Genomic DNA, 57,671 nt, shown 5'->3' on the forward strand with positions numbered 1-57,671 from the left:
ATACCACACGGAATAATATTATCAAAATAACCTAAATCAGCATTGACATTCAATGCAAAGCCATGCATAGTTACCCAGCGGGAAGCGCGAACTCCCATGGCACAAATCTTTCTTGCAAATGGTGTTCCTGCACCCAACCAGACTCCGGTTTCACCCGCGCTACGACCGGAAGTAATTCCATATTCAGCAAGAGTTAGGATAATAGCTTCTTCAAGCAATCGCAAGTATTTATGAATATCAGTAAAGAAATTTTCTAAATCAAGAATGGGATACCCCACAATTTGTCCTGGTCCGTGGTACGTAATATCGCCACCACGATTTATTTTGTAAAAAGTCGCTCCTTTAGCTTCCAATTGTTTTTCTGAAAGCAACAAATTACTTAAATCACCGCTTTTTCCTAAAGTATAAACATGAGGATGCTCTACAAAAAGGAAATAATTAGGTGTTGGCAAATTTAATTCCTCTCTCCTATTTCTAATTTTTAAATCAACAATTTCTTTGAATAACTCTTCTTGGTATTCCCAAGTTGCTTTATAATCATTGTTTCCTAAATCTTGAAGTTGGATCGTTTTATTCATTTCTTAAAAGAGGCAAAGGTTTGGAGCGGTAAAGGTACAAAGTTTTTAAGAAGGAATAAGTCGTTATAATTACACTTCTGTCAAGTCGAGCGCAGCAGAGACTAATTAAATGAGTCTCGGCTGCGCTCGACTTGATAACAAAAGCGATTACTTAATTCAAACTTGTTAATCCAAAATCACTTCAAGTGCCGTAATTTCTGGATTTTGATAACAGTCAGCTAACGCAAACTCAATTCTCAAGCTTTTCTTGTCGTCACTGAGTATTGCTCTAGAATTTGAGACCGATTTTATTTTTTGTGAAAAATGGTAGCATAGAGCATACGTTTGCACTAATTTAAATCCCGCTAATTGAGATTGTATTTCTTGAATTTTTTTTTGCTGTTTCGTTAATTCTTCTTGATCAGTAATGATTATTTTTCTTTTAAAAGTATTTCCAATAAATGTGTAACTCACTGCGTAATAATGTTCCTCAGCAGCTAAAGCATAATTGTGTTTTAAATTATCAGCGTAATTTTCTGTTTTATAGAGGTCTGGAACATTCTCTATTTTATCAAAATTTAAAGAAATTGTGGTGCGGAATTCTTTATCGAAAGAACTTTTTTTGATGTGTACTTTTACGTCTTTATATTTGTTGAAGATCTCCTTTTCGTTCACAGGAAGTTTTACAAAATCAGCTGCATACTTAGTTATATATTCAATAAAAACGTAGGTTGTGTCAATAAATTTTTCTTCAGCAGCATAATCACTACCCATTAGTTGCATGTAACTTTGTTCATCACGAAGGTTTACTGTTTCTATTGTTCCGCTTCCATCTGGGTTGATGTGAATGGTTTCAGTGACTTGACAACTTACGATTAATATCAAAATAACGAATGAGAGGAAGCAGCGTTGCGTTTTCAAATTATCTATGCTTTTTTTGAGTTCATATTTAGTGACGAATGTATGAATTATGTGGGATTTATAGCCCAGATTGAAGTGAAAATCCTTTTTATTGCGGTAGCGAATAAAAAGATTGCAACGGAAAGCTGGAAAGGGCTCCAAAAAAACAGTCTCATTTTGCAACTTTAAGACAGATAGAGTATCTTTGCGCTCTTAAAAAATAGCATAAAATGGCCTTATCAGAACAAGAAATCATCAGAAGAGAAAAACTTCAATCTTTACGCAATTTAGGAATCAATCCTTATCCTGCCAATCTTTTTCCTGTAAATCATACTTCGAAACAGATCAAGGAGCAGTTTGAAGACGGTAAGAAGGTGATTGTTGCTGGGCGTTTGATGAGTGTTCGTGACCAAGGAAAAGCTTGTTTCGCTGAATTACAGGATAGTGAGGGACGAATACAGCTGTATTTGAACCGCGATGTTTTATGTCCTGGTGATGATAAAATGATGTATAATCAGGTTTTTAAAAAATTAACTGATTTAGGTGATTTTATAGGAATTGAAGGGGAATTATTTACCACTATGGTTGGCGCTCAATGTATTCGCGTTGATGTATTTACTTTTTTAAGTAAAACATTGCGTCCCTTACCATTACCAAAAGTAGATGAAGAGGGTAAAATTCACGATGCTTTTAACGACGCAGAACTGCGTTACAGAATGCGTTATGTCGATTTAACGGTCAATGAGCATGTAAAACAAACGTTTATTAAGCGTACTAAATTGTTTAATGCCATGCGTACCTTTTTTAATACTGCTGGATATCTAGAAGTAGAAACTCCAGTTTTACAGCCTATTGCGGGTGGAGCGGCAGCACGACCATTTACAACGCATCACAACTCACTTGACATTCCGTTGTACATGCGTATTGCAAACGAATTATATTTAAAAAGACTAATTGTAGGTGGTTTTGACGGCGTTTATGAATTTTCTAAAAACTTCCGCAATGAAGGAATGGATAGAACGCACAATCCTGAATTTACTGCCATGGAAATATATGTAGCCTACAAAGACTACAACTGGATGATGGAATTTGCTGAGGAGCTTTTAGAATATTGTGCCGTTGCAGTCAACGGAACTTCGGATGTTACTTTTGGTGAACACCAAATTAGCTTTAAAGCTCCTTATGCCCGTATAACCATGACAGATTCTATCAAACATTTTACTGGTTTTGACATTTCAGGAAAGAGTGAGACGGAACTTTTTGATGCTGCAAGAGGCATGGGAATCGATGTGGATACAACAATGGGTAAAGGTAAATTGATTGATGAGATTTTTGGCGCTAAATGCGAAGGGAATTATATTCAGCCCACGTTTATCACTGATTACCCAAAGGAAATGTCGCCTTTGTGCAAAGAGCACCGCGATAATCCTGAATTGACAGAACGTTTTGAATTAATGGTTTGTGGAAAAGAAGTGGCAAACGCCTATTCTGAATTGAACGACCCTATTGATCAAAGAGCCCGTTTTGAGGACCAAATGCGACTTGCGGAAAAAGGGGACGATGAAGCCACTGGAGTGATAGATGAGGATTTCCTAAGAGCATTAGAATATGGAATGCCACCAACATCAGGAATGGGAATAGGAATGGATCGATTGATCATGTACTTGACAAATAACGCTTCGATTCAAGAAGTATTATTATTTCCACAAATGAGACCGGAGAAAAAACAAGTGCAATTAGAAGAAGATGAGAAATTAATTGTTTCTATTTTGAATGCTAACGGCAATGTTATGGAATTTGGAGCACTTAAAACTAAATCAGAACTGAGCGGGAAAAAATGGGACAAAGCCATGAAAAACTTATCAGGACTTGGAATGACTGAGGTTGTGGTTGAAGGTGATGTTAAGGCTTGTAGGTTGAAAGGATAATTTATTATATATCAGAATATTGAAAGGAACTTCGTGATGGAGTTCCTTTTTTTTATGCTTGTTTGCGATTTTAATTTCTTTACGCTTGAAAAAAATTATAACCTTAATCTCATAAGGTTAAATAAGTCATAAAATTCATACGCTAATCAATTTTAAAACTACATTTGGATGAACAAAAAACATACTAACATGAAAAAAATTACTATATCGATTTTAGCCTTATTTGCTTTTGCCTTTGCCAATGGTCAAGCCAAAGAAGGTCAAGTATCAAAAGGCAAATGGCTTATTGAAGCCAATACTGGTTTTGGAAGAAACGTAGGAACTACCGCCATATATTTTAGTTCTTCGGACGGGATCACTTCCTACAACATTGGAGCTGAAGGAGGATTTTTTATCAAAGACAATCTAGCACTTAAGTTAGGCTTAGGATATGGAGAAATAGATGGAGTCGGCGAACCGATTGCTTATAAAATTGGAGCCAAATACTACTTGAAAACAATGATTCCTATCGAGATTTCTTATAATGGAGTCGGTTTTGGTGACGCAGATGCTAATCCAACCTTCATAGGCGCTCAAGTTGGTTATGCAGTATTTTTCGGTAAGAATGTCAGTATCGAACCTGGAATTCGTTATAACATGGCTACACACAAACAATATTACGATAATAGTTTACAATTTAACATTGGGTTTGCGCTACATTTTTAAAACAGTAATGAGCGCACTATGCAGCCCACCATAAAAAAGGAACAATAGTCTCACAGATGTCATATCGTGTTTAAATTATAAATTAAACTCCATTAATAATTTAGACTAAATTATTAATGGAGTTCTAGATACAAACAATAATTTGAGCGATTGATGCACCAAGTTGTGTCTATAAACCAAAACTAATATTCAAAAAGAAATTTATTCCTTTTCGAGGAATAGCGTTCCAATCTGAAAAAGTAGTGTAATATTGATCTAAAATATTCTCTGCGCCTGCTTTTACATACCATTTACTGTGATCCACTTGAAAGGCATAACTCGACGCAAAGTTTAGAATAGCATAATCCGGCGTTCTTTTTTCTCCGTAAAAAAGACTGTATTGGGCGTGAACCGCATTTCCTTGAACAGAAATTTCCGAGGAAAATTTTTCTACTTTATATTGGAATGAAGCAGAGTAACGCAACGGACTTATAAAAGGTAAATTCTCTTTTTCATAATCTTGTCCGTAGCTGTAAACCAACTGCCCAGCCCATCTAAAGTTCATGTCAAATTGATATTCGATATCCAAATCAGTATTAAAAATAGTAGCATAATTTAGTGCACTATAAATTTTTATTCCGCTTGCGCCAATAGTCATCGGAATCATATTCTCGGTTGGTTTACCAACGATATAATTCGAGATATGAAAATAGGAAGACGAGATTTTAGTGCTTAATTTTTTGGTTCTGAAACCAATAAAAGCATTCGCTTCTGATGATTTTTCATTTCTTAATTCTGGATTTCCGATATAATCGTATCTATCAAAACTATTGAACAAATAAAATCCATATCCCTCAGAAACCGATGGCGCACGCTCCCCATAAGCCAGTCCAAATCCATATTGAAATCCATTTTTATTGTAGGTGTAATTTGACGAAATACTTTTTAAAATTCTATTTTTACTAGCTTTCATAGTGGGATAGAAAATTTGTAAACTTTCAAGTCCTAAATCATTAGCAATTACATTAGAATGATTTGCGGCACTTACTGAAAACTTCAAACTGGACTGACTGTTCAAAAGAATCGAATCCTCTACAAACAACCCATTATAAAGTGTTCGCACATCTGGCCAAGTAAACATGAACATCAAACTTTCGTTTGGATCGCTCGGATACATCGTCATTTCAGCAACAGATCGGTTATAAAATGAATTCAAATCAACCGTAAAATGATGGCTTTTAAAAACTCCTTTGGCTTTTGAATAGAATCCGTACGTATCGCTCCAGCCGGGCATATCCATGTGAATAGGTACAAAAGGACGTTTAGTATCATCCATCCTGTGAGTGATGGTGTTGTAATAAATTTTAGTTTCCCAATTTTTAATATTCGAAGCCTTTGGAACATACTCAAATTTCAATGAAGTGATTAAAGCTTCCGCTAAAGAAACATCCATAGGAAGGGCCGGATAGCCCACATCAGTTGCTTTATCATAGATTAAGGATGCTTCTAACATTTTATTTTCATCAAAAGAAAAACCAGAGGTAGCAGAAATATTAAATTTTCTAAACTGCGAAAATAAAACTTCTTGATTGTTACCCGCAGTATAATTTTCGGCATCGCGATACATGAAATCAGTATCGATATAAAATCGATTGTTTGCGTAATTGACCGCCGATCCTAAAATTTTTTGATTGCTGTTGCTTTCAAAACCGGAATTTATTAAAACATCCCAACCAGAATTAACAAATCCGCTGCGGCTTCTTTTTAAATCAATAGATCCACCAATGGTCGCCCCGTGATTCCCACCCTGCTGCCCTGATGTAATTGTGGCTTCCGATAAATTTGAAATCTCAACATAGGAAGTTATTGGATCCATTTTATCAGTACAAGCCCCAAAAACACGCATTCCATCTATGGTTATTAACGTTCGTTCGGTAGTCATATTATTAAGGATAGGCTCCCAAGCATAACTGCCCCTTTTAATCATTCCCACTTTTCCCGACTGTTGCAAATACTCCTCCACTGCAGCCAGTGGCTTATTTTGCTGCTGGTATAATTGCGTTTTTTTTCCAATTACAATCACTTCTTTTAGTGTTTTTGGCACGACAGTATCTGTAACTTGGTCTTGTGCAAAAAGAGGTATCGAAGTAAAATATAATAGTACAAAGCCGTATAATTTCTTTTTCATGATAGAAAAATTACAAAAAGGCCAATACGATTGCTGCCAATACATTCAATTATACTGGCCTTTTTTAGTTAAGGAAATGAAATAGATTTAGAATTCAATCTCAAAATAAATACTACTTGCCGGAACTAAATCTGTAATGGCTTCGCCTTTCAAAACAATATCAGAGGCGTTGAGGAGCTGTAAATTAATTTTCCATAAACCGGTCATCGTCAATGCTAATTTTCCGTGGTATAATTTATCCGAAGTAGACTGTGTTAAATCAACATTATTAGGCGAACCATGATTCCCCATGCTTGGCATTCTTGGATCAATTTTAACTTTAAAATTGTCCACTAATGGAAAACTCATCATCGATTCCATTTTATAAACCCCAACCATCATATCATTCACCGCCACTTTTGGATTATGTGGTTCAACATAAGCCACAATATATTTTGCAGTATCAGAACCGGTGAAAGTAGTCACTCGTTGTTTCGCAGACGCTGGAACATCTATTACGGAAGTTGCCGTGTAAGCGGCTCCATTAATCGTATAATCTATTTTTAAATCCCAATATTCTGTAGCATTTTGGGGCATTTGAAAAACAATAGTTCCTTTGTACAAAGTTCCATCAGCGGTTATTTTTTCCACTCCCGATTTTGGGCATGAATGCGTCATCATAGTCATGTGCATCAATGGCATCCAAGTAATAGTCGCATTTTTTACGTAATCCCCACTAGCTTTATCTTTAATTCGTAGACTAATTTCATTATGGCCTTGTTCTAAAGCTCCCTTATGAGCATACAATTCGATTGTATGGGTGGAGTTGATGATTTCTTTGAATTTGGTTAATTCTGCCAACTCATCAACAATCAGCGTGTCACTATCTGAGGAACAGGAGGAAAATGCAAGCGTTAGAGCCATTACAGCTAGTATATTTTTTAATTGAAATTTCATTTCTTAAAATTTATTTTAATTATTAGGTTTTGATTTGCATGCTGTTTTTTGGATATTTATTTCCAAAAAAAGCAAACAGAATCTCATCCGTTGTATAAAACGGAAGTAAAAAGCACCCGATGTGCCTAAAAATTTAAGAAATAAAAGTGGGTGGATGAAAAACCGAATCACTATTCAAATAGAAATATAAATCAGAGTAGTATTGATTACTATTTGCTTTAACGTAAAAAATATTTGATGCTGCTACAAAAGTGTTAATTTCTTCAAAAATCATCACATCGAGAATCGAACTAGCAGCTTTTTTATCAGTAGATAGCGGTTTTTCGGCATCAGAGGCTTTTGCCAATTCTTTCATCAAATGACATTTTCCGTTACATTGCATCTTTGGTTTATCTTTATTAATACAAAGTACCTTTGAGATGTATTCATAATTGAGAACATACTCTAATACCGGAAGAACTGGTTTTACGAGCATGAATAATACAATTATGAATATGATTTTTTTCACGGTGCAAATTTAAAAACAAAAGCATCAAAAAGCATATTTGAAATCAAATAATTTTACAAAAATGATTCAATCTCAAATAAATGCCAAATACTGTTAAGTTAGCTGTAGTGTTGGAATTTCAATTTTATTTAATTCTAGCTGATAAAATTTAAACTGGTTTAAAATTTCATTTTTTGTTATTTGAAAAAATGGGTTATTTGAAAAGAAATCTTGATAGTAGGTAATTCCAATAATCAAATTATTTCTAAACGCATTCCATTTTTTAATTTGTCCCGCTGTAACAACATCAGAGACGGTTTCAATTTCATTTTTTAAATAATCTAAGTACATTTTCAACTCTTTGACAAATAAATTAGGACGGTTTCCATCTCGTAAAATTGATGCATTTCCATAAATGTGTTTTACCATTGTGGCAAGCGAAACTTCGTGATCAAAATAAGCCATATTAGGTCCAGGACAAATAATTACGCCCTGCGCTTGACCTTTAATTTTAATATCATTTTCCAAATACGAAGCATTGGCTAAACCCACACAAAGACAAGCTTTATCAGTAATACTATTTTTCTTTTTTTGGAAATCTTTCTCAGATAGTGATGCTATCTGAAGTTGTAATTCATCTAATTTTAAATCTTGATACTTTTTAGAAGAGGTGCAAATTCCTTTAGCATCATATTCTTTGCTTAACGCCAAAAATCTCTTTGGACATGAACTACCCGCTTTATTATCGTTGATTCGTTTTTGCTTTAAAACTTCATTTGTAGTTCCACGTAAAGTGTTAAAAGGAATTCCTAAAGGGGAAATATGACTTAAATATAAATCTTCTTCTTTGGCTGCAGCCAGTAAACTTCTAGTATGATTATCTACCGAAGTTGCTTCTGGCACTAATAAAAATGGCGAACCCCAACCTACAGAATCTACACCATAATAATCAAGTAGAAAATCATGCTCTTCAGCAGTCCCTACCCCGCCTTGTACCGTGATTTTCATATCTAAGGGCTGGCTAGGAATAGCTGTACCTTTTTGTCCCAAAGCCTTCACCATCAACTCATGTGATGATTGAATCAACTGCTGTTTTTTATTTTTAAATTCTTCTAAAATTGGCCCTAATAAAAAGCCTTCTGTTGCAAACGCATGCCCACCGCAGTTTAGTCCTGATTCAATTCGATATTCAGAAACCCACAAACCCTTTTTAGCTAAAAAATTTCCTTGAATCATTGCCGAACGAAAATCACTTACTTTCAGTGTAATTTTCTTTTTCAATGTGTTATTTGCGTCCGGAAAGAAAGCCGAAAAACTTTCAAAATAACTGTACAATCGTGGATTCATTCCCGCAGACAGCACAACAGAGGATTCTAATGTACTGTTGACAAATCCGCGCAATGCAGCATGAGCATCATTAAACTCAATTGGTAATTGTTCGTCCTTGATAAAATTATCCTTATCCAATTTGGTCATAATATTGACATCAATCTCACCCGGATAAAGATTTTTCTCTAGATAATTTTTGAGATTTTCTTTGAAAGCGAAACCGTCTTCCATCAAGTTTTGCAAACCTGCTTTAATCGCTGATTTGTTGGGTAGCATGGCAATGTAATTTTCCAAAGCTGATTTACTTTCCAACAATTCCGTTTTCAAATTTTCAAATTTTTCCGTCACAATTTTATCTACCAAATTCAGATACGAAGTGATGCGCTCTGCGCGATAATCATTTATTTTTTGCGTAATTTCCTGATAAGGGAGATTAAACTTTTTGCTGTAAAAAGCGTTCATCTTCTCTATTAGTTCATCATCCATAATAGAAATTACAGACGAAATTCCATATTTTGCGACACGTATTGGACTATCAATTGTATACGCAAGTCCCATAACGGGAATATGAAAGCTATGGATTGGTTTAAGTGTTGTCATTTTAAGTAATTTAATAAAGTACAAAATTGAAAAAACTAAATTGAAAAAAAACTGATAAATGTCATAACGGATCGGACTTTATATAAATACCTTAGCCGACAAAAACACCGAATCATTAGAAAAATTTAACAATGAAATTAAACCTCCAATTATGGTTAAAATTTTCTCTACTAAACCTCTGTCTTGTTGCACTTCTTGGACTTATAATGCGGTCTAAAATTAGTTTTGGATTTATTTACTTTGATTTTAATTATCTCCTACATTCGCATTCTCATTTTGCTTTTTCTGGATGGATCACTCACACGATAATGACTCTGATGATTTTTTTAATTCAAGACAAAATATCAAATTCCCGATTAAAAACTTATAAAGCAATAATCATCGCAAATCTAGTTTGCTCTTATGGAATGCTTATTTTCTTCATATTACAAGGGTATGGCATGATCTCAATAATTTTTTCAACAGGTTCTATTTTTGTTTCATACGCTTTTGGATTTTATTATTGGAAAGATTTAAAAAAATTAGATTCAAATTTAGCAGCAATAAATTGGTTTAGAGCTGCTGTTTTATTTAATATTATTTCATCAATGGGTACGTTTTATCTTGCTTTCATGATGGCTACTAAGAGCATTAATGAAGATTTGAAATTAGCATCCATATACTATTTTCTACATTTTCAGTATAATGGATGGTTCTTTTTTGGTTGTATGGGCTTGCTATTTTGGTATCTAAACATAAAAAAAACAGATAACACAATTTATGATTTAGCATTTAAACTTTTTGCAATTGTATGTGTTCCCGCCTATATCTTATCTTTATTATGGTTGCACATTCCAAGTTGGATCAATGTTTTAGCAATAATGGCGGCTGTTATTCAAGTTTTAGCTTGGTTTAAATTATTAGTTGTTTTGACCCAAACTTACAAACACATTTTTAAAAACACCGATTTCTTGTTGCGTTCAATTCTTATATTCGTGTGCGTAGCTCTTTCTATAAAATTTATTCTGCAACTTGGTTCAACTATACCTTATTTCAGCCAAATTGCCTCTTCTTTCAGACCTATTGTTATTGCGTACTTACATCTAGTTCTTCTTGCTGTAATCTCATTGTTTTTACTTTGCTACATTTATACTAACCATTTTATTATGTTAACTAAAAAAATTAAAGTTGGATTACTTATTTTTTCTCTCGGAGTATTTTTAAATGAGTTAGTTTTAGCTCTTCAAGGTTTACTCCCATTTAATTTTCCCGCAGTTCCTAACGTTAATATGATTTTATTTGGACTGGCAATGTTTTTATTAATTGGCATCACTATTATCACTTATTTCTCGATTAAAAATAAGTATGTCAAATAAAATATTCGTAATGCATTCTACTCCTTTTTTTACGCATGATTAAACTTTTTAAAGTATTGATTGTCTTATATCTATAATTTTAAAAAAATAAAAATATGAAAAGATTTGTGGTAGCTGCATTATTAGTTGTAGGAATAACAACTTATGCACAAGTTAAGAGAGAAAGTCCTCAACAATCTAATATCGAGCGAATGAGTCCCGAAGAGCGTCAAGAGAAGCAAATAAAAAGGATGACAGCTGAATTAAACCTAAATAGCACTCAACAATTTCAAATAAAGCAACTTCTAGCTGATCAATCAGCAAATAGGGAAAAGAAAATTAACCGCAATGATTTATCAAAAGCAGAAAAGAAAGATAAGCGTGAGACTAAAATAAGAAAGATACAAGAAAATCAAAAAATAATGGAAGAGAAAATGACAGCGATTTTAAGTCCAGAGCAATTTACTACTTGGAAAACCAATCAAGAAAAGATAAAACAAAAGGTAGCAAATCGTGTCAAAGATAAAAGAGACGGAACATTAAGAAATGAAATAGAAAATTAAATAAAAAGCTTCGGATTGTTTTCCGAAGCTTTTTGTTATGTCTAAAATGTTTTTGAAACTTTGTCAACCGCTTTTATCGTAATATCTAAATCCTCGTAAGAAAGTGCGTCAGTAAGAAACCAACTCTCGTAAGCCGATGGTGCAATATATATTCCCTCGTTTAATAAGCCGTGGAAGAATTTTTTAAAGTTTTCATTATCCCCTTTCGCAGCCGATTTAAAATCAGTGACAGGATTTGCATCAAAGTGAACTGATATCATAGATCCAATTCTATTAATTGTAAAATCTACCTTATTCGCTTTTAAAACTTTATCCATTCCTGCATGTAAATAAGCTGTTTTTTCGGCTAAACTTTTAAATACAGCACGGTCATTATTTAAAGATTGAAGCATTGTTAATCCTGCAGCCATCGCCAGTGGATTTCCAGATAATGTTCCGGCCTGATAAACGGGTCCCAGAGGAGCTAGATAATTCATAATTTCTTCACGAGCTGCAAAAGCACCTACGGGTAAACCACCACCAATTACTTTTCCAAAGCAGACAATATCAGCATTTACGTTTAGTAATTCTTGAACGCCACCTGCAGCTAACCTGAAACCTGTCATAACCTCATCAAAGATTAAGAGAATTTCATTATCAGTACACATTTGGCGCAAGCCTTCTAAAAAACCTGCAACTGGTGGAATACAGCCCATGTTTCCAGCAACTGGCTCCACAATAATACAGGCAATTTCGTTTTTATTAGCCTCAATTAATGTGGCTACGTTTTCTAGATCATTGTAAGTTGCTAGCAAAGTATCTTTTGCAGTTCCAGCAGTAACACCTGGACTATTAGGTGAACCAAAAGTGATAGCACCACTTCCAGCCTGAATCAAAAACGAATCAGAATGACCGTGATAGCATCCAGCAAATTTAATTATTTTATCTTTTTTAGTGAAACCTCGTGCTAGTCTTACCGCACTCATACAAGCTTCAGTTCCTGAATTTACAAATCTAATTTTATCAATATTTGGAACCATGGAAACAGCCAAAGCAGCAATTTGAGTTTCTAGCTCTGTTGGCATGCCAAAAGAAGTTCCTAATTTTGCTTTTTCAATTACTGCTTGAACAACTGGCTCATAAGCATGCCCTAAAATCATTGGACCCCAAGAATTAATATAATCAATTAAACGGTTTCCGTCTTCATCATATAAATAAGCTCCTTTTGCACTTTTTACAAAAATAGGCGTTCCACCCACTGCTTTAAATGCTCTCACTGGTGAATTTACACCTCCAGGAATGACTTTTTCTGCTTCAGCAAAAAGCTGACTACTTCTTTTGTATAACATTGATATATTTTTGAATTTTCGTTTTTTAACTAATTTACTACTAGTCGCTGACCAATAGACAATGTATTATCTGTTAAATTATTTTTTTGTTTTAAATCCTCTACTTTTAATTCGAATTTTTTAGAAATTGAATACAATGTATCGCCTTTTTGAACTACGTAAGAAGCTAGCGCATTTCCTATATTTCGAGATTCTAACGTTAGCTCTTCCACTAAATGATCTTCGCTTAGTACATAATTGATATCTAGCACTTTACTGTCATATTGATGTAAATTATAACGGTCAATATAGGATATTAATTTGTCAGGATATTTAGGATCTGTAGCATATCCTGCAGCACGTAAACCTCGCGCCCAAGCTTTATAATCGCCTTTTGTATATTCAAAAAGTTTAGCATATCTACTTCTACTAGTCAAAAACAATGCGTGGTCTTGAAAAGATTCTGCCGGGCTATCATATTTCCGAAAACATTCTTGCGCCGCATCATCGTCATGATTTACGCTCTCTCCAGTCCAACCTGCATGACATTTTATCCCAAAATGATTATTTGATCGTGTTGCTAAATCTCCTCTTCCCGCACCTGATTCTAAAATTCCTTGCGCTAAAATAATACTTGCAGGAATTCCGTATTGCTTCATATTAGCCATTGCTATCTCCTTAAATTGATAAACATATAATTTAATAACATCATTTGTTACAATAGTTTTTGATGTAGAAACAATAACCTCCGTCTGAGAATTTTTAGTATTTCTTTTGATTGTTTTTGAAGCTGTCGACTTATTAGCTGTTGCAGATTTTGAATTCGTCCTCTTACTAGTTCTAACTACTTCAGAATTTGTTTTGGATGGAGCTTTCTTTGTTGTAACAATCACTGGTTTTGAGGCATTACACCCTATCAACGTAATTATTGTAAGTAGTAGCAGAATTTTTTTAATCATTGATTACTATTGTTGGTAGTTGTTTCTTTTTTAATTTTAAATTCATCCCTGAAATCCCTTGAAGTCCTCCAGTGTGAATGACTAAGATTTTTGAATTAGCAGGGAAATAATTATTTTTAATCATATCTATAACGCCAAAAACCATCTTTGCGGTATAAACGGGATCTAGTTGAATTTGGTTTTCTACAGTAAACTTATTTATAAAATGTATTAAAAGCTCATTTACTTTCCCATATCCACCAAAATGATAATCAGTTATTAATTGCCAATTTTTATGCTGTACAAAATTACTAATTTCCTCTTTTAAAAAATCACCTTTTAATGCTGGAAATCCCAAAACTTTTTGATGGGGTAAAATACTATTGATAACTCCTGAAATAGTTCCGCCAGTTCCCACTGCACAACAGATATAATCAAATTCGGAATCGCTTTCTGTTAAAATTTCTTCACAACCTTTTATGGCTAATTGATTCGTTCCTCCTTCTGGAATTAAGTAAAAGTCGCCAAATTCTTCTTTTAGATTTTCCAAAAATGATATTTCACTTTTTAATCGGTAGAATTCTCTTGAAACAAATTTAAATTGCATTCCACAGCTTTGCGCAAATTTTAGTGTGGGATTTTCATTTATTTTATCAAATAACTCGTGGCCTCTAATAATCCCTATAGTTTTAAATCCTTTTTCTTTCCCCGCGTAAGCAACAGCAGCAATATGATTAGAAAAAGCTCCTCCAAATGTGAGGATTGTATTTTGATTTTCGATGAAAGCTTGAAGCAAATTATATTTAAGTTTTCTAAACTTGTTTCCCGATACAAAAGGATGAAGTAAATCTTCCCTTTTGATTTGTACGGAAATAGAATTTGATAACGATAAATTTAATTTTTGGTTCAACTGTTACTGGATTTGTAACAAAGGTAAAATTTAATATATAAAAAATGCAACCATTTAGATTGCATTTCATTTTTATCCGTCGAAAATAATCAGTTTTTAACTATTACTTTTTTTCCAACTACCTGTTTATCTTTTGTCATAATTTTTAAAATATAGATTCCAGAACTCAATCCCGATGTCGACATCCGGTAAGTAGAATCAGCACCTAAATCTTTTTTGATAAAGATCAATTTACCAGCCACATCATAGAGCCCACAATTATCAAGATCTTTTAAAAGAGGATTATCAATTACTAAATTTTTTAATGAATTATCTTGATAAATAAGAAAATTTTTAGAGGTAGATTCAGCAATCGACAGTGTATTATCAGTTTTAAAAGTTATTTCAAACTGTGTATTGTTACCTGTGGCTAAATTTATTTCATGAAAATCATTTTTTATATCGTGGTATGTATTTGCTAATTTATCGTGCAAATAAACCGAAGTTACATCAGTAAAATTGATTATTTCATTTACAGTAATTTTATAACTTGCCGGCTGAGTATTTTTAAAACCGATTGGAATTTTTTTATCAATATCAAAATTTACAGCATTAATAACATATTCTGAATTTTCCACTACAAAATACACATCGGCCTGAGATGCATCGCTAGAGGATCGTGCGTCCATTCCTCGATCCACTCCATCTGTCGCCTCTGGAATAAATGCTAGAGCAAGCTGACGAACTCCTTGATTATTCATTAAAGTATTAATACGTATTTGTGGTGTTGGCGTCAAGCTTACTGTTGTATAATCAAATCCAGAAACTGATTGCATCTCATTTATTTTTGTACTTCTATTTTGGTTTTTAGCTACACTAGTTCTTAAAACTGTAGAGGATGCCAGAGTTTCTTTACTAAACACTCTATAACTATTTTTCATTTCAACATTACCATTAGATACACCCTGAACTAAAAAGCCTTGACCAATAGGTAAAAAACGCCTTAGATAAGCCGCGCCTGTTCCTGCACTACTTCCTTGATTACCAGCACCATCATAAGAATAAAAAGTGGCTGGAACATAAATCCCTAAACTCCCCATAGTTCCTGGCGAAAAAGCACCATAACCACCTTTATAATCAGCTATAAAATGCGAATTAATCGAAGAGTCCTGCTCCCAAAAATAAGCAGTACCACTACAATTACTATTGTTAGGATCTAAGAGAAAAGCTGATAAATCAGTCGCTGATGGATAAGGATTTCCAGTTAATGTAAATTGACCAATTACTACTGGAATTAAGATCGTGCCGTCATTAGGCTTACCTCTAAAATCATATCGCTGTGATTGTCCCGTTGGATTATTAGTGCTAATTCCTGAAGTTCCTTTCATCGTGAAACCTTCTCCAGCATTAATTGTAGAATTTGCTCCTACTTGAACCCAACTGTAATAACTTGAAGACCCAATTAACTTATTAATCCAAAACGGAGCTATTGCTAATGGACTTGTTGTACCATTATAATTATTACTAGCTAGAATTGCAGGTTCATTAAAAGTGGTCAAACCTGTCACATCTTTAAGTTGGGTAATACCAAATGGCGAGTTACCAGCAATAATATTACTTCCACCTACTGGAGAAGACCAATAATTATATTGAAAATTATTAGTCGACCCTTCTTGAAATACTGATAAAGCTCCTAAACCTTTATTAGTACTTGCAGCAGTAGAACCTTGAATAAGTTGCGCATTGTCTCGCAGATATAAAGTACTATTGCTCGCCGTGAGTTCAATATTTTGCTTTACATATACTACCTCATTCTTTGCAAATAAAGCACTATTAGCACTCACAAATAGTTGAGCATTTACTGTGAATTGAAATAAGAATAAGCTTGCGAAAAATGCTGTTCTTTTGAGTAATTCTTTATTCATAAGAAAGACATTAAAATTAATTACCATAATAAGAGATTGTGCATCGTCTAAAAAATTCGAGCAAAACACAGAACAAACCTAATAATTAAAAAACATTTTAACGATTAAAAGTATTAATCATCGATAAAATACCTAATTTTTATTAAAATATAATTATTTTCTTATATAAATAATAAATTATAAATATTAAATTAGTAAACCGATAAGAGCGTAGTAAAATATTTAGGTTGCAGTTTAAAATTATTGATCAAACAAAAAATAACTATTGAATATATATTACAGTTTTAAGTGTAATTGTATGTGTTAGCTAAGAAATTATTTCTTGATTTTTAGATAGAAATAGAAATTCCAAAAAACTCGTTTTTGTAGATAAAGCGAATCAAACTCATTTGCATAGGCCTCTCGTTCAAAGCTGATATTTCGATAAGCGAGGTTTGAATTTCTATAGTGCAATAACCGGATGATATACTCTAAAAAATACCATACATAAAATGGAACTATTAGCAATTCTAATTGCTGGCGCAAATGAATTTTCTCATGATTAAGTAAAACTAAGTTGCCTCTATCCTCTTTATACTTGATAAAAACAAAAGGAAAGACAGTCATACCGCGATAACCATTTGGAATTAAATATTTAGTAACAATCAGAAGCATTAACTATAAAATTTATAAATTTGTAGAAAGATAGCGTATTTGTAATGACTATTTCAATTTTTGAGCTACCATAAAAACAATTAAAAAAAATTTACAAAGAATACTTTTCCAGCATGAATGATCAAAGCAACGAAAAAAAGTTAGTAGAAGGCGAAGATTTTTATTTTACACCAGAGGGATATAAATGTTTTACTGAAAAGCATCATTTAAAAAGAGGCTACTGCTGTAAAAGTGGCTGTAGACATTGTCCTTATGGATTCAATAATAAAACAGGAAGAGTAAAAAAATAAGTTTAAAGCACGTTTAGCAACGGTAGACATAAGTAAACGTTTTTTTTATTTTAATAGATTGTAATTTATGTATTCAAATGAAAATTCAAAATATTAAAAAATTTATAGTAAATCAATGACTTTTAAAGCAAATATACAACAAGGTATTCCCTCAGTTTTGCCAGAAACCAAGACTTATGATACTAAAATCAATCATGCACCAAAACGGAAAGATATACTGTCTCAGGACGAAAAAAAATTAGCATTAAAAAATGCGCTTCGCTACTTCGAACCGCATCATCACAACATTTTAGTTAAAGAATTCTCTGACGAATTAAAAAACTACGGACGAATTTACATGTATCGATTTCGTCCAGAATACGAAATGTATGCGCGTCCAATAGATCAATATCCCGGAAAATCTGAGCAAGCGAAAGCCATTATGTTGATGATACAAAATAATCTGGATTATGCTGTCGCACAGCATCCACATGAATTGATAACCTACGGGGGAAATGGAGCAGTATTTCAAAATTGGGCACAATATCTTTTAACCATGCAATATCTTTCAGAAATGACTGATGAGCAAACATTAACAATGTATTCCGGTCATCCCATGGGATTATTTCCTTCTCATAAGGAAGCTCCACGAGTTGTGGTGACTAATGGTATGGTTATTCCTAATTATTCAAAACCGAATGATTGGGAAAGAATGAATGCACTTGGCGTTTCGCAGTATGGACAAATGACTGCGGGAAGTTTCATGTACATTGGGCCGCAAGGAATTGTCCACGGAACAACGATCACAGTTTTGAATGCTTTTCGAAAAATAAATCGCAATCCAACAGGAGGACTATTTTTAACTTCTGGCTTAGGTGGAATGAGTGGCGCACAACCAAAAGCGGGAAATATTGCAGGATGTATAACTGTATGCGCCGAAGTAAATCCTAAAATAACGCATATTCGTCATACTCAGGGTTGGGTGAATGAAGTAATTACGGGTCTTGATTATCTCGTTGCGAGAGTTAACTTAGCAAAAACTAATAATGAAATAGTTTCAATTGCATATCTTGGAAATATAGTAGACGTTTGGGAAAAATTTGATGTAGAGAACATCTATATTGATTTAGGATCCGATCAAACATCTTTACACAATCCTTGGTCAGGTGGCTATTATCCTGCTGAGCTATCTTTTGAAGAAGCTAATGCAATGGTGGTTGAAAATCCAGATCTTTTCAAAATCAAGGTTCAAGAAACGTTACGCAGACATACTGCCGCAATTAACAAACATACTGCAAAAGGAACTTATTTTTTTGATTACGGCAATGCATTCCTACTTGAATCATCTCGTGCAGGCGCCGATGTAATGAGTAAAAACGGACATGACTTTAAATATCCAAGTTATGTGCAAGATATAATGGGACCTATGTGCTTTGACTATGGTTTTGGACCGTTTAGATGGGTTTGTGCTTCAGGAAAATTAGAAGATCTAATTAAAACAGATGCAATTGCCTGTGAAGTTTTAGAAGAAATGTTAAAAAATGCACCACAAGAGATTTATCAACAAATACAAGATAATATAAAGTGGATAAAAAGCGCACAAAAAAATAAATTAGTTGTCGGTTCTCAAGCTAGAATCCTTTATGCTGATGCCGAAGGACGAGTTAAAATTGCCGAGGCTTTTAATCAGGCAATAGCTAATGGTGAAATAGCAACTATTATTTTAGGTCGGGATCATCATGATGTTTCAGGAACAGATTCTCCGTACCGAGAAACATCAAACATATACGATGGTTCGAGTTTTACAGCTGACATGGCCATACAAAACGTAATAGGCGATAGTTTTAGAGGTGCAACTTGGGTTTCTATCCACAATGGTGGCGGTGTAGGATGGGGCGAGGTAATTAATGGGGGATTTGGTATGGTTCTTGATGGTTCTCAAGAAGCTTCTAAACGTTCAGCATCAATGCTTTTCTGGGATGTAAACAATGGAATCTCTAGACGAAGTTGGGCCAGAAATGAGGGTGCTATCTTTGCAATAAAAAGAGCAATGGAGACGCAACCTTTATTAAAAATAACACTCCCTAACATAGTAGCTGATCATTTATTAGACTAAAAAAATAGAAATTATAATTATTGAATCAATTAACAAAAAAATGAATATAGTATGAAAGCAATAAAATTCCTCCCCGTATTGCTACTTGTGGTTTTTTCCTCATGTAGTTCTGTAAAAGTGTATTCTGATTACGATAATAAGGTAGATTTTAATCAATATAAAACGTACGCGTTCCACAAGAAAGGAATCGATAAGGTAGAAATTTCCGAATTAGATAAGAAAAGAATTCTTCGTGCAATTGACGCTGAACTTACTTTAAAAGGAATGACAAAAAGTGAAACTCCAGATTTGCTGATCAATATTTTCACAAAAGAAAGAGAAAAAATAGACGTTAACCAATTCAATATGGGTTGGGGTTACGGTTGGGGCTGGGGCTGGAATCCATATATGTGGGGAGGTCGTAATAACTCGGTTACTTCATCTACTGAAGGAACACTCTATATTGATTTGATTGATGCTAAGAAAAAAGAGCTAGTGTGGCAAGGTGAAGGAGTTGGCTATTTGACAAATAATCGAAGTGAGAAAGAGAAAGTAATAAATGAATTTGTTACTAAAATATTAGCACAATTTCCTCCAAAAGCAAAATAATTTCAATAAATGAATTAAACTTTAAAGCCTACCTTTGTGTAGGCTTTTTTAATAGAAGATTATGAGTTTAAACCACGACATTACCACATTGACAGATATAGAATTATTAGTCGACACCTTCTATGCTAAGGTGCAAAAGGATGAGTTAATAGGATCCATTTTTAATGATAAGATTGGAGACAATTGGCCTGAACATCTAGAGAAAATGTATCGTTTCTGGCAAACTATTTTATTAAATGAGCACACGTACTCTGGTAGTCCATTTCCCCCTCATAAACAATTACCTGTCGAAAAGGCGCATTTTGACAGATGGATTGATATTTTCACAGAAACTGCTGATCTCTTATTTGCAGGTCCAATAGTTGAAGAAGCAAAATTTAGAGCAAAAAATATGGCGACCATGTTTCACCACAAAATTGACTATTTTAGGAATGCTGCCAAACATAATACAAATCATTAATATTTCTATTAAAGACCAATTCTATGCGTAAATATATCTTTGGCTTTTTTTCAATCACTTTATTATTTTCTTGTTCGAATTTAAAGCAAAGTAGTGAATCAAGACAAATCCCTCAATTAAAATTCATCAATTCAATTGAAATTCCGTTCAATCTAGAGTTCAAGGACACAAAAATTGGCGGTCTCTCTGGGATTGATTATGACAAAAAACAAGATCTATATTATATTATTTGCGACGAGCGATCGCAAGAAAATCTTTCTCGGTTTTACACTGCAAAAATCAAAATCAGTAAGGACAAGTTAGAAACTATAGACTTTACAGAAACAACTACCCTAAAAAATGCCGAAGGTTTAGCTTTTGGAAATTGGCTAATTAATCCAGAGACTTCCGCTGATCCAGAAGACATTCGCCTTAACCCTAAAACTAATTCATTAATTTGGAGTAGTGAAGGTGCAAGAGTGCTTTCCACAGAAAAAAATATTTTACAAAATCCGTCCATTACATTTATGGATTTAAAAGGTAATTTTAGCGATAAGCTAATATTGCCTGATAATCTAATAATGCAAAAAGTAAATAAAGGACCTAGGAATAACGGAACTCTAGAAGGAATCACTTTTGATAACAAGTATAAAAATATCTATACTAGCATTGAAGAGCCATTATTTGAGGATGGAAATCAAGCTACGACAAACAATGGTGGATTAATTCGTATTTATCGATTCAATGCTATAAATAAAAAGAATACAGCTCAATATGCTTATAAATTAGACGCTATTGCTCGTGAACCAAACCCAAAAGATGCTTTTGCAGTAAATGGTGTGGCGGCAATTCAATATTACAAAAAAAACCAATTGCTTGTATTAGAACGGTCCTACTCTACCGGAACGCAAGCATGCACCATTAAAGTCTTTTTATGCGATTTTAAAGACGCTACTGACGTTAAAAATTATGATACATTACAAAATCAAACAATTAATTTATCGTCAAAAAAATTACTTCTGAATATGAATGATTTAGGAATTTATACCGATAATATTGAAGGATTAACTTTTGGTCCACAATTAGCTAACGGCAATCGATCGTTACTATTTGTTTCTGATAATAATTTTTCTTCAACGCAAAAAACGCAAGTATTTTTGTTTGAAGTTCAAGAATAGTCACAATTGACTGCATGAGATGTTTAGAATCATTTACACCATCAATATTATGATTTTTATAAGATTGCGATGAAAATCGTACAAGCCTAGCCCAGATAGCAGTGAAAAGCATTTTATAAAGAAAGACTGATTTTGTTGCTATAAAAAAGCGCCCAACGGAAGCTCTTTTTATAGCTTACAAAATTGACTTTTATTTGTAAAATCTTGCAACGAATAGCTGGAAATAGCTCCTGAAATTTGTACTTTTGTTAAAACACTACAACGTTTTCGATATGGACTCAACGATAGAAAGTAATCCGTTATTAGACCGATTGCCACAGCATTTAAAGCAATTTATTAAACCGCAAGATTATGGTGATTATACTCCTATTAATCAAGCAGTTTGGCGTTACGTGATGCGTAAAAATGTAAATTACTTAGCAAAAGTAGCACATAGTTCCTACCTGGAAGGTCTTAAAAAAACAGGAATTGAAGTGGATAACATTCCTAGCATGTACGGGATGAATAGAATTTTAACGGAAATAGGTTGGGCTGCAGTTGCTGTTGATGGTTTTATACCACCAAATGCTTTTATGGAATTCCAAGCCTATAATGTGCTCGTTATTGCTTCGGATATTCGGCAACTTGAACATATAGAATATACTCCAGCACCAGATATTATTCATGAAGGAGCTGGTCACGCGCCAATAATTGCTAATCCGGAATATGCTGAATATTTACGTCGTTTTGGCGAAATAGGATGCAAAGCGATCTCTTCTCATAAGGATTACGAAATGTATGAAGCCATTAGATTACTTTCAATTTTAAAAGAAGCTGAAAATACTCCGCAAGCTGATATTGATGCTGCTGAAAAAGCAGTTGAAGATTTACAGAACAATATGGGCGAACTTTCTGAAATGGCACAAATTAGGAATTTACACTGGTGGACTGTTGAATACGGATTAATTGGGACGGTAGAAAATCCAAAAATTTATGGTGCTGGCTTGCTATCATCTATTGGCGAGAGTGCTCATTGCATGACTAAAAATGTAATTAAAATACCTTATGATATTTCGGCGGCAACCCAAAATTTTGATATTACAAAATTACAGCCTCAACTTTATGTCACTCCTGATTTTGCTTACCTCAGTTTAATACTAGAGGAATTTGCAAATAAAATGGCACTGCGTACTGGCGGATTATCTGGAATAAATAAGTTAATACAATCAAATGCTTTAGGAACTATTGAATTGAGCACAGGAATACAAATTTCGGGTGTTTTCACTAATGTTATTGAAGCAGAAGGAAAGCCAATTTATATTCAAACTACTGGAAAAACAGCCTTATCTTATAGAGAAAAAGAATTAGTGGGCCATGGTACAGTAAAGCATTTAGACGGTTTTGGTAGTCCTATTGGAAAACTAAAAGGAATTAATCTTGCTATTGAGGACATGAGTCCACGAGATTTGAATGCCTACTCAATTACCGAAAACCAAACTGTTACTCTAGAATTCGAAGGCGATATTACCATAAAAGGTGAAATTATAACCGGCAGTAGAAACTTGCACGGCGAGATAATTTTAATCAGTTTTAGAAATTGTACGGTGACTCACGGTAAAATGATTTTGTTTCAGCCAGAATGGGGTATTTATGATATGGCTGTTGGTAAGAAAGTGATTTCAGCTTTTTCTGGTCCTGCCGATGCAAAGAGCTTTGATTTGATTTCGCATGTTCCCTCAAGTCAAACTATTAAAGCTAAACAAAGTATTGAACGCAATAATTTAGAGGTTTTATATGATACGGTAAGAAAGATAAGGGAATCAAAAGATAGAAAAACTTCCTTAGCGCCAATTTTTGAAAAATTAAAAGTTGATCATCCCAATGATTGGTTACTCTCAGTTGAAATTATAGAACTTTTAAAAGAAAGAAACGAATCGGAACTTGTAAAAATGGTAACAGATTATCTTCATGTTTTACAAAATAGACGACCAGAAATAGCGCATCTAATCAGTGGTGGAATGGATTTAATTTGATTTAAAAGTCAACCACGTATTAATTTAGAGAAAGCTAATGCTACTATAAATAAACCGCAGATTTGCAGATTTTAAATTAATCTACGAATCTGCGGTTTTCTTATTACTTATAATTTGAATTGCTGTCCAAATTCTTTCTCGCTTTCAATAACTTTTCCATCATATTTCAAAGTCCATCCTAATTGGCTTGTAGTAATTAGCAATTTAGATAACTCGCTTATTAGTCTATTTTGAGCATTCGTTTTTAAAGATGACTTTTCAATTTTTTTTGCCAAATTTGCCTTTACTGATTTATTAATTTTATTGTAATCCTCGCCAGTAAATGGATTTAACTTGCTTTGCTCCACATCATAAAACTGAATGTCAGGACTAATTTTCACTTCGGCTTTAGGAATACTCACAATCGTAATTATTTTATTAATAGAATCAATGTCATATTTCATTAAGTGTAAATCGTATGCTACCGTAACATCAGCATTGACAACAACCAATGCTTTTTTTTCAAAAGAAAGCATATCCAGCAGATATTTCTGCTGATTTTTATATGTAATTACCTCTGAGAAATGTCCTTCAGTAACTATTAGTTTACCTACGTTTAAAATTTGTTGCTGTATTAATCCTGTACTGTCAATAGTTGTTGAGTCATCCTCTTTCTTAAACTCACAATATTTAAATAATAAAAATATTGAACCTATAATTCCTAATCCTAGTAGTATTCTTTTAATCATAATTAAAATTTCATGAATGAATATTGATTCTCTAATTTAGTTATTTTTTCCTTCAATTTAGTTACAAAATTCTTATGACTCTCTGAATCTGGAGTGAAAGATTTGTGTGCCAATCCTTTCTGAATATTTTCCACTTCATTTATTACATGATAACTAGATTCAGAAATCATCGTTTGTTTAAATCGTTCCCAAATATAATCTATTGCCACTTTATTAGGATGTAACATATCTTCAGCATAGAATCGATAATCACGAAGTTCATCCATCATGATTTCATAGGAAGGAAAGTAATTTATAGTAGAAAGTCTACGATCTAAAGTCTCATGTATCGCGCTAATTATATTGGCTTTGCTTCTTTGGTTTTCTACAAAACCATCTTTGATATGTCGTACCGGTGAAACCGTAAAAATAATAGTACATACAGGATTTAGCGAATGAATTAATTGTAATGTAGTGGCAATACTTTTTTCTATTTCCTCAACAGATAGCAATTCCTTATTGAACGTGTTTTGTGGTACCTTATGGCAGTTCGCCACTATACAATTACTTTCTATGTCACGATAGATCCACGAAGTTCCATAAGTGATAATTAAATGTGTTGCTTCAACTATTTGCTGATTTATTGATTTAATTACTGTGTTTAATGTTGCTAAAAGATCATCTTTACTAGAATTACTCAAATCAGAATGCGCATCAAAACAATGCCATCGTTCATTGTAAAAAAAAATATCATCATCAGTGAATTGCTTTTTGGCAATAGCAAAACTCAACATTTTTTCAATCGCCAGAGGATGAAATAAAATACCAAACGGATTACAGGTATTTTGAAATTTAAAATAATTTAATTTTTCCGCCATATTAACTGCAAAGCAAGATCCTATTGATATTATTTTAGAATCGTAATCGATCGGTGAAATACTTTTGCTAATTGGGATTTGAGTTCTGAATTCCATTTTATACTATTTACTGCAAATCTCAACCATTTAGAACAAATAAATCTAATTTTAAAAAAGAGAATTTAAAGTTATAATAGAAATAGTAAACACTTTCCGTAGAAATGAAGAAAGGGAATTTTATATCCGGTTGAACTTTTTTTTAATAAAAATACTCTGTCTTTAGATTTCCAAAACCATCAAAATTCCTATCGGAAATTTGTTCTTTTGGATAATTATCTGAATCATATTTAATGGTATTAAAGTATGACTTCGCCGAGGAGATAACTTTATCGTCCTTCATTGTTGTATTTACTTCAGTACTTATTATACTATTGTTCGCAGAGATAACTTGATAGTGATCAAGTAATTTTTTAAATCCTTTTATGTTATAAATTGGATTGTTTTGAGCATCATAATCATAGCTTATCTCACTTTCAGTTATGGTACCCGCAACTGTATTATCATAAACTCTTTCATCTTTACTAAAATTATCATTTTCTAAATATAAGACGCCATGATATTCTTTTTGTTCACTCCTATTCCTTATTAGTAAAAATTTTTGGTAAGTCACCGTGTTATTTTCATTGTGAGTATACTTTATTTTAAATTTATCGAGTGATTCAGAACGAATTAATTTTCCCAAGTTGTAGGTGTAATCAACTGTCTCAGTACTTTTATTAGATTTATCAAAAATAATTTTCCTTACAATTAGGCCCTCTTCATATTGAAAATCAATGTGGAAATTCTTGTTATCAGTAGTTTTAATTTCATTACCAACGTATGTGAAGATTGTGGTTGTACCAGTACCATTTGCATTAGTTGTGACCATTTTTGCAACCAACTTCGGCTTTTCGATACTATCATTTGAACATGAATAGAACGAAAATACGCTAAATAAAAAAATGCTAAATAATTGATTGATTTTTTTCATAACAGTTGATTGATTTTTACATAAATCATTACTTTTCGAGCACCGCAGAATTATTATTTTATCAATATAATAGCAATAATCATCGGTGTAATACATAAAATTCAAATACAATACGTCTTTAACAACTTTTTCTTCAGAATATTACGTCTTAATTATTGGTGTAAATCATTCTACAACTATTGTTTAAGAATAACAATTAGTAACTAAAATTATTTTACATACTCAATCGCTTTTTCAAGAGCTTCTGAAATACCATTTAAGTTTTTACCTCCAGCTGTTGCAAAGAAAGCTTGTCCGCCGCCGCCGCCTTGAATAAATTTACCCAATTCCCGAACGACTTGTCCCGCATTCAGATTTTTTTCAGCAACCAATTCTTTAGAAATATAACAAGTTAACATTGGTTTATCTCCCGAAACATCAGTATTTACTGTAGCCAAAACTAAAAATAAATTATCTCCTAAATTACCTAATTCATACGCTAAATCTTTTGCTCCTTCTGGGCTCAAATCTACTTGTTTTGCCAAAAATCGAACACTATTAATTTCCTGAATTTCAGTAGTCAGACTCACTTTCAAATTTTTAACTTTATCTTTAATCAAAGCCTCAATTTGCTTAGAAAGTTTAATGTTTTCCTCCTGTATTGAGTGTACAGCTTTCAAAACATCTTGAGGGTTTTTCAATGCTAATTTTACGTCATTCAATGTGCTTTCATAAGATGCAAAATGTGCTTTCACGGCATCGCTTGTTATTGCTTCAATTCTACGTATACCCGCTGCCACAGCTCCTTCAGAAACAATTTTAAAGTGCCAAATATCGGCAGTATTTTTTACGTGAATTCCTCCACATAACTCCATGCTTTCACCAAATTTAATTGCGCGAACTGAATCACCATATTTCTCGCCAAATAGCGCCATTGCTCCTTCTTGTACAGCTTGAGCAAAAGGGATATCTCTCCTTTCAATAAGTGGTAATTGCTCTTGAATTCTTGTATTCACAAAATCTTCAACATGTTGCAATTCGATTTCTGTTAATTTAGCAAAATGAGAGAAGTCAAATCGTAAATATTTAGGATTTACCAATGATCCTTTTTGTTCTACATGTGTTCCTAAAACACTTCTTAATGCTTGATGCATAAGGTGTGTCGCAGAATGATTGCTTGAAGTTAACGCTAATAAATCGCTATCTACTTTGGCAATAAATTTAGCATTTAGATTTTCCGGCAATTGTTTTGCAAAATGCAAAATCAAGTTATTTTCTTTTTTAGTATCAATGATTTCGATAGTTTCATTCGCTGAAACCAAAACACCTCGATCTCCCACTTGTCCGCCACCTTCTGGATAAAATGGTGTATTATCTAAAACAATTTGGTATAAAATACCGTCTTTTTTACTATCTATTTTACGAATACGAGTGATTTTAACCTCATTTTCTGATTTGTCATATCCTACAAATGTTTCTTCAGAACCAGGAATTAAAACAGACCAATCTTCAGTTGAAACCTCAGATGCGGCACGCGAACGATTCTTTTGTTCTTGCATGGCTACAGCAAAACCAGCTTCATCAAGTTCTAATCCTTTTTCTCGGAGAATAAGAGCTGTTAAATCGATTGGAAATCCAAATGTATCGTACAGCTCAAATGCTTTTGTTCCTGCTACTATTTTCCCTTTTTCGTCGTTTATAACTTTGTCCAGCAACTGCAATCCTTGATCTAAAGTTCTTAGAAAAGATGCTTCTTCCTCCCGAATCACATTAGTAACCAATTGTTGTTGGGATTTAATTTCTGGAAAAAACGCTCCCATTTGGTTGGCTAAAACAGCAACTAATTGATGAACAAAAGGCTCTTTAGTATTCAAAAACGTAAATCCGTAACGGATGGCACGACGCAATATTCTTCTAATCACATATCCAGCTCCCGTATTAGATGGTAATTGTCCGTCAGCAATTGCAAACGCAACCGCGCGAACGTGATCAACCACTACCCGCATTGCAATATTAATTTTCTCCTCAGCTGCGCTTGAAGTGACATTATTATTTACATATTTAAATTCTGTAATTTGCTCTAACTTTTCTATAAGTGGTGTAAAAACATCGGTATCATAGTTAGATGTTTTTCCTTGTAAAGCCATACACAAACGTTCGAATCCCATTCCAGTGTCTACATGCTTAGCAGGTAATTTTTCTAGTGAACCATCTGCCTTACGGTTAAATTCCATAAACACGTTATTCCAAATTTCAACTACTTGTGGATGATCATTGTTCACTAAACTTTTTCCTGAAACTGCATTTTTTTCTACTTGATTGCGTAAATCAACATGAATTTCAGAACAGGGACCACAAGGACCTTGATCACCCATTTCCCAAAAGTTATCTTTTTTGTTTCCAAGAATGATTCGGTCTTCATCAATCAATCCCTTCCAGATATCCCATGCTTCTTGATCAAAAGGGACATTTTCCTCGACACTTCCCTCAAAAACAGAAACATAAAGATTTTCTTTTGGAATTTTATATACTTCTGTAAGAAGTTCCCAAGCCCAATTGATAGCCTCTTTTTTAAAATAATTTCCAAAAGACCAGTTACCTAGCATTTCGAACATTGTATGGTGATAGGTATCAAAACCAACATCTTCAAGATCGTTGTGCTTTCCTGAAACACGAAGACATTTTTGCGTATCAGCTATTCGATTACTTTTGGGCGTTGCGTTTCCTAGAAAATATTCTTTAAATTGCGCCATTCCTGAATTGTTAAACATCAACGTGGGATCGTCCTTGAGAACTATAGGAGCGGAAGGAACAATTAGATGTCCCTTTGATTCGAAAAAATCTAAAAAATGTTTACGTACGTCTTGTGATTTCATATTTTTAAAAAGAAAATTATTCAATATGATAATTAGAAAGTTAGAAAATGCATAAATGTTATAACTTTCTAATTATCTATTTTTTTTGCCTCAGATAAAAGTAATAAGCTTAAAAGTTTTAAAATCAATTTATATTCAACTTTGACAGAGACCGAAAAATCCAGATAGCTTGTGGGAATACTGGCTAATACGAATAAAGATTTTAAAACGAAAACTTACAACGAATACCTAAATAGGCACATTATTATATATATTTATAAAAAAAGCGTATTACAAATGAAACATTTCTTAAATTTGTTCTCCTACGATTTTTACATTGTGCAAAAATAGGGTATTTTAAAATATGTCGAAAGTAAAATATTATTACGATTCTGAAAATCTTGCTTATCGAAAAATTAAAACACGAAAAAGAAAAAAATTCGGTGTTGTTGTTTTGTTTTTATTGGCATCTGCATTATTTGGTTTATTAAGTTTTGTTATTTTATTAAACACACCTTATTTTGAAACCCCTAAGGACAGACTTCAAGCAAGAGAGATTGAGAATTTAAAATTAAATTATGCCATTTTAAATAAAAAAATGGATCAGGTAAATGGCGTTGTAAATGCTATAGAGGACAGAGACAATAATTTATATCGTGTTTATTTCAATAAAACTGCTATTCCAGATTCAACACGCAAAGCAGGCTTACCTGGAGTAGACCGCTATAAGATCTTAGAAGGATATGACAATTCACAATTAGTTACAAACACTGCTAAAAGAATGGATATCCTAACAAAAGAATTGGTAATTCAGTCAAAATCATTGGATGACATTTTAAAATTAGCAGCTGCCAAAAGCGATTTTTTAGCTGCCATTCCGGCCATTCAACCTGTTCGAAACGAAAATTTAAAACACATGGCGTCTGGTTTTGGGTATAGAACAGACCCGTTTACAAAAGTAAGGAAAATGCATGAAGGAATGGATTTTACAGCAAAAACAGGTACTCCTATTTACGCAACTGGCGACGGCGTGGTAACTAGAGCAGATAATTCGGCCTCAGGATATGGAAATCACATCGTGATTCGGCACGGATTTGGATACGAAACCTTGTATGCGCATTTAAGCAAATACAAGTCGCGAGCAGGTCAACGTGTTAAAAGAGGGGACATTATAGGATTCGTAGGAAGTACTGGTCGCTCTGAGGCTCCACACTTACATTACGAAGTACATAAAGATGGGAAAGTAGTAAATCCGCTTAACTTTTATTACGGAAACATATCAGCTGCTGAATATGTTGCGATAGCTCATTTAGCAAATCAGGAAAACCAATCATTAGATTAATGAGAGGAGCTTTTTATAAAGCGAAATCAATTAATTAAAGACAATTGTTCAATAAAAAAGACAAAATAGAGTACAATGCATATTGAACTTTCAAAAGATAAAAGATATTTTAGTATTGGCGAAGTGGCTAAAGCATTTGATGTAAACGCATCTTTAATTCGTTTTTGGGATAGTGAATTTGATATCCTAAAGCCTAAAAAAAATGCGAAAGGTAATAGATTATTTACACCAGATGATATTACTAATTTGCAATTAATTTATCATTTAGTGAAAGAAAGAGGTTTTACACTCGAAGGTGCAAAAACACACTTAAAAGAGGGTCAAAAAAAGACTTTGGATAAATTTGATATTATTCGAAAACTAGAATTAATACGAATACAATTAACTAATATTAAAAATGAATTGTAGTAGAAAGGAAAACATTAAACTAAATAAACACTAATATTAAACTTAAAATTATACAAACATGAAAAGATTTTTGCCTTGGATTATTGGAGCTGTTGTTATTTTTGCACTTTACAGCTTTTTTAAAGGAATTAACAATACGGCGGTTGTTTTAAATCAAAATGTTGAACAATCTTGGGGTGATGTTCAAACTGCTTACCAAAGAAGGAATGACTTAATTGGCAACTTAGTAAACACTGTTAAAGGAGCTGCGGAATTTGAAAAAAGCACATTAACAGCTGTAATTGAAGCTCGTTCAAAAGCCACTTCTGTAAGAATTGATCCTACAAATATTACTGCAGAGCAGTTACAAGAGTTTAATAAAGCGCAAAGCGGAGTTAGCAGTTCTTTATCAAGATTACTAGTGACTGTGGAAGCTTATCCTGATTTGAAAGCAAATCAAAACTTCTTGAAGCTTCAAGATGAATTAGCAAGCACTGAAAATCAAATTTTAACTGCTCGCACGCGCTTTAATGAAGCTGTAAAACCGTACAACTCTCATATTAAAACGTTTCCAAATAGCTTATTCGCGGGAGTTTTTGGATTCAAAGAAAAAGTGTATTTCTCAGCCGTTGATGGTGCAGACAGACCTGTTGAAGTGAAATTTTAAAAAACGATTTCAAATTTTTGATTAACGATTTTTGACTACAGAACAAATATTTCTGAAATTAATAATCGTTAATTTTCATTTATAAATTATTCAAATGTCAAAAGTAGAAGATTTTTTAACTAAAGAAGAAGAACAAGAAATTGTTGAAGCTATCCGTAAAGCGGAGAAAAACACATCAGGCGAGATAAGAGTTCACCTAGAAAAAAGAACTTCTATGGATGCCTACGATCGCGCCATGGAAGTTTTTAACGATCTTAAAATGGATGCAACTGAGCTTCAAAATGGTGTCCTAATTTACTTGGCTGTTGAAGATCGTAATTTTGTTATCTGCGGAGACAAAGGAATTAATGATGTAGTTGATGATGATTTTTGGAATTCTACACGAGATATTATGGTTTCACACTTTAAAAGTGGCAATTTCAAACAAGGACTTGTTGATGGAATTACAAAAGCAGGAGAACAATTACAAAAGTATTTCCCCTATTTAAAAGATGATACAAATGAATTATCAAACGAAATATCAAAAGGATAATGTTATTAAATAAAAAATGTGTCATAATTTCTCTGAAACTATTTCTTTGCTTATTATTCACTCAAATCAGCGTTGCTCAATTTACAATTCCAGAAAAACCTAATTTTCAAACATCAGTTTATGATTATGCGAATGTTTTAAGTGCAACAGAAAAAGCACAATTAGAGGATAAACTTATCAAATATTCAGATTCTACTACTACTCAAATTGTTGTAATTACCATTGAAAGTTTAAAAGGAGAAGATGTTAGTCAACTAGCTACAAGATGGGCTCAAACTTGGGGCATTGGTGGAACTGCAAAAGAAGATAATGGCGTTATTGTATTATTGGCGAAAGCTGAAAAAAAGATCGCTATAAATCCTGGTTATGGATTAGAAGACCGATTAACAGCGGGCCTTGGAGGTGAAATAATACGAAATATTATTATTCCTGAATTTAAATCAGGAAGTTTCTACAGTGGCTTAGATAAAGGCACCGATGCTTTATTTGATGTTTTCAAAGGAAAATATAAAGGAGAAAGAGTCAAAAAATCTAAAGATAAGGGATTTCCTTTTTTTCCGATAATTGTAATTGTTGTCATTATAATTGCATTAATAGCACGTAACAAAGGCGGTGGAAACTCCGGAAACAATGGTGGTGGGATGGGACCAAGCTTATTAGACGTTATTTTATTGAGTAGTCTAGGACGTGGCGGCGGAGGAGGTTTTGGCGGAGGATCTTCCGGTGGAGGTTTTGGTGGAGGCGGTTTCGGTGGTGGATTTGGCGGCGGAGGTTTCTCTGGTGGCGGATCTAGCGGAGGCTGGTAAATTTACTTCATGTCTAAATAAAAGAGCGAGAGCTGCAATTTGCAGCTCATGTTATTTGACCTTTTTTTTAACGCTTTAAGTAAAAATGTGCGTTGATTTATAAATTGTTATTCCTAATTAGAATCCTACATCAATCCAATTATCCAATTTTAGAAAATTTGATTGATAGTATCTTAATAAATTACAATAAAATTAACGCATTCAAAAGTATTCTTACCTTAACTTTAAAACAAAAACAAAATGAAAAATTTTGCAATTAAAACAGTTTGGTTTTGTACAATATTTGTCTTTGTATTTGTTGGTCTATGTCAAACTAATATAACGATGCCCGCATTAGCAAGCCTATTTATTGTGGGCAATATTTTAATTTTATTTATGGTTTACACGGTTTTAATTGATAAATATACCACCACAAAAACATTTAAAAATTGGTATGAAGATCGACCAGTTGGCACTATCGATTAAAAAGTATGAGTGACGATTACTTTATATTGTCACATTTTAACGTAAAATAAAATCACATAGTAAATTGACTCTCGGTCCATGCTATTGTTTTTGAATCTTTCAACCTGTTTAGATACACAGCATTCAAACAAGTATTTGTTCCTTACATTGATTGTATCAGCTACTAATAATATAATCCTCAAAAGCTACGAAATTTTATCATACAAAGTTTTTATGTAATTTTTTAAATTAGCTTAATTATAAAAAGATATTATTTTTGATCTAGATTCAATAAAACAAAAGGAACTAATACTTTTCTAAATTTACTTTTTTGTAAAAGATTTTATTAAAAAATTTTCTATTTAAATTTCAACCCAGATCAATCAAATAAGTAATGTGGAATCAGATAATTATGGTATGAACACTCTAGTTGCCACTCTTTGCATTTGGGAATAAAGAAGATAAAAAATTATAAAGACAATATAGAAACAGTGAATTGTGGGTCGTATCTTTCTTATTGATTTTCTGATAATCTAAAATTAGATTTAAATGTCGGTTCTTAAATAACATCCTATTAAGCAATGGTGAAAATTGCAACTGTTGATTGTTTGATGGGGTATCTGATGATTAAGGTAGAGAAGATAAATACCCACAACATTAAGTAATATTAAATAACTTTTGGATGGATGCCACTGAAGTTACTAACACTCGCTTATAAAATTTTGTTACCGAAACTGGACTTATTATCACTGCAAATATTAGACCTGATTGGGAAGAAATAAAAAAACAGTTATCGTTAAGAACCTCTGCACTTGACGAAAGCTTGTTTGTTGCATCATCTCTTGTTTTTACTCCAGCAAAAGTTACCATAAATTTGAATGATGCTACAAAAGGGCGGTCATGAACCAAAGGAGCAAATTGACAACATCCTAAGGAGCTAGAAAATAATCTTAATTAAAGAGAAAATTACCCAGTAGTGATTTTATCATGAAATGACACCTTAGCTTATGCTAATTGAGCTTGTAAAACGTTACCTAACGAGGCTGAATGGAAATTTGCAGCTAGCGATGAAATTGTAACTCATAAATATTTTTGGAGCAATGAAGATCCTGAAAAGATATAATCAAAGCCAATATTTGCCGAGGAAACTTCTCGTAAATTAATAGAAATAAAGTTAGATTTAATGGTACTGCGCCAATAATATTATTTGTCGCCAATGCATGCGGTTTATAGAACATCCTGCGAAATGTTTGGGAATAATGCAGCGACTGCTAGATACAACAATATTACAAAAATCATAAAAACTTTATTGCTATTGATCCAAAAGATAAAATTGAAAGTTATAATCTAATGGAGCCTACAATACCTAAGCGACTGGTAAGAGGGGATATTGCTATGAAATATCTCTTATTGCAAAGGATTTTGTGTTATACTAAGAATGAAATGATTAATATAAATTGACTAAAATCACTCAGGCTTTAGATGTGTTGCTAACATTAGAAATAGTACTAATTATACATCATTCAGTTTTTTCGATAATATCTAAAAAACTAATTTTAGCACTAATAATTCTCTGATAATAAAAAAGAAATAATTCTTTATCTCACTTTACTTTTCAAAACGAAATTATGTAATAATTTAGGGAAAAATCTTTTTAAGTATGCACCTAATATCTCCATACCTCCTATATATGCTTCGAACTGTTTACACTCTATAGCTCTTACCATTTTTTTTACAAAACTAGCAACTGGAACACCATTTTGCGTCGCCTCATCATCTTGATTTTGTTTTGTTCCATTAGCGGTAAGCGCATTTAGGGCTACATTAGTTTGAACAAAGCCAGGACAAATTAACGTGACATCAATATTATCTTTTTGATGTTCCATTCTCAAGACATCGAAAAAACCATGCAAAGCATGTTTCGCACCGCAATACCCTGAACGATAAGGCGAACCAAATTTACCCATCAAGCTTGTGACTACTACAAATGCTCCACTTTGGTTTTCAACAAAATGAGGTAATAAAGCTTTTGTTAATGCAACAGTTCCTAAATAGTCTACGGCAATAAGTTTTTTGTCAACTTCAAAATCTGTTTCAATTATAAGAGATCTTTGACTCACTCCTCCATTATTGATAAGCACATCCACTTTTCCAAAGGCAGCAATAGCTTTTGCTGCGTGATTTTTGGCGTTGTCAAAATCAGCCAGATCAAAAGGCAAAATGATAACTTCTGTGTTTGAACACTTCGATTTTACAGTTTCTAAAGCATCGCTATTTCGAGCCGAAAGAATTAGTTTGCAATTTTTAGTTGCTAATTCATAGGCAAGAGCCTCTCCTATTCCGCTTGAAGCGCCTGTAATCCAAACTACTTTACCATTAATTGCATTCATATTTTTTCTTAAAAATAAAAAAAGTTTACCGAGCTTTTACAAACTCAATAAACTTTCTAGTATAATTATGGAAATAAAGACTATTTCTCTCTAATATAAATATCAATTGGCACTCCTGAAAAGTCCCAATTTTCTCTAATTTTGTTTTCTAAATAACGCTTGTAAGGTTCTTTTACGTACTGAGGCATATTAGCAAAAAATACGAACTGAGGCGTTGGCGTAGGCAGTTGCATGCAATATTTAATTTTCACATATTTTCCCTTAGTAGCAGGTGGCGGATAGGCTTCAATCACTTTCAACATAAATTCGTTGAACTTTGATGTGGTAATGCGCTGCTGTCTGTTTTCAAAGACCTTTACGGTTGCTTCTAATGCTTTTAGTAAACGTTGTTTAGTTAAAGCAGAAACAAATAGAATAGGCACATCAGTAAACGGCATTAACTCTTCTCTTATTTTCTCTTCGTAATCGCGAGTAGACATGGTTTCCTTTTCAACTAAATCCCATTTATTCACTAAGATTACAACCCCTTTTCTATTCTTTTCTGCTAACCAAAAAATACTTTGATCCTGACCTTCAAATCCGCGAGTAGCGTCAATAATCAAGATACAAATATCAGCATGTTCAATAGCACGAACGGAACGCATCACCGAATAAAATTCTAAATCTTCCTTAACTTTAGCCTTACGACGTATTCCCGCAGTATCTACCAAGTTGAATTCAAAGCCAAAGCGATCAAATTTTGTATCAATAGAATCACGAGTTGTACCTGCAATATCAGTAACAATATAACGATCCTTACCAATTAATGCATTTATAAAACTAGACTTCCCAGCATTAGGACGACCTACCACTGCAAAACGTGGTAATACTACTTCCTCCTGTGTTGGTTCTGGTTTTATTGGAAAAGCATCAATCAATGCATCCAATAAATCTCCAGTTCCGCTACCTGAAATACTTGCAAAAGTATAATATTCACCTAAACCAAGGTTGTAAAACTCAATGGCATCTTTCTCACGCATCGAATTATCTACCTTATTTACAGCAAGTAAAACCGGCTTTGTAACTTTACGCAATAATCTAGCAACCGCATCATCCATTGGAGTAATCCCCTCTTCTACATCAACCACAAATATAATTACATCCGCTTCATCAATGGCAAGTTCCACTTGCTTACGGATTTCGCCTTCAAAAACGTCATCAGATCCACGTACATAACCTCCCGTATCAATCACAGAAAACTCTTTTCCGTTCCACTCGCTTTTACCGTAATTTCTATCTCTGGTAACTCCAGAAACCGAATCAACAATAGCTTCTCTTCTTTGTATCAGCCTATTAAAAAGGGTTGATTTCCCCACATTAGGTCTTCCTACTATCGCAACAATGTTATTCATAATAATTTATTCAAATATTTTGCAAAGGTAGTGTTAAATAGATTGACTATCAATTTTTTTGATATATTAGCACAATGTAACTAATCATACTACTATGGATGCTAATAAAGAAATCCGACTTCGCTTACGCTTTTATAAAGACGTGATGATAAATACAACTGTTTTAAGTCAAAAATTCGCAATTTACGCAAAGTCAAATCCGCAAGATTATTTTATAAAAACGCGAGGAACTCATATTTGGATCAATATAATAGGTAGTGAAAAACGGTATTACTCTCCGCATCTACATTTAGAGTTAGAAGCCAAAAGCGAAAATGAAACACATATTAGAGGGCTTTTTGGACCAGATCCGACACTTTGGACCTTATTTATGTTTCTTCACTTTGTAATCGCTGGAATATTTTTAATATTCACTGGTATCGCCTATTCTAACTCGGTTTTAAACAAAAGCTATACTTCCGACTTCGTTGTACTTACATTGATGGTGCTATCATGGTTTCTACTTTATTTTATTGCAAAACAAATCCGAAGTAATGGAAATGACCAAACTCACGAACTTGAAAAAGTATTTTTTAAAATTTTAGAATCATAAATATTAGGAGCTAATCCAGCGCTCCATTACAACTCCTCGTTCATAAAGGAGTTGTTGCAATGCGCTTGCAGGAGCTTCCTCCGGTCGCATTGCAACCACAGCAACAATAAGCTTTATTCACTGTGGGGTTTCCATTTTGATCTGGGCTAAAAAAAAAATCAGTATCAGAGAAAAACTCTAATACTGATTTCAATATATTTTGTAGTTAGTTTTTATTCTAACTGAACACTAAAAAACTGGCAACTATTTTACTGGTTATAACCAAATCGCTTCAACATATTAACGTTGCTTCTCCAATTCTTATTAACCTTTACATATAATTCAATATGTATTTGTTTTCCAAAGAATTTCTCTAAATCAGCACGAGCTTCAATTCCTACTTTTTTCAAAGCTGCTCCTTTGTGACCAATTATAATTCCTTTTTGAGTATCTCTTTCTACCATAATCAAAGAACGAATTCTGATGATATTTTCATCTTCAAAAAATTCTTCCGTAACAATTTCAACTGCATACGGAATTTCTTTACTGTAATTCAACAAGATTTTCTCACGAATCGTCTCATTTACAAAAAATCTTTCTGGCTTATCAGTCAATTGATCTTTTGGATAATATGCTGGAGATTCTGGTAACAATTCGATTATTCTTCCAAAAACCTCAGGAACATTAAAGTTTTGCAACGCCGATATTGGAAAAATTTCAGCATTCGGAACCTTAGCAGTCCAAAAAGCAACTTGCTCTTCCAACTGTTCTTGATTAGAGTTGTCTATTTTATTTAATAGTAATAATACAGGTATAGTAGCGTGAATAATTTTATTAAAAAAAGCTTCATCTTTCAAATCTTGCTCACCAATTTCAACCATATAGATCAATATATCAGCATCTTCAAAAGCAGATTTAACAAAATTCATCATCGAAGCTTGCATCTCGTAAGCTGGTTTGATGATTCCAGGAGTATCAGAGAGGATTAATTGAAAATCTTCTCCGTTTACAATTCCCAGTATTCTATGACGAGTTGTTTGTGCTTTAGAGGTAATAATGGAGAGCCTTTCCCCTACGAAAGCATTCATTAGAGTGGACTTTCCAACATTTGGATTTCCTATGATATTTACAAAACCTGCTTTATGTGACATCTATATTAAATTTATTTTGCAAAGGTAGTTATATCAAGTCAATACATGAAATAAAACATTTTTTTAAATTTATGTTTGGGTTTCTTAAATTTAGTTGTACATTTGCACTCACAAATCGCGGGATAGAGCAGTAGGCAGCTCGTCGGGCTCATAACCCGAAGGTCACAGGTTCGAGTCCTGTTCCCGCTACAAAGTAGCCTTATTGAGATTACAAACGCACATCGCGGGATAGAGCAGTAGGCAGCTCGTCGGGCTCATAACCCGAAGGTCACAGGTTCGAGTCCTGTTCCCGCTACTAGAAAAGCTTCATAGAAATATGAGGCTTTTTTTATTTATATTTATGAGCAAAAAGAAATCAAGGATGAATTTGTTGTTTAAATATTATACTCTCCAAAATTCAATCAAAACTACACTGGATTCACATCCAACCTTATTGAACGTTTCAAAACGCACAACGAACTTGGAACCGAAGGTCACACCTTGAAATTTAGACCTAGGACAGTAATTCATATTGAGTTTTTCAGCTCTAAATATAAAGCGATAAAAAAAAGAAAAGTATCTAAAAACTGGAGTTGGCAGAGAATTATTCAACAAATAGTCAGAAACCAATAAATCTATGAACTTACATCGGCCGAGGCAAAAAAGTAATTAAAGTCTTCGCCGCGACGGAATACTAGAAATGCCTCTGATAAGTCTGGAGCTTTTTTTTTGATTTAAGCTATAAATTAATAATTAGGAAACTTATAAAAACCCACAATTTTTAAGAAATCAAAAAAACTGCGTAACGTATATAAATACATTTGCGCAGCTTTTTATTAAAACAAGTTTATGAGTGTGACTCACCAAATTGTTATTCTGTCTTTTTTAGGTAGAAACATTTTGTCTCCTTCTTTAACATTGAAAGCGTTGTAAAAAGGCGTTGTATTCATAAGCGGCCCATTAACACGCCAATTTGGTGGAGAATGTGGGTTATTATTAATCCATAAACGAAGGTATTCATCTTTCATTTTTACTCTCCATATTTTTGCTAAAGAGATAAAAAAACGTTGGTCTGGAGTAAAACCGTCAATTTTCGTATTACCTTTTCCTTCCTCAGTCATTTTAAATGCATCATAAGCAACAGCTATTCCAGCAATATCAGCGGTGTTCTCGCCAACTGTTAACGCACCATTAATATGTAGATCTCCTAAGACAGTATAGGTGCTATACAAGTTAGTAACCTGCTGTATTCTTGCTTTAAACTGCGCATAATCCTCTTTTGTCCACCAATTTTTTAAGTTGCCATTCTTATCATATTGAGCACCTTGGTCATCAAAAGTATGGGTTATTTCGTGACCTATCACCATTCCTATTCCTCCATAGTTCAATGCATCATCTGCATTATTATCAAAATACGGTGGTTGTAAAATGCCAGCGGGAAAAACAATTTCATTTGCGGTTGGGTTATTATAGGCCGTAACTGTTGGGGTAGTAGTATACCATTCTGACTTATCGACTGATTTTCCTAATTTATTCAACTGAAACTGGTATGCAGCTGTAGCAGCAGAAACCATGTTCTCAAAATACATATCTCTAGCTACACGCACATTGCTGTAATCTCTCCACTTATCCGGATATCCTATTTTTTTTGTAATGGCAAACAACTTTTCTTTTGCTTTTTTCTTTGTACTTTGACTCATCCATTCTAAATTGTCAATCCTTTTAGCGTATGCTTTTTGCAAATTATTAACCAAACTCAACATTCGATTTTTAGCCTCTTCTGAAAAATATTTCTTTACATACAATTCTCCTAATGCTTCACCGAGATAATTATCAACGACATTAGCCATTTTTTCCCCACGAGTTTTTTGAACAGCTTGACCAGAGAGTACTTTAGTATACTCAAATGAAGCATCTACGAAAGGTTTACTTAAATCATCTGCATACCGCTCTAAAGAGTTTGCTTTCAGGTAAATTTTCCAGTTAGCAATAGGTATTTTTTTCAACAGCTTATCAAGGGCATCATAATATTGGGGTTGACTAATATTGATTGAATCCGTTTTAGCACCTAAATTGTTTAAAAAAGAATTCCAGTTTATGTTTGGATGTCTTTTTGAAAGATCTGCGACAGCCATTTTATTATAATTAGCTTGTACATCTCGCAGTGCAACTTTTGTTTTATGTGCAGCAGCGAGTTGTTTGTCAATATCAAATACTACTCCTGCGCTTTGTTTAGCTTCTTGAGCAGCACTACCCGTTTGCTGAAATAACGTACTAATGTATTTTATGTAAGCCTGCTGAATAGCAACTGTTGACGCATCTGAGCTGAAATAATAATCTCTGTCCGGCAAGCCTAGTCCGGTTTGATACAATTGAGCAATATTTATACTACTGTTCTTCTCGTCAGATGATACTCCAAAACCTATAATGGAAGGATTATCTACTTTTACCTCGCTGGCAACAAAACTCATTAAAGACGGCAGATCAGTAATTTTATCTATTTTTAAGAGTAATGGTTTGATGGGGATATAACCGCGTTTGTCAATGGTAAGCGTATCCATACCAGATGCATAGAAGTCACCAACCTTTTCAGCTATACTTCCAGCGGGATTTTTAGTTTGCGAAATACTATCTAATATTCCCTGTAGACGCATTCTTTGTGGATAATTCATAAACATATAAGCCCCTACTCCAGATTGAGATGCAGGTATCGGAACCGAATCATACCATTTGCCATTAACATATTTAAAAAAATCGTTACCCGGTCTTAACGTGGAATCAATTCCAGTTATGACTGTAATTTTTTTTTCTTGCTTGTTAGAGCACGAAACAATAGCAAAGAAAGCGACAAAGAGCAATACTATTTTTTTCATAAACTAGATTATTTGTATTAAAAGGAATTGGAAATCGATTCGAATTAGCATTTTAAAAGATGTACATTCGGCTTAATTGATTTTAGTAGAACAAGATACAAATTCACTTTTATATCTCGACATTATTATTGAAATAATACCTACTTATCGTGATTGATATAAGCAACTTGTTTATTTAAATATTTCTCTAAAAGTTTAATTTCTCACCACAATAAATGCCATGATTACAAACATTGAATCATCAGAGGAAAGAGTTAGGGAAATAAAAAAATATAAAGATGATTTTAATCGAATTCTCTTTTACTTTTGCCTCATGTTAGAAATTCTGTACCAAGACGAATTTATTATAGCCATTAATAAACCAAGTGGATTATTGGTTCATAAATCATATTATGCTCGCGATGCAAATGTCTATGCTATTCAAGAATTGCGAAATCAAATTGGTGGGCAACACGTCTACCCTATTCACCGTTTAGACCGCAAGACATCTGGCGTATTGCTATTTGCGTTAGACAAAGAGGTTTTAAAGATTATGAACGATCGTTTTGCCACAAGGAATGTAGAAAAAAAATATTTAGCAATTTTACGAGGTTGGTCACCTAAAGAGCTAACGATTGATTACGATTTAACAAATGATGACGATATAATTCAAAATGCAATAACCTACTTTCGTCGTTTGCAAAAAACAGAAATTGAATTAGAATTTAATAATCAATTGACATCACGATATTGCTTAGTAGAAGCGATTCCGGAAACCGGTCGAATGCATCAATTACGAAAACATTTTAAACATATTTTTCATCCCATTTTAGGAAGTCGTCCGCACGGTTGTAACAAACAAAATAAATTGTGGTTAGAGAATTATGAACTGAAAGGAATGATGCTTCACGCCCACCAATTAATTTTTAATCATCCAATAAAGAACGAACAAATAATCTTGAATGCGAAGATCAACAAAGAGTTTAGTAGAGTGGGAACTATTCTTAATCTAGATTTAAGGAAGTATCATTAGAATAATAATTTAAAATTTATTACTGCCTTCTACAAATTGAGATTTTCTGAATTAAAATACCGATGCAAATCTTAAAAAACGAATTGAAAATTTCAATGCTTCGCATAAATAAAAAATTTTAACAAACATCAGGCCTCTTTACTATTCAAAGCTTTAAATATAATTGACTTTGCCGCTTAAATTCTCTATTTAAATTTATTTACTGAAAACTAAATAGGCTACAATATAAATTTGATAGAAAAATTTAAACCATAAAATCCGCTCTAAAAAGAGGGGCAAATAGTATAATCGAACTTTGAGATGTTATTTTATGTGGGATTATCCTCTTCTAACTTTATTGTCATAAAAAAATGTATTGTAAAGAAGAAATTCAAAGCATTTGAATAAAAAATGTTGGTTTTAATAGATAATTTGGTAGCTTAATAAACACTGCGGATACATATTTCAAACTTTGTTTGGCGTACCACTAAAAGATTATCAACAAAAGTTCCTAGTTTATTAATGTCAAAATAGTGATCGCGATAATAATAATTTATTACTCTGATTAAATGATTTTAGGTATTTAAAATTGCATACTAAACTAAAGAATATAAAAAAACCTGTTTAACAATTGCTAAACAGGTTTTTAAAAAAATTATTATAATCTAAAACTAAACCAACTAAACTTAAAATTTACTATTAAATAATTTTTATAACTTAATCTTCTGAAACGATTGCCGTGTTTCGATCAGCATTTACCTTAAGTAATATCGCTAATCCTTCTTCATTCAACATTGTCATGTTAAGAGTGTCGAGCTTTGCTAAATTTTTTGATACTTTACCAACAAAACCATTATAAGAAATATTCATTTCTTTCAGATTGTTTAATTTTTCTAATGTGACTGGAATGGCGCCGTCCATTTTATTGTCAAACAAACTTAGGTTTTCAAGTGCTACTAACTTATTTACGCCTGAACTTAAGTGCCCACTTAATTTATTACTATTTAATAAGACAATTTTCAGAGCGGTGAGCTCATAAAATGAGTCAGGGATTTGGCCTTCTAGATCGTTATTAAAAAGTGATAATATTTCCAAATTCTTCAATGATCCAATCTCTTGAGGAAGTGAACCTGAAAATTCATTCATATAAAGTTTAAGTTCAATTAGGTCATTCATAGAACAAATTGAAGTTGGAATTGTACCGGTCAAATGATTAAAGGAAAGATCTAAAATTTTAATTTTATTTAAACCACCAATTAAATCAGGAATAGAACCGCTCAACTTATTTTTATGTAAATCAAGTTCTTGTAAATGAATTAAATTTAAGATGTCATTTGGAATTATTCCCTCTAAATTATTATCAGATAAAACAATTGAAACTACTTTATCATCCAGCACTTTAACACCATACCAATTAGAAACGGGTTGTGATAAATTCCAAGTAATCTTCCAATTTACTCCATTAGTCGACTTATAAAATTTCACTAATGCATCTCTCTCTATTTGAGAAACATTTGCGAACATCGTAAATGTGAATAGTAATGTGAATAAAAGTGAAATTTTCGTTTTCATAATTTAATTTTTACTTTATACTTTAAATATAATTAAAAAAACCGTCACTAAACAAATAAAATCGACGAAATACACCAACAATAACTAAAACACAGAAATAACCTATAAGAACTTCTACAGTAGAATGAATTACTATGCCTTTTACAAGTAACTAACTTCTAACTTTATGGTACTATAATTGAAAATCAAAGATTTTGATATTACAGTAAAATTACTGCCTATGTGCTAAAGTTATATTAATACTTCGGTCTATAATTAATTAAAATCTCTCCACAGTAAATAAGATACTTTCAACTTCTATTGCAATTTTTCAATTGCCATAGCTAATTGTAAATCTTTATCTGTAACTCCGACTTCATCATGTGTAGTTAAACGAATATCTACCTTGTTGTAAACATTAAATAATTCAGGATGATGGTTACTTTTCTCAGCTTCTAAACCTACTTGCACTATAAATCCAAGAGCTTGAGAAAAGTTTTTAAATTTAAATTTTTTTTCAATTCCATTATTTTCCAAAGTCCAACCTTCTAATTCTTTTAAATGTTCTTGAATAGATTCTTTTGAATATGTTTTCATAATTTTTTATTTTTATAAAGTTAGTTAATTTAACTTCAACAAATGATTTATTAAGTTTAATGATTAATTTTGGCAAAATATTAAATTACAATTTGGACTCAGCTTATACTTTCTGCATTTATGAAAATACATCTCAACTTCCCAATAATTGGGACGATTTAGCAATATCAACTATTTTCTTAAGTAAAAGATACTTCGAAGTTTTAGAAAAATCTTCACCTGACAACATGATTTGTTATTTCATAGGAATTTTTGAAAACGAGAACTTAATTGGTATTTCTCTTTCGCAGTTTTTAAATTTAAACAAATTAGAATCTTTTGGTGGGAGAGATAAGCGTGTAAAGACAAAAATTCGGAATTTCATTTTTAAAAATTTTGCATCCCAAGTTCTTGTTCTAGGAAATAACATGCTCACGGGCCAAAACTCTTACGCTTTGAAAAAAGGTGTTGACCCAATGAAGGCGATTAAAGCCTTACATAATGCTGCATCAAGTTTAAAAATAATTTTTGCTAATAAAGGTATCAAAGTGCATATTACTACCTATAAAGATTTTGATAAGCAAGAAATTAAGAATTTTGATATTCCAGAAATGAGAAGAGAATATCAGTTTTCAACACAACCTAACATGATATTTTCAATTAATGAGAATTGGACAACAGAACAAAATTATATCGATTCGCTCTCAAAAAAATACCGAGATCAATACAAACGAGCACGAAAAAAAGCTATCAATATTGAGAAAAAAAAGCTGTCGCTCGACGAAATTATTAGATCAGAAACTGAAATTTATAACTTGTATCTACACGTAGCTAAGAACGCTCCATTTAATACGTTCTTTTTACCTCAAAATCATTTTAGAGTTTTTAAAGAAATCTTCAAGGACAAGTTTCTGTTTTACGGTTATTTCATAGGTAATAAACTCATAGGTTTTAATACGCTCATAAAAAATGGAAAAATAATGGACACTTATTTTCTTGGTTATGATGAAAGTATCCAGCGAGAAAACATGCTATATCTCAATATGTTATATGATATGATTGCTTATTCAATCAATAAAAATTTTGAAGAAATCATATTTGCACGGACGGCTTTAGAAATAAAAAGTTCTGTAGGTGCTAAGCCTGTGAAAATGTATGGACTCATTTCTCATAGTAATTCGCTGTTAAATTCATTTATGCCCAAAATATTTAAGTACTTAGAGCCTGAAACGATTTGGCAACAGCGAAATCCTTTTAAATAGTTAATTGTTCTGATCGTGGAATGGCAACTTTCATTTGTTTTGGCAGAATTTTAATGTCTAATTGATTTTGCATCCCGCAATATTCACCATCAATTTGAAAACTAACCGGTATATCTGTAATAATAGTTGCTTTTTCAGTAGATATAATTTCGATGTCGTCAGTATCTAAAGGAATATTTCCAGTGATAATTTTACCGAGAATAATTAAATCCATGTTTTTTAAAATAACCAGTTCGAACTTTCCATCATCCATTTTACCATTTGGATTGATAGAAATACCGGTTCCATATTTTTGAGAATTAGCTATTACAATCATTCTAGCTTCACAAATAACGGTAGGAAATTCGCCTGTAATGGTCGCAGTAAATGGATCATCTAAATCAGCTAATGTATATAAAGTTTGTAGTGCATATCCTAATTTCCCCCTTATTGCACTACCTTCATAATTTTTAATCATTTCAGCGTTTAGACCTATATCACTGAGATGAATACTTTTTTTTCCATTAATGCAAATAATATCCATTTCCATGTAGTGATTGAAAAAGGCTATTTCTAAATTCTCCTCTACAGTCTCTGGTAAGTTTAGATCTACTGCTAAGCCATTAGCAGAGCCAGCGGGTAAAATACCAATGATTACATCAAAATCTTGTACAGCTTCTGCCACCATTTTAATAGTTCCGTCACCTCCAGCTACTATCATGCGATCTGGTTTAAGCGAATTACAAAGCTCTTTTATCTCCTCACTATCAGCAACTCCAGAAGTATAATAGGTAAAGAGATTAATTTTATGTTTTTCAACAAAAACATTTATTGATTCAATCAATGCATCCTTATCTAGGCCACCAGAAATAGGATTAACAACGAGGATATTATTATTTTTCAAAATTTATTCGAAATTATTAATTAAAAAACTTTAATTTCATCTTTTATCAAAAGTAATACAATTTATGAAACCTATTTTAAAATTATATCGCGGTTATGCTAATGAACAGGAATTAATTGTGATGGGACATGTTTTTAGGCCAACCTCAATTGAAGAATATAATTTTCAAAAAAAGAATTTAAAAAACGCTACTTCGGTCATTAAAATGTTCCAAATAAAAACTCAAGCTAATGCTGATGTTTATTTAGATTACTATGATACAAAACTACACACTAAAACGTTAGACGATGGTTATTTTAAATTTTGTGTTCCTTTAGATCAAAGCACAAATTATGGTTGGATTAATTACCAAGTAAGTATAATCCACAATGATAAAACTATTGTTACAAAAGAAACTTACATTAGACCACATAAAGGAAATCTTGGAATCATCTCTGATATTGATGATACGTTTTTAGTTTCACATACTATGAATCCCTTACGAAAGCTATATGTCTTACTATTTAAAAACGTTAATAAAAGAAAAATATATGACGATGTAGTTTCGCATTATCAGGCTTTAAGTACTGCGGGAAGAGAAAAGCATGATGAGCAAAATGCTTTTTTTTATGTTTCGAGTAGCGAATGGAATTTATACCGCTTCATCATAAAGTTTACAGAACTTCATAAACTACCCAAAGCTGTTTTACTTTTAAAAGACATAAAAACGAGCTTGAAAGATTTCATATTTACTGGTCATGGCGATCATAATCATAAGTTTGAGAAAATAAAACACATTTTAGAATTTTATCCAAATTTAGAATACGTATTGCTCGGTGATGATTCACAGCAAGATGTTTTTTTATATGAAGCAATCGCCAAGATTTTTCCAGTTACAGTCAAAGCAGTTTATATTAGGCAAACGGCAGCAAAAAAGAAAGAAAAAGTGACCACTGTGCTGGAAAATTTAAAATCTCTTAACGTTGCTATTTGTTACTTTAAAGACAGTGCTGAGGCTATTGCCCATTCAAAATTAATTGGAATAATTGAATAAAAAAAAGAGTCTTTAAAAAGACTCTTTTATATTTATGTGTTTTCTATTTCCTCTTGTACAAGCTCCCAATCTAAAAGTAACTTATCTAACTCTGCTTTTTTCTTATTGTATGCGATAAAGAATTTTGCATCTTCAATATGCTTATCGTAATTGGATGCGAGCATCTTGTCATCCTGCTGAATGTCTCTTTCTAATTGTTTGATTTGGCTTTCCACCTTACTCAGTTTATTTTGTAAAGCTTTCCCTTTTTTCTGATCTTCGTATGATGCCTTATTACTTTCTTTAGGAGAGGTTACTTTTTGCGCATCTCTTTTCTCCACTTCACGCATATTTTCCATATTGCGTTGTTCTAAAAAATAGTTGATGTCTCCTAAATATTCCTTTATTCTCTGGTCTTTAAATTCATAAACTAAATTAGACATTCCTTGTAAAAAATCCCTATCATGCGATACTAATAAAAGAGTTCCACCAAATTTTTGCAAAGCGGCTTTCAAAACATTTTTAGATTTAATATCCAAGTGGTTTGTAGGCTCATCCATTAATAAAACATTAATGGGTTGTAACAACAATTTACAAAGCGCTAAGCGGTTTCTTTCGCCTCCAGAGAGAACCTTTACCTTTTTCTCTACATCATCTCCTCGAAACAAAAAAGAACCTAACATATCACGCACTTTCATTCTATTAGTATCTGCAGCTGCGTCCTCCATAGTTTGAAGTAAAGTTATTTCTCCATCAAGATATTCTGCTTGATTTTGAGCAAAATAACCCAATTGTACATTATGTCCTAATTTTATATTTCCCATATATTCAAACTCGTCAACTATCGCTTTTATAAAAGTTGATTTTCCCTGACCATTTTGACCAACAAAAGCAATTTTACTACCCCGTTCAACTAAAAGATTTATATCTTTTAAAATTGTTTTATCACCATAACTTTTTGTAACATGCTCTGCTTCTATTACTACTCGCCCTGGTTCTTTAGAAACGGGAAAAGTTATATTCATCACTGAATTATCATCTTCGTCAACTTCAATACGATCTACCTTATCTAACTTTTTAATCAATGACTGCGCCATAGAGGCTTTAGAAGCTTTAGCGCGGAACTTTTCGATTAATTTTTCGGTCTCTTCAATTTTTTTAGCCTGGTTTTTTTGTGTTGCTAGTTGCTTTTCTCTAATTTCATGGCGTAAAGTTAAATACTCAGAATAAGGCTTATTAAAATCATAAGCTTTACCTAAGGAAATTTCAATTGTTCTATTAGTAACATTATCGAGAAACATTTTATCATGAGAAACAATTACTACAACGCCAGCGTAATTACGAAGAAAGCTCTCTAGCCAGATGATACTTTCAATGTCCAAGTGGTTTGTTGGTTCATCTAGCAATAAAATATCATTTGCTTGTAATAATAATTTAGCTAATTCAATACGCATTCTCCAACCACCAGAAAAAGTCTCAGTTTGATTATCAAAAACTTCTCTTTTAAATCCTAAACCAAGTAAAATTTTCTCTGTATCACCAACATAATTATAGCCACCAAGTAATTCAAAACGATGCGTATAATCAGATAGATCTTCGATAATTTGGCTATATTCATCACTTTCATAATCGGTACGAGTGACTAGTAAATGATTGATCTCAGCTAATTTCTTTTCAACAATTTTTATATCTGTAAAGGCTTCATAAGCCTCTTCGAGCACGGTTCTTCCTTGTTCGAAATCAATGTCCTGACGCAAAAAGCCCATTCGTACTTCTTTTTCAGTTGCAATTTGACCAGAATCAGGTTTAAAATCTCCAGCAAGAATTTTAAGCATTGTAGATTTACCTGCACCGTTCTTTCCTACAAGTCCTACTCGATCTCCAGCACCTAGACGAAAGGTTACTTCTTCAAACAAATAAGTACCACCAAAAGAAACAGATAAATTATGTATATTAAGCATGTATTGTGATTTTATTCCTTTTTGAATTCGTAAATTTGTACTTTCAAAAATAGAAAAATTAAATTTTTTGCAAATGTTAAAAAAAGGATCCAAATTATATAGCATTTTAACAGGAACTTGTCCAAAATGCCAAAATGAAAGTATGTATTTCGATAAAAATCCGCTACACTTAGGAAATATATTAAAAATGAATGAAAACTGTAGTCATTGTGGTTTACACTATCAATTAGAGCCTTCTTTTTTTTACGGGGCAATGTATGTTAGTTATGGACTAAATGTAGCCATAGGAGTTGCAGCTTTCTTAGTATCATTTTTTATTTTTGGAGCTGGACTAAAAGTCGCATTTATCTTGATAATAATAGCAATTATTTTATCATTTCCATTTGTTTTGCGTTGGTCACGAAACATTTATATCAATATGTTCGTGTCTTACAATTCTAAAACTAATTTAAAATAGTTATAAGCTAATATATTTAATTTTTAAATCGATTTATGTTTATTTCTTTATTTAATGGGACTTGATATTCTATCGATTCAAAAAGCGCCTTCGCCATTGCAGGTCCAAGCATTACTCCTCTTGTACCTAATCCATTTAAAACATGTACATTTTTAAAATCTTTATGCGTCCCCACAATAGGGCGTCTGTCCTTCACCGTAGGGCGAATTCCTGCAAAATGTGAAATAATCTCAAAATCACAGTTTATTATTTCTTTTATCATTTCAATAAGCTCGTTTTTCCCCTCTTCAGTTGGCAAGTTTGTCTTGTCTTTCCAATTGTAAGTTGCTCCCACTTTGAATAAGTTATTACCCAATGGTAAAATAAATACGCTAGTGTTTACTATTAAATTTAAACATAAATTAGGTGCTTTAATAATAAAAAGCTCCCCTTTAGTACCATCTAAAGGTAAGGTGTTAAAAAAGGGATTCGAATGAATGCCAAAACCTTCTGCAAAAACGATATGTTTAGCTTTTAAATCTTTATATATAACATAGTCGTTTATGAGTTGTACATTTTCATAATTAAAAGCACTCTCTTCAAATAGGCCATTTGCTTCTAAATAGGCTCTATATTGTTTTAAAAGTAAAGCTGTATCCACATAACCACTTTGTAAAACTTCTCCATAGCCATAAGGGGAATATATGCCATCAAATTTTTCGAAACGTAAATTAGTAGATAAAAATGGCGCTAATGCTTTTTTATCTGAAGCAGTAAACCAATTATTTTGTTCTTCAATATTAAAAAATTTTCTCAATATTGGTATTTTAAAATCTACTTGAATAGCAAGTTTACTTTCTAAAACACCATAAAATTCGTTCATTAAAACCAATTGTTCTTGCGCTTTCCAAACTTCGCTAAAACGCTTTAAAATAACTGGATTATAAAGGCCACCTGCTATTTTCGATGAACTTTGAGAATTATTATCCATTACATAAATAGATTTACCGTTTGTAATGGCTACTTCTGCAAAAGAAATTCCAGCTAATCCACAACCAATAATTAAATAGTCAATCATTTTTTCTAACTTTTATGAATATCATGGTTAAAAAAAAACTCCTGCCAGTGCGGTAGGAGTTGTTTCTATATCATTAACTATTATTAGTAATTCCACATATCTGATTCGAAATTTCTAATCTTATCTTTTACTCTTTCTGATTCTAACAGCTGCTTTTGAGCATTATCTTTCATGTACTCCTCAACTGTTCGATCACCGTACACGTTTTCTTCTTTATAAATAACACTATTAAAACGTCTAGAATTAAGTATTTGATCAAATGAGATTGGCATCGCTGAATTTTTCTCATTAAAAGCTTTTGCATCATGCAATACATCTCTAGCTGCAGGGAAAAATACCCAAAATAACTCAATATAATCTTTTACTTCACTATTTATAGAATATACGTCCGGAGTTACTGGACAAATTCCAAGTAGTCGATATTTTAATTCACTTTGACGTTTATCAAAATACCAATATCCTTTTATTTTATATTCGGTCACATCTGCAGCAGATAAATCTTGCTTTAAAATATACTCATCAGAAATTTTATTACCTGCATTTATTTGCTCTCTTCCTGCATCAGTTGTATCAATTCTTGTTAAAGAAGCTTGGATGTCTTGCAATGATTTTTTAGTGTTAAAATAACTGTCTGTATACACTTCTGTTATTTCTCCACTCTTCATAGCTCTTGTCAAAACATCATATAAGGATCTTCTGTCTGAACCTATGTTTGCAGTATCAATTGGAAAGTATAAAGCAAAATTAATTCTTTCGCTTAAATCTATGATTTCCCACGTTGTTTTACCCATTAATACATCTCTATCATGAACATATCCGTAAGACAAAGGCTTATCGTTATCAGAATCTAATTGTGCTATGGATTTTAACCCTATTTCATCGGGTGTTTTAGCATTTAGCAAATTAGATTGACCAAAAGATGTGACACCACCGCTAATAAAAACTACTGCAATTATAAAAAATTTTACATTCATGATTTTATCCTTATAAGATATTTAGCAAGCAAAAAACTTGCTTGTTATTGTATTTCAAAAATTACTGGAGCAGTTCTAGGTAGTAAATAACTACCAGCACCAACAAGTTTTGTTTTAATTTCAGAAATAGTAACTTGATCACCTCGTCCAGCTTTAGCAAGAACGGCTTTACATTGTGCATTTAATCTATCACCTTGAACAACAACAGTAGGTTGTCCCGCAATTTTAAGATTAAAACCAACAACGGTTAAACCAACTTCAAAGTCAAAGTCAACCAGCTTAGCTCCAATAGTGGCTATTTCCAAGTTTGATTTCGGCCCCTTAACTACGCCCATCTCTCCTCTAATAGTTCCTGTTGGACCGGGAATTCCTTTAATTCTGAATGCTTTTTTATCAGATACTTTAGACCCATCATTAAGTGTAGCAGTAACATTTATAACAACTTCATTTCCTGCACCTGGACTCATATTGTACTTACCACCGCCTGCAGAGCTAAGTCCTGGAGCAGATACGTTTACTTTATCACTAGCAACACCGGCAAAAGATATTGTCATAGGATTAACAACACCTCTATAAACAACATTCATCTTGTCAGCAGAAATAGTTGCTGAATTAGGACGTGGAACAACTACATAATTACCTTTAAATTTAAGAGGAATAGTTTTTCCATCTTCTAAAAAACTAAATTGCCCATTGATAGCTTGCTCGCCAACACTCCCCGCAGTTATTTCAATAACAGCTTGTCCGTTTACGATCCTACCAGGTCCTGAAAACGCCGTAGGAGTTGTATTTTTATCGTATCTTCCTAAAACAACTTTACCTGTCACTTTTTCACCTTGAAAGTAAGCACTTTTATCAAGAACAACAATAGCTTCATAATTACTATATGAAGCAGCAGCAACCGCTGCCTTCCCCAATAAAGTATTGTAAACGTCTGTTTCTGTTTTCTTAACATCATTTTGCCAAGCAGATAATTTTGCTAATGACGCAACGGCCGGAAATCCTTTAAAGTGATAATCCAAGTAGTCAATTGCAATACCATCTTTGTTTTTAACTTTTGATAAATCAAACTTACTTTCAACATCAGCGATAATCGAAGCTAATTTTTTGTTGTCACCTAATGCAAGTTTCATATCAGCCTTATATCTCTCAACGGTGGTAATAACTTCTTTCCCCTTAGCAGAGTAACCCGCTGGGCTAAACCATAAATTATCTATATTATCTCCCTTATCCATTTCTTCGTAAGGCAACTTACCGGTTTCAGTATTAGCTTCAGTCCCTACTAAAACATCCGATTTTATTTTAGCAATATAATCATAAAAGTTTTTTGTAATAGTCTCTACTTTATGTGCTGTAGTTGAAGCTGCTGCAAATTCTCCTCCAGCTTCAGACGCCTTTGCATCTAATCCTGCTAACATTTGTGAGTTAGACATTTCTGCGGAAGCATTTGAGCTTTCAAATTTTTCATTCATTAGTCCAAAAGCGGATAATACTTCTTTGGACATATTTAATGCTAACATTGCGATAAAAACCAAATACATTAGGTTTATCATCTTCTGTCTAGGGGTTAGTTTTCCTCCTGCCATATTTTCTAAATAATTAGTTTGTTAATATAATAGTTCGAAACTAATTATCCCTTGTTATTCATTGCAGAAAGCATTCCACCATATACACTATTCAAAGACGACAAATTACTAGTCAATGATTGCATTTGATCTTTTAACTTTAAGTTATTTTCAGCAACTTCTTCGTTAATTTGGGCATTTCTCGAAGCGCTTTGCAGCTGTATTTTATATAAGCTATTTAATGATTCCATTTGGGCTGCCGCTAAAGTTAACTCTTCGCTATATTTTTTTGTAGAAGCTATTGAATCGACAGTAGGAGCAATTCCTTTGGCTGCTAATTCAAAGTTTCTAATACTACTACCTAAACTTGCCATTAATTCACCATCAATTTTAGCATCCTTTAACATGACATCTAACTTTTGAGACAACAATCCTTGAGTGTCTTCTGCTGCTACTGTAATTCTATTTTTCGCAAGAAGATTTGCATCTTTAAGCTCAGGATAAACCATTTCCCACTTGTATTCATCATCAACAGGCTCGAAAGCTGAAAGAGCAAAAATAGCAGCTTCAACAACTAAACCAATTGTAAGCATTAAATTACCTGTTATAATTCCAAATTCGATATGCGTAATTTTGAATAATGCTCCGATGATTACTACTGCTGCTCCCATACCATAAGCAAAGTTCATTACTTTTTTGTTCAATAATGCCATAATAATTTTGTTTTTAAAATTTTGATAGATTTGGTTTTTGTTACTTCTTTTTTATGTTTCCAGTAGTTTGAAGCCCCATGTAATCTTGTACAGTTCTAAAACCAATGTAACTTCGTGCTGAATCAGCGTACTCATAGTCTCTGGTGCTCACCTGTAGGAAATAAGCAACATCCTTCCATGAGCCTCCACGAAGTACTTTACGTTTGTTTGAACTATCCTGAACATTAGGATTCATTGATGAAACATATTCGTAAGCATTTGAATCATAAGAAGAGTCAGTCCACTCAGAAACATTTCCTGCCATATTGTATAAACTATAACCATTTGGGTCATAAGATTTAGCCTCTACTGTATATAACGCCTCATCAGCTGCGTAATCACCCCTGTTAGGTTTGAAGTTAGCTAGGAAACAACCTCTATCATTTTTAGTGTAAGGCCCACCCCAAGGATAAGTAGCAGATTCTAATCCTCCTCTTGCAGCGTACTCCCACTCTGCTTCTGTTGGTAGTCTGAAACTATTAACTAAATCACGTCCTTTTTTCTTTGATTTAATATAGGTATTTTTATTTAGTGTTCTCCAAGCACAAAATGCTTTCGCTTGAGTCCATTTTACACCTACTACAGGATATTCTCCATATGCCTTGTGCCAGAAATAATCATTGTGCATAGGCTCGTTATACGAGTAAGCAAAGTCTTTAATCCACACAGTGGTGTCAGGATAAACCTTTACTTCTTCTGTTTTTATAAATTCTTTTCTATTTCCTACTTTCGCTTTGGCTGCAGCCTGAATATCCATCCAAGAGTAACGAAATTTTAATTTGTTCACGTCCATAGTTCGCAGTCCGTTGTATGATTCTGAAATGGGAATATACATTGAATCCATAACTTCAGTATAATATTCATCAGGATACAACTTTGTATCTTTGATCAATTTTACTTTTCTGTTTAGTTTTCTACCTGCATATTCATCATCAGCCGTACCTACACTATAGTAGTTATCTGTCATATACTTATCATACGCAGTCATTTTACTAGGATCAGCATCATCAAAAGCAAAATCACCAATACTACCAGCATTTTTACCTTTACCAGTTCCGGGCTTTTGCCCACTCATGTCAGCTAAAATTGCTAATCGTACTCTAATAGTTGAGTCTTTTACCCATTCAACAAATTGACGGTACTCACTATTTGTAATTTCGGTTTCATCCATGTAAAATGAACGAACTGTTACTGTTTTTGTAGGCGCATCTTCCACATTAGCTAAATCAGCATCTGATTTACCCATTATAAAAGCGCCTCCCGGGATCAATGCCATACCGTAAGGTTTCTCGGGATGCCATTTTCCACCATTAATACCAACTAATTCTCCTTTATCACTTGATCTACCACAGCTGACAAGTAGGGTTACAATTGTAGCAAAAGCTATGAACTTCTTCATTTAATTTGGGGATTATCTATTCATTATTTTTAAGGATGTAAACCTATTTAATTTTTTTTACAAAAACAATATTTTTATTAGAAACAAAAATATTTATATAAAGTATTCTTAAATAAGTCGTAAAATGCTTTAAACAATATTTTTTCGCTGTGCTTTCCACCATCTTTCAGGTAATTCTTGATTGCAGGCTAATAAATATTCGTCAAAAGAACAGGGTAATAACGTATTTCTTTTTAGTTTATTATTGCCATTTGAAATAAATGGGATTTCAATCCACCATCGATCTGTTTTATCGCTTTTATAAAAAACAAGCTCTTCCTCTTCTAGAGGCACAGTGTATTTCAAATAATTTTCTTTGCTTCCAAAAGGATATTCATGCGAACGGTATTGATAACCTTCTATAAAATACCATATGATCTGAGCTACCAGCATAGACTCTGCAACTGTATTATTGTGATTAAAGATCCCTAAAGACGATACTTTATCGCTAATTCCAGCATATCGTGCTAAAGAACATATTTCTTTACCATTAAATCCGTTGGGTTGAAATGAAATAAAATTACCAGAATCAGATGATTTAATAGAGTTTAAATCAATGCTTACAACATCTGCATCTCTAAAAACGGGTTCAGCAATCGCAATATTTTTAGATACCTCGCCTAACCTATAAGCATCAAAATATAATTTTTCAATTAAGTCTATTTCTTCTTGCGAGTTAAAATAAGTTTGATATCCTAAATTGCAGTAATTAAAGAGATTATTGGGCTCATCAATAATTATCTGAGTCAAATACGAAGTTGCAGAAACATCGTCATTCTCTTTACCAAAATCAAAACTATTATCAATAGAAACCAAGTTTACCATTTGTTCTAAATCGTCATAACTTCTATAAATAGCATAGGTGAGATCTTGCGAACCTCCAATTACAATTGGAATAATTTTTTTCTTGATTAAACTTGAAATAACTTTCTCAAGTGCAAAATAAGTGTCTTTAATAGAGTCGCCAGCTAAAATATCTCCTAAATCAGCGATAGATGCGTCCCAGTTACCAGGAAACAAACCGTATAATTCTTTTCGAATAGGAATTAAATCAATATCCGAAATTGCATTTTTATCTCCTCGATTATCGAGAACACCAATAATTGCAATTTTAATCTTATTTAAATCAGGAAATTGTTCATTTGTGTGTAAAACAATTTTACTTCCTAATTGCTGAGATGTCAATCCACTTATATATTTTAGTATTTCATCATCAATAGATCTTAGAAAATCAAATTCCATTTTAATATATTTTTATTCTACAATCCTACCTTTAAAAACATTAGTAAGACTAGATGTTATGAGCCACGGTTTACTATTTTTTTTTTGCAATAGCCTTCTTTACTACTGGTTTTTTAGCAGCTAATTTCTTTGCAGGTGCTTTTTTAGCAGGCGTTTTCTTGGCAACCA

General features: G+C 32.8%; 52 protein-coding genes and 2 tRNA genes (2 of these 54 only partly in view). 24 read left to right on the forward strand and 30 right to left on the reverse strand.

All coding sequences use genetic code 11. The annotated features are described in order from the left end of the window. On the reverse strand, window positions 1-578 hold the 5' portion of the coding sequence (lipB, locus tag BUA99_RS07120) for a lipoyl(octanoyl) transferase LipB (RefSeq protein ID WP_072990150.1). The gene continues 124 nt to the left of window position 1, outside the view; the window shows 578 of its 702 coding nt (coding positions 1-578); it begins with the start codon at window positions 576-578; its stop codon lies beyond the left edge, outside the window. A gap of 165 nt (window positions 579-743) precedes the next feature. Beyond that, the gene (locus BUA99_RS07125; RefSeq protein ID WP_234972926.1) at window positions 744-1,442 is read right to left on the reverse strand and encodes a hypothetical protein; all 699 of its coding nucleotides are present in this window, start codon (window positions 1,440-1,442) and stop codon (window positions 744-746) included. Window positions 1,443-1,687: 245 nt separating this feature from the next. Between BUA99_RS07125 and lysS the strand changes: the two genes are divergently transcribed. Continuing rightward, complete coding sequence (gene lysS / locus BUA99_RS07130) at window positions 1,688-3,385, forward strand: lysine--tRNA ligase (protein ID WP_072990154.1); 1,698 nt, start codon at window positions 1,688-1,690, stop codon at window positions 3,383-3,385. Window positions 3,386-3,574: 189 nt separating this feature from the next. Then, window positions 3,575-4,090: a hypothetical protein gene (locus tag BUA99_RS07135; protein ID WP_072990156.1), complete on the forward strand. Its 516-nt coding sequence runs from the start codon at window positions 3,575-3,577 to the stop codon at window positions 4,088-4,090. A 169-nt stretch (window positions 4,091-4,259) separates the two neighbouring features. Here BUA99_RS07135 and BUA99_RS07140 read toward each other — a convergent pair whose 3' ends face one another. The 4 genes from BUA99_RS07140 to BUA99_RS07155 all read right to left on the reverse strand — a co-directional run bounded on the left by BUA99_RS07140 (window position 4,260) and on the right by BUA99_RS07155 (window position 9,609). Continuing rightward, complete coding sequence (locus BUA99_RS07140) at window positions 4,260-6,257, reverse strand: TonB-copper family protein (protein WP_072990158.1); 1,998 nt, start codon at window positions 6,255-6,257, stop codon at window positions 4,260-4,262. 87 nt (window positions 6,258-6,344) lie between these two features. Then, on the reverse strand, window positions 6,345-7,193 hold the full coding sequence (locus BUA99_RS07145; protein WP_072990160.1) for a hypothetical protein: 849 nt from the start codon (window positions 7,191-7,193) through the stop codon (window positions 6,345-6,347). Window positions 7,194-7,326: 133 nt separating this feature from the next. After that, window positions 7,327-7,701 (reverse strand): PDDEXK family nuclease, encoded by a 375-nt coding sequence (locus tag BUA99_RS07150; protein ID WP_234972927.1) that lies wholly within the window; start codon window positions 7,699-7,701, stop codon window positions 7,327-7,329. A gap of 93 nt (window positions 7,702-7,794) precedes the next feature. Continuing rightward, window positions 7,795-9,609 (reverse strand): hypothetical protein, encoded by a 1,815-nt coding sequence (locus tag BUA99_RS07155; RefSeq protein ID WP_072990162.1) that lies wholly within the window; start codon window positions 9,607-9,609, stop codon window positions 7,795-7,797. A gap of 131 nt (window positions 9,610-9,740) precedes the next feature. On the opposite strand from BUA99_RS07155, the gene BUA99_RS07160 reads away from it, so the two are divergent. After that, window positions 9,741-10,964 carry a hypothetical protein gene (locus tag BUA99_RS07160; protein WP_072990164.1) on the forward strand — a complete coding sequence of 408 codons (1,224 nt, stop codon included), beginning with the start codon at window positions 9,741-9,743 and terminating at the stop codon, window positions 10,962-10,964. Between the two features lie 95 nt (window positions 10,965-11,059). Then, a complete protein-coding gene (locus BUA99_RS07165) occupies window positions 11,060-11,506 on the forward strand; it encodes a hypothetical protein (protein WP_072990166.1) in 447 nt (148 codons plus the stop codon). Between the two features lie 41 nt (window positions 11,507-11,547). Here BUA99_RS07165 and hemL read toward each other — a convergent pair whose 3' ends face one another. From hemL to BUA99_RS07190, 5 genes are all read right to left on the reverse strand, one after another. Then, a complete protein-coding gene (gene hemL, locus BUA99_RS07170) occupies window positions 11,548-12,834 on the reverse strand; it encodes a glutamate-1-semialdehyde 2,1-aminomutase (protein WP_072990168.1) in 1,287 nt (428 codons plus the stop codon). 29 nt (window positions 12,835-12,863) lie between these two features. Then, window positions 12,864-13,772: a glucosaminidase domain-containing protein gene (locus tag BUA99_RS07175; protein WP_072990170.1), complete on the reverse strand. Its 909-nt coding sequence runs from the start codon at window positions 13,770-13,772 to the stop codon at window positions 12,864-12,866. Further along, window positions 13,765-14,661 carry a 1-aminocyclopropane-1-carboxylate deaminase/D-cysteine desulfhydrase gene (locus tag BUA99_RS07180; protein ID WP_072990171.1) on the reverse strand — a complete coding sequence of 299 codons (897 nt, stop codon included), beginning with the start codon at window positions 14,659-14,661 and terminating at the stop codon, window positions 13,765-13,767. Before BUA99_RS07180 ends, BUA99_RS07175 begins: the two co-directional genes overlap by 8 nt. An 89-nt stretch (window positions 14,662-14,750) precedes the next feature. Continuing rightward, window positions 14,751-16,565, reverse strand: coding sequence for a T9SS type A sorting domain-containing protein (locus tag BUA99_RS07185; RefSeq protein ID WP_159430931.1), 1,815 nt, complete (start codon window positions 16,563-16,565; stop codon window positions 14,751-14,753). A gap of 315 nt (window positions 16,566-16,880) precedes the next feature. Further along, window positions 16,881-17,219, reverse strand: coding sequence for a hypothetical protein (locus tag BUA99_RS07190; RefSeq protein ID WP_072990173.1), 339 nt, complete (start codon window positions 17,217-17,219; stop codon window positions 16,881-16,883). Between the two features lie 113 nt (window positions 17,220-17,332). On the opposite strand from BUA99_RS07190, the gene BUA99_RS15090 reads away from it, so the two are divergent. From BUA99_RS15090 to BUA99_RS07215, 6 genes are all read left to right on the forward strand, one after another. Continuing rightward, a complete protein-coding gene (locus tag BUA99_RS15090; protein WP_159430932.1) occupies window positions 17,333-17,509 on the forward strand; it encodes a C1orf53 family protein in 177 nt (58 codons plus the stop codon). A 115-nt stretch (window positions 17,510-17,624) separates the two neighbouring features. Continuing rightward, a complete protein-coding gene (locus tag BUA99_RS07195; RefSeq protein WP_072990175.1) occupies window positions 17,625-19,604 on the forward strand; it encodes a urocanate hydratase in 1,980 nt (659 codons plus the stop codon). A gap of 51 nt (window positions 19,605-19,655) precedes the next feature. Then, entirely contained in the window at window positions 19,656-20,192 is a 537-nt protein-coding gene (locus BUA99_RS07200) for a DUF4136 domain-containing protein (RefSeq protein ID WP_072990176.1), read from the forward strand. Between the two features lie 61 nt (window positions 20,193-20,253). Continuing rightward, window positions 20,254-20,652 (forward strand): group III truncated hemoglobin, encoded by a 399-nt coding sequence (locus tag BUA99_RS07205; protein ID WP_072990178.1) that lies wholly within the window; start codon window positions 20,254-20,256, stop codon window positions 20,650-20,652. Between the two features lie 23 nt (window positions 20,653-20,675). Beyond that, on the forward strand, window positions 20,676-21,809 hold the full coding sequence (locus BUA99_RS07210; protein ID WP_072990181.1) for an esterase-like activity of phytase family protein: 1,134 nt from the start codon (window positions 20,676-20,678) through the stop codon (window positions 21,807-21,809). A gap of 272 nt (window positions 21,810-22,081) precedes the next feature. Next, entirely contained in the window at window positions 22,082-23,821 is a 1,740-nt protein-coding gene (locus BUA99_RS07215; protein ID WP_072990183.1) for an aromatic amino acid hydroxylase, read from the forward strand. 107 nt (window positions 23,822-23,928) lie between these two features. On the opposite strand, the gene BUA99_RS07220 is transcribed toward BUA99_RS07215, so the two are convergent. From BUA99_RS07220 to alaS, 4 genes are all read right to left on the reverse strand, one after another. Further along, entirely contained in the window at window positions 23,929-24,549 is a 621-nt protein-coding gene (locus BUA99_RS07220; protein ID WP_072990186.1) for a DUF4230 domain-containing protein, read from the reverse strand. 2 nt (window positions 24,550-24,551) lie between these two features. Further along, the gene (locus BUA99_RS07225) at window positions 24,552-25,502 is read right to left on the reverse strand and encodes a GSCFA domain-containing protein (protein WP_072990189.1); all 951 of its coding nucleotides are present in this window, start codon (window positions 25,500-25,502) and stop codon (window positions 24,552-24,554) included. 142 nt (window positions 25,503-25,644) lie between these two features. Beyond that, complete coding sequence (locus tag BUA99_RS07230; protein ID WP_072990191.1) at window positions 25,645-26,415, reverse strand: hypothetical protein; 771 nt, start codon at window positions 26,413-26,415, stop codon at window positions 25,645-25,647. A gap of 209 nt (window positions 26,416-26,624) precedes the next feature. Beyond that, a complete protein-coding gene (alaS, locus tag BUA99_RS07235) occupies window positions 26,625-29,270 on the reverse strand; it encodes an alanine--tRNA ligase (RefSeq protein ID WP_072990194.1) in 2,646 nt (881 codons plus the stop codon). Window positions 29,271-29,613: 343 nt separating this feature from the next. On the opposite strand from alaS, the gene BUA99_RS07240 reads away from it, so the two are divergent. The 6 genes from BUA99_RS07240 (at window position 29,614) to BUA99_RS07265 (ending at window position 33,448) form a co-directional block, all read left to right on the forward strand. After that, window positions 29,614-30,591, forward strand: coding sequence for a M23 family metallopeptidase (locus BUA99_RS07240; RefSeq protein ID WP_072990197.1), 978 nt, complete (start codon window positions 29,614-29,616; stop codon window positions 30,589-30,591). 75 nt (window positions 30,592-30,666) lie between these two features. Beyond that, window positions 30,667-30,999, forward strand: coding sequence for a MerR family transcriptional regulator (locus tag BUA99_RS07245; RefSeq protein ID WP_072990200.1), 333 nt, complete (start codon window positions 30,667-30,669; stop codon window positions 30,997-30,999). A 58-nt stretch (window positions 31,000-31,057) separates the two neighbouring features. Continuing rightward, the gene (locus BUA99_RS07250) at window positions 31,058-31,645 is read left to right on the forward strand and encodes a LemA family protein (protein ID WP_072990203.1); all 588 of its coding nucleotides are present in this window, start codon (window positions 31,058-31,060) and stop codon (window positions 31,643-31,645) included. A gap of 94 nt (window positions 31,646-31,739) precedes the next feature. Continuing rightward, a complete protein-coding gene (locus BUA99_RS07255) occupies window positions 31,740-32,177 on the forward strand; it encodes a TPM domain-containing protein (protein WP_072990205.1) in 438 nt (145 codons plus the stop codon). Next, window positions 32,177-32,983 carry a TPM domain-containing protein gene (locus BUA99_RS07260; RefSeq protein ID WP_072990208.1) on the forward strand — a complete coding sequence of 269 codons (807 nt, stop codon included), beginning with the start codon at window positions 32,177-32,179 and terminating at the stop codon, window positions 32,981-32,983. The genes BUA99_RS07255 and BUA99_RS07260 overlap by 1 nt, the downstream gene beginning before the upstream one ends. A gap of 240 nt (window positions 32,984-33,223) precedes the next feature. Then, a complete protein-coding gene (locus tag BUA99_RS07265; protein WP_072990211.1) occupies window positions 33,224-33,448 on the forward strand; it encodes a hypothetical protein in 225 nt (74 codons plus the stop codon). A 1,577-nt stretch (window positions 33,449-35,025) separates the two neighbouring features. Here the strand turns inward: BUA99_RS07265 and BUA99_RS07275 are convergent. Together BUA99_RS07275 and der are read right to left on the reverse strand one after the other, a co-directional pair. Beyond that, the gene (locus BUA99_RS07275) at window positions 35,026-35,817 is read right to left on the reverse strand and encodes an SDR family oxidoreductase (RefSeq protein WP_072990217.1); all 792 of its coding nucleotides are present in this window, start codon (window positions 35,815-35,817) and stop codon (window positions 35,026-35,028) included. An 80-nt stretch (window positions 35,818-35,897) separates the two neighbouring features. Next, complete coding sequence (der, locus tag BUA99_RS07280; RefSeq protein ID WP_072990219.1) at window positions 35,898-37,208, reverse strand: ribosome biogenesis GTPase Der; 1,311 nt, start codon at window positions 37,206-37,208, stop codon at window positions 35,898-35,900. A gap of 94 nt (window positions 37,209-37,302) precedes the next feature. Between der and BUA99_RS07285 the strand changes: the two genes are divergently transcribed. After that, complete coding sequence (locus BUA99_RS07285) at window positions 37,303-37,800, forward strand: hypothetical protein (RefSeq protein WP_072990222.1); 498 nt, start codon at window positions 37,303-37,305, stop codon at window positions 37,798-37,800. Window positions 37,801-38,048: 248 nt separating this feature from the next. Here the strand turns inward: BUA99_RS07285 and era are convergent, their stop codons facing one another. Further along, on the reverse strand, window positions 38,049-38,930 hold the full coding sequence (era, locus tag BUA99_RS07290) for a GTPase Era (RefSeq protein WP_072990225.1): 882 nt from the start codon (window positions 38,928-38,930) through the stop codon (window positions 38,049-38,051). Window positions 38,931-39,046: 116 nt separating this feature from the next. Between era and BUA99_RS07295 the strand changes: the two genes are divergently transcribed. The 3 genes from BUA99_RS07295 (at window position 39,047) to BUA99_RS07305 (ending at window position 39,542) form a co-directional block, all read left to right on the forward strand. Beyond that, a tRNA-Met gene (locus BUA99_RS07295) sits at window positions 39,047-39,119 on the forward strand. A gap of 33 nt (window positions 39,120-39,152) precedes the next feature. Then, window positions 39,153-39,225, forward strand: a tRNA-Met gene (locus BUA99_RS07300). A gap of 137 nt (window positions 39,226-39,362) precedes the next feature. Beyond that, window positions 39,363-39,542, forward strand: coding sequence for a GIY-YIG nuclease family protein (locus BUA99_RS07305; RefSeq protein WP_234972937.1), 180 nt, complete (start codon window positions 39,363-39,365; stop codon window positions 39,540-39,542). A 227-nt stretch (window positions 39,543-39,769) separates the two neighbouring features. Here BUA99_RS07305 and BUA99_RS07310 read toward each other — a convergent pair whose 3' ends face one another. Further along, window positions 39,770-41,782 carry a M13 family metallopeptidase gene (locus BUA99_RS07310; protein WP_072990228.1) on the reverse strand — a complete coding sequence of 671 codons (2,013 nt, stop codon included), beginning with the start codon at window positions 41,780-41,782 and terminating at the stop codon, window positions 39,770-39,772. Between the two features lie 313 nt (window positions 41,783-42,095). Here BUA99_RS07310 and BUA99_RS07315 point away from each other — a divergent pair, with 313 nt between their 5' ends. After that, entirely contained in the window at window positions 42,096-42,794 is a 699-nt protein-coding gene (locus tag BUA99_RS07315) for a pseudouridine synthase (RefSeq protein WP_072990231.1), read from the forward strand. 696 nt (window positions 42,795-43,490) lie between these two features. On the opposite strand, the gene BUA99_RS07320 is transcribed toward BUA99_RS07315, so the two are convergent. Continuing rightward, the gene (locus BUA99_RS07320; RefSeq protein WP_072990234.1) at window positions 43,491-44,345 is read right to left on the reverse strand and encodes a leucine-rich repeat domain-containing protein; all 855 of its coding nucleotides are present in this window, start codon (window positions 44,343-44,345) and stop codon (window positions 43,491-43,493) included. A 297-nt stretch (window positions 44,346-44,642) separates the two neighbouring features. Beyond that, complete coding sequence (locus BUA99_RS07325; RefSeq protein WP_072990237.1) at window positions 44,643-44,921, reverse strand: 4a-hydroxytetrahydrobiopterin dehydratase; 279 nt, start codon at window positions 44,919-44,921, stop codon at window positions 44,643-44,645. Between the two features lie 92 nt (window positions 44,922-45,013). Between BUA99_RS07325 and BUA99_RS07330 the strand changes: the two genes are divergently transcribed. After that, window positions 45,014-46,162 carry an 8-amino-7-oxononanoate synthase gene (locus tag BUA99_RS07330; protein WP_072990646.1) on the forward strand — a complete coding sequence of 383 codons (1,149 nt, stop codon included), beginning with the start codon at window positions 45,014-45,016 and terminating at the stop codon, window positions 46,160-46,162. On the opposite strand, the gene BUA99_RS07335 is transcribed toward BUA99_RS07330, so the two are convergent. Beyond that, on the reverse strand, window positions 46,155-47,045 hold the full coding sequence (locus tag BUA99_RS07335; protein ID WP_072990239.1) for a diacylglycerol/lipid kinase family protein: 891 nt from the start codon (window positions 47,043-47,045) through the stop codon (window positions 46,155-46,157). The two genes, BUA99_RS07330 and BUA99_RS07335, sit on opposite strands and share 8 nt — an antisense overlap. A gap of 64 nt (window positions 47,046-47,109) precedes the next feature. On the opposite strand from BUA99_RS07335, the gene BUA99_RS07340 reads away from it, so the two are divergent. Continuing rightward, window positions 47,110-48,078, forward strand: coding sequence for an App1 family protein (locus BUA99_RS07340; RefSeq protein WP_072990241.1), 969 nt, complete (start codon window positions 47,110-47,112; stop codon window positions 48,076-48,078). 32 nt (window positions 48,079-48,110) lie between these two features. On the opposite strand, the gene BUA99_RS07345 is transcribed toward BUA99_RS07340, so the two are convergent. Beyond that, entirely contained in the window at window positions 48,111-50,018 is a 1,908-nt protein-coding gene (locus tag BUA99_RS07345) for an ABC-F family ATP-binding cassette domain-containing protein (protein ID WP_072990648.1), read from the reverse strand. 73 nt (window positions 50,019-50,091) lie between these two features. On the opposite strand from BUA99_RS07345, the gene BUA99_RS07350 reads away from it, so the two are divergent. After that, window positions 50,092-50,475, forward strand: coding sequence for a DUF983 domain-containing protein (locus BUA99_RS07350; protein WP_072990243.1), 384 nt, complete (start codon window positions 50,092-50,094; stop codon window positions 50,473-50,475). A gap of 16 nt (window positions 50,476-50,491) precedes the next feature. Here the strand turns inward: BUA99_RS07350 and BUA99_RS07355 are convergent, their stop codons facing one another. The 7 genes from BUA99_RS07355 to topA form a co-directional block, all read right to left on the reverse strand. Beyond that, on the reverse strand, window positions 50,492-51,532 hold the full coding sequence (locus BUA99_RS07355; protein ID WP_072990245.1) for an NAD(P)/FAD-dependent oxidoreductase: 1,041 nt from the start codon (window positions 51,530-51,532) through the stop codon (window positions 50,492-50,494). Window positions 51,533-51,615: 83 nt separating this feature from the next. Beyond that, window positions 51,616-52,506: a type IX secretion system ring subunit PorN/GldN gene (porN, locus tag BUA99_RS07360; protein ID WP_072990247.1), complete on the reverse strand. Its 891-nt coding sequence runs from the start codon at window positions 52,504-52,506 to the stop codon at window positions 51,616-51,618. A 44-nt stretch (window positions 52,507-52,550) separates the two neighbouring features. Beyond that, on the reverse strand, window positions 52,551-54,092 hold the full coding sequence (gene porM / locus BUA99_RS07365) for a type IX secretion system motor protein PorM/GldM (protein WP_072990249.1): 1,542 nt from the start codon (window positions 54,090-54,092) through the stop codon (window positions 52,551-52,553). Between the two features lie 44 nt (window positions 54,093-54,136). Beyond that, window positions 54,137-54,784, reverse strand: a complete 648-nt coding sequence (gene porL, locus BUA99_RS07370) for a type IX secretion system motor protein PorL/GldL (protein WP_072990250.1) — start codon at window positions 54,782-54,784, stop codon at window positions 54,137-54,139. A gap of 40 nt (window positions 54,785-54,824) precedes the next feature. After that, entirely contained in the window at window positions 54,825-56,222 is a 1,398-nt protein-coding gene (gene porK, locus BUA99_RS07375; RefSeq protein ID WP_072990251.1) for a T9SS ring complex lipoprotein PorK/GldK, read from the reverse strand. A gap of 129 nt (window positions 56,223-56,351) precedes the next feature. After that, entirely contained in the window at window positions 56,352-57,503 is a 1,152-nt protein-coding gene (locus BUA99_RS07380) for a formimidoylglutamase (RefSeq protein ID WP_072990252.1), read from the reverse strand. A gap of 73 nt (window positions 57,504-57,576) precedes the next feature. Beyond that, window positions 57,577-57,671, reverse strand: the end of a protein-coding gene (topA, locus tag BUA99_RS07385; RefSeq protein WP_072990253.1) for a type I DNA topoisomerase. The gene runs 2,422 nt beyond the window's last position; 95 of the gene's 2,517 nt are visible here — the last part of the coding sequence; its start codon lies off the right edge, out of view; the stop codon is at window positions 57,577-57,579.

This window comes from Flavobacterium segetis (genome assembly GCF_900129575.1).
GTDB classification, from domain to species: Bacteria; Bacteroidota; Bacteroidia; order Flavobacteriales; family Flavobacteriaceae; genus Flavobacterium; species Flavobacterium segetis.

Bases quoted from the DNA above. Each gene is read 5' to 3' on its own strand.
- BUA99_RS07205 (WP_072990178.1), top strand. From the start codon at position 20,254: ATGAGTTTAAACCACGACATTACCACATTGACAGATATAGAATTATTA.
- hemL (WP_072990168.1), bottom strand. From the start codon at position 12,834: ATGTTATACAAAAGAAGTAGTCAGCTTTTTGCTGAAGCAGAAAAAGTC.
- BUA99_RS07165 (WP_072990166.1), top strand. From the start codon at position 11,060: ATGAAAAGATTTGTGGTAGCTGCATTATTAGTTGTAGGAATAACAACT.
- BUA99_RS07195 (WP_072990175.1), top strand. From the start codon at position 17,625: ATGACTTTTAAAGCAAATATACAACAAGGTATTCCCTCAGTTTTGCCA.
- BUA99_RS07240 (WP_072990197.1), top strand. From the start codon at position 29,614: ATGTCGAAAGTAAAATATTATTACGATTCTGAAAATCTTGCTTATCGA.
- BUA99_RS07210 (WP_072990181.1), top strand. From the start codon at position 20,676: ATGCGTAAATATATCTTTGGCTTTTTTTCAATCACTTTATTATTTTCT.
- BUA99_RS07145 (WP_072990160.1), bottom strand. From the start codon at position 7,193: ATGAAATTTCAATTAAAAAATATACTAGCTGTAATGGCTCTAACGCTT.
- BUA99_RS07225 (WP_072990189.1), bottom strand. From the start codon at position 25,502: ATGGAATTCAGAACTCAAATCCCAATTAGCAAAAGTATTTCACCGATC.
- BUA99_RS07265 (WP_072990211.1), top strand. From the start codon at position 33,224: ATGAAAAATTTTGCAATTAAAACAGTTTGGTTTTGTACAATATTTGTC.
- BUA99_RS07285 (WP_072990222.1), top strand. From the start codon at position 37,303: ATGGATGCTAATAAAGAAATCCGACTTCGCTTACGCTTTTATAAAGAC.
- BUA99_RS07340 (WP_072990241.1), top strand. From the start codon at position 47,110: ATGAAACCTATTTTAAAATTATATCGCGGTTATGCTAATGAACAGGAA.
- alaS (WP_072990194.1), bottom strand. From the start codon at position 29,270: ATGAAATCACAAGACGTACGTAAACATTTTTTAGATTTTTTCGAATCA.
- BUA99_RS07350 (WP_072990243.1), top strand. From the start codon at position 50,092: ATGTTAAAAAAAGGATCCAAATTATATAGCATTTTAACAGGAACTTGT.
- era (WP_072990225.1), bottom strand. From the start codon at position 38,930: ATGTCACATAAAGCAGGTTTTGTAAATATCATAGGAAATCCAAATGTT.
- BUA99_RS07220 (WP_072990186.1), bottom strand. From the start codon at position 24,549: ATGATTAAAAGAATACTACTAGGATTAGGAATTATAGGTTCAATATTT.
- BUA99_RS07215 (WP_072990183.1), top strand. From the start codon at position 22,082: ATGGACTCAACGATAGAAAGTAATCCGTTATTAGACCGATTGCCACAG.
- BUA99_RS07320 (WP_072990234.1), bottom strand. From the start codon at position 44,345: ATGAAAACGAAAATTTCACTTTTATTCACATTACTATTCACATTTACG.
- der (WP_072990219.1), bottom strand. From the start codon at position 37,208: ATGAATAACATTGTTGCGATAGTAGGAAGACCTAATGTGGGGAAATCA.
- BUA99_RS07140 (WP_072990158.1), bottom strand. From the start codon at position 6,257: ATGAAAAAGAAATTATACGGCTTTGTACTATTATATTTTACTTCGATA.
- BUA99_RS07160 (WP_072990164.1), top strand. From the start codon at position 9,741: ATGAAATTAAACCTCCAATTATGGTTAAAATTTTCTCTACTAAACCTC.
- lysS (WP_072990154.1), top strand. From the start codon at position 1,688: ATGGCCTTATCAGAACAAGAAATCATCAGAAGAGAAAAACTTCAATCT.
- porN (WP_072990247.1), bottom strand. From the start codon at position 52,506: ATGAATGTAAAATTTTTTATAATTGCAGTAGTTTTTATTAGCGGTGGT.
- BUA99_RS07345 (WP_072990648.1), bottom strand. From the start codon at position 50,018: ATGCTTAATATACATAATTTATCTGTTTCTTTTGGTGGTACTTATTTG.
- BUA99_RS15090 (WP_159430932.1), top strand. From the start codon at position 17,333: ATGAATGATCAAAGCAACGAAAAAAAGTTAGTAGAAGGCGAAGATTTT.
- BUA99_RS07135 (WP_072990156.1), top strand. From the start codon at position 3,575: ATGAAAAAAATTACTATATCGATTTTAGCCTTATTTGCTTTTGCCTTT.
- BUA99_RS07250 (WP_072990203.1), top strand. From the start codon at position 31,058: ATGAAAAGATTTTTGCCTTGGATTATTGGAGCTGTTGTTATTTTTGCA.
- porM (WP_072990249.1), bottom strand. From the start codon at position 54,092: ATGGCAGGAGGAAAACTAACCCCTAGACAGAAGATGATAAACCTAATG.
- BUA99_RS07275 (WP_072990217.1), bottom strand. From the start codon at position 35,817: ATGAATGCAATTAATGGTAAAGTAGTTTGGATTACAGGCGCTTCAAGC.
- BUA99_RS07245 (WP_072990200.1), top strand. From the start codon at position 30,667: ATGCATATTGAACTTTCAAAAGATAAAAGATATTTTAGTATTGGCGAA.
- BUA99_RS07325 (WP_072990237.1), bottom strand. From the start codon at position 44,921: ATGAAAACATATTCAAAAGAATCTATTCAAGAACATTTAAAAGAATTA.
- BUA99_RS07380 (WP_072990252.1), bottom strand. From the start codon at position 57,503: ATGGAATTTGATTTTCTAAGATCTATTGATGATGAAATACTAAAATAT.
- BUA99_RS07185 (WP_159430931.1), bottom strand. From the start codon at position 16,565: ATGAATAAAGAATTACTCAAAAGAACAGCATTTTTCGCAAGCTTATTC.
- BUA99_RS07260 (WP_072990208.1), top strand. From the start codon at position 32,177: ATGTTATTAAATAAAAAATGTGTCATAATTTCTCTGAAACTATTTCTT.
- BUA99_RS07355 (WP_072990245.1), bottom strand. From the start codon at position 51,532: ATGATTGACTATTTAATTATTGGTTGTGGATTAGCTGGAATTTCTTTT.
- BUA99_RS07175 (WP_072990170.1), bottom strand. From the start codon at position 13,772: ATGATTAAAAAAATTCTGCTACTACTTACAATAATTACGTTGATAGGG.
- BUA99_RS07190 (WP_072990173.1), bottom strand. From the start codon at position 17,219: ATGCTTCTGATTGTTACTAAATATTTAATTCCAAATGGTTATCGCGGT.
- BUA99_RS07230 (WP_072990191.1), bottom strand. From the start codon at position 26,415: ATGAAAAAAATCAATCAATTATTTAGCATTTTTTTATTTAGCGTATTT.
- porL (WP_072990250.1), bottom strand. From the start codon at position 54,784: ATGGCATTATTGAACAAAAAAGTAATGAACTTTGCTTATGGTATGGGA.
- BUA99_RS07200 (WP_072990176.1), top strand. From the start codon at position 19,656: ATGAAAGCAATAAAATTCCTCCCCGTATTGCTACTTGTGGTTTTTTCC.
- BUA99_RS07155 (WP_072990162.1), bottom strand. From the start codon at position 9,609: ATGACAACACTTAAACCAATCCATAGCTTTCATATTCCCGTTATGGGA.
- BUA99_RS07315 (WP_072990231.1), top strand. From the start codon at position 42,096: ATGTTAGAAATTCTGTACCAAGACGAATTTATTATAGCCATTAATAAA.
- BUA99_RS07255 (WP_072990205.1), top strand. From the start codon at position 31,740: ATGTCAAAAGTAGAAGATTTTTTAACTAAAGAAGAAGAACAAGAAATT.
- BUA99_RS07310 (WP_072990228.1), bottom strand. From the start codon at position 41,782: ATGAAAAAAATAGTATTGCTCTTTGTCGCTTTCTTTGCTATTGTTTCG.
- porK (WP_072990251.1), bottom strand. From the start codon at position 56,222: ATGAAGAAGTTCATAGCTTTTGCTACAATTGTAACCCTACTTGTCAGC.